The following is a 57,671-nucleotide window of genomic DNA, read 5'->3' on the forward strand; positions in this document are numbered from 1 at the left end:
CGGCGCGCTCGCCCGCTCGCTAAAAACGCTCCGCGTTTTCTTTACGCTCGCGCCTCGACCGAGGTTCGAATCCATGCATGGCTTCCAAAAAAGAAAAGCCCCCGTTGCCGGAGGCTTCAAGTTCGATTGGTGCGGCGTATAGGATTCGAACCTATGACGTTCTGATTCGTAGTCAGACCCTCTATCCAGCTGAGGTAACGCCGCAGCGCAAGACATATGAAACCATTTTAGTTAATTGGAGTCAAGCACAATCTTGATTTTTTTCTAGACCATTTTCCTCATGCAGCTCCGCATGTATCACCGTTTCCCATACGATCGATCGGCTTTTCAACCACATCGAACCCAACACCGAGATCCCTCAATAGCGAGCGCACCCGCTGGGCGCAATCATACTCGGCAAACGAGATACTCAGCATGCGTGCCACCTGGTTAGAAGTCCCGACTCCATAGAACCGTTCGAGTGTTGCAAGCCCTTCGTGCGTCACAAAGGTCTCGGCTACATGCGGCGACTCCTCAAAGCACCATTGGGTCAACGGACCCTCGCTCGTTTGCCGCACCACCAAGCCACCCATACCCGATGGCTCACACGTAACTAGCAGGTGCTCCCCACCTTCATCGCTCTCAAACAAAACTACCCGCTCATCAAACAGGTCCATCACATCCCCCTTCTCTCGCTCCTATCTAGTAAAAGCATAGCAGGTAGACGATCGTATACAGAACATTTGTTCGTGTGTTTTCTATTGAGCTGTCCGCGCGACATGGTAAGGCTCCGCGCACAAAAAAGGCGCCCCGGATAGGGGCGCCCCCGCAAATCGCTTATGCAGCAAACCTACGCGACCGGCTCGATCTTCTCGAGGCCGCCCATGTAAGGACGCAGAACCTCGGGGATCGTAATGGTGCCGTCGGCGTTCTGGTAGTTCTCCAGAATGGCGGCCATGGTGCGGCCAGCCGGTAGACCGGAACCGTTAAGGGTGTGCAGGTAGCGCGAGCCCTTGAAGTTCTCGGGATCGCGATACTTGATGTTGGCGCGGCGGGCCTGGAAGTCGCCGCAGTTGGAGCAGGAGCTAATCTCCTTGTAGGCGTTGTAGCTCGGCAGCCAGACCTCGATGTCGTAGGTCTGACGGGCAGAGAAGCCCAGGTCGCCGGTGCACAGGCTAATCACGCGATACGGAAGACCCAGCTGCTGAAGCAGGAACTCGGCCTCGGCGGTCATGCTCTCGAGCTCCTCGTCGGACTCCTCCGGCTTGGCAAACTTGACCATCTCGACCTTGTCGAACTCGTGCTGGCGGATGATGCCGCGGGTGTCGCGACCAGCAGAGCCGGCCTCCTCGCGGAAGCAGGGGGTGAAGGCGGTGTAGCGGCGCGGCAGGGTGTCGGCATCGAGAACCTCGCCGGCGTGCAGGTTGGTAAGCACGACCTCGGCGGTGGGGATCAGGAAGTTATCGCCCGAGACATGATAGGCGTCGTCCTCGAACTTGGGCAGCTGGCCCGTGCCAAACATGGTCTGACGCTTGACGACGATGGGCGGCCACCACTCCTTAAAACCACGGCTGGTGTGCGTATCGAGGAAGAAGTTGATGAGGGCGCGCTCCAGACGGGCGCCGGCGCCACCGAGAACGGTGAAGCGGCTACCGGAGAGCTTGTTGCCGCGCTCGAAGTCGAGGATGTCGAGGTCGGTGCCCAGATCCCAGTGCGGTTTAAAGTCGAAGTCGAACACGCGTGGGGTGCCCCAACGACGGCGCTCGATGTTCTCGTCCTCGTCCTTGCCGTACGGGGTGGCCTCGCAGGGGATGTTGGGCAGGTGAGCCATAAAGTCGTACTGCTCCTGCTCGAGAGCGGTGCGGCGCTCGGCCAGACCGTCGATCTTCTCGTTGACGGCGCGCACGGCCTCCTTGGCGGCCTCGGCCTCGTCCTTCTTGCCCTCCTTCATCAGGGCGCCGATCTTCTTGGACTCGGCATTACGCGTGGCCTGGAGCTCCTCGACCTCGGTGATGACGGCACGACGCTCATCGTCGAGCTCAAAGAACTTCTCGCGATCCCAAGACGTCTGGCGGTTAGCCATGGCGGTATCGATGGCATCGGGGTTCTCGCGTACAAACTTGATATCAAGCATTAGATCCTCCGGCGATATACATTCCATTTAGGTTGCAACCTTGTACATGTATGGGCAAGTATATACTTGTGAGCGTTTACGACCCAACTCAACTACGCAAGAAGGCACCCAATGGACGCAGTTTTTTCCTTTTTGTTTGGCACCCGCACCGGTTTTGCCATCCTTTTCGCCGGCGGCATCCTGCTGTTTGCGATTCTTGCCTTTGTAATGGAGAAGCGCACCCATAAGCTCTACGTCGACCGCGGGCCCAAATCCGAAGAAGATCAAGACAGCTTCTGGGACTAACCTGCCATTTAGGGACAGGTTTATTTTGGTCGGTTTTATCTGGGCAAACGCAAGCGCCCCGCAACCGGTATCAACCCGGTTGCGGGGCGCTTTTCGCTATAGAGATAAAACCGCAGGAAAAACCTGCCAAAATAAACCTGTCCCTAAATGGCAGGTTTACTGAAGGGTGGCGTCGATGGCCTTGACCAGGGCGCTGCGCATGCCGGCGTCCTCGAGCGCGACGACGCCCTTGATGGTTGCGCCGCCGGGCGAGCACACGGCATCCTTCATCGCCGCAGGATGCTGACCAGTTGCAAGCTGCAGTTTCGCCGTACCCAGAACCATCTGGCTCACAATGCGATAGGCGTCGGCGCGCGGAATGCCGTGCTTGACGGCCGCGTCGCCCAGGGCCTCAATCGCCATGGCAACAAATGCCGGGGCACAACCGCCCACGGTACCGCCCACAAACAGCAAGCTCGTATCGAGCTCAACGACAGTGCCAAGCTTTCCGAGCAGGTCGAGCACCACGGCACGCTGCTCGCCGTTGAGCGTAGAGGACTTCTCGCAGGCGATGACGCCCTCGCCCACCGAAACCGGTGTATTGGGGACCGTCGAGATGTGCGCGACACCCGGCAGGACCTGCTCCCACTTGGCACTGTCCCAAGTCCAGGCGACCGAAAGGACGACCTTATCGGCAAGAGTATCCTTGAGCGGAGCGAAGACCTTCTCGATCATGTACGGCTTGACCGCAGCAACCACGATATCGGATACAGCGACAACCTCCGCCGCATCACGACAGGCAAGTATCCCACGCGCCCCACAGCGCTCAACCAGGGCATCGTAACGGCCCGCGCAGGCACACATGTCGCTCGCAGCCACACCGGCGGCAATCCAGCCATCGGCCATAGCGCTCGCCATATTGCCAAAACCGACAAATCCAATCTTCATATCTCATAGTCCTCTCAGACAGGTTCTTCAAATCGAGAGCTATTGTCCCACGGCATTGTTTCGTGTTGCCGACCTATTTGTGATACGGCTCACCACGGCTAATCTTGCAGGCGCGGTAGACCTGCTCCAGCAGCACCACGCGCGCCAAGTTATGCGGCAAGGTAATGCGTCCAAAGCTGAGCATTTCGTCAGCTCGTGAGCGAACATCGTCGCTCACGCCGTCCGATCCGCCAATCACAAAGGCGATGTCGCTGTTGCCTCGCAACATAAGATCATCGAGCCGCGCCGAGAGTTCCTCACTCGAGCGCTCTTTGCCCTCAATGGCCAGCAGGATCACATGCGCTCGGGGCGGCAGGGCTGCAAGAATCGCCGCTCCCTCCTTGTCGCGCGCGGCATCCACGCCGCCCGCCTTGGCCGGGTCGATATCGGCCACCTCGCGCATATCCACCTTGGCATAGGCGCCCAGGCGCTTGGTGTACTCGGCGCAGGCATCCTTCCAAAAACGCTCTTTGAGCTTACCGACGCATACAACGGTGCACTTCACGCGCGCCTACTCCTTCGAATCGTTTTGAACTTTGCCGGCGGTCAGCATCTGCTCGAACATAGAGGCCGACTGCGAAAAGTCGCTCGGCAGCACGACCGTCGATGTTTTACCCGTGCGAGCGAACTCCGTCATCATCTCGGACCATTGCGTAAACATGAACAGCTGGTTGGCCTCATCGTTGCCGACGCCCGTCTCCTGGATAATCTCGAGCGAATCCTTGATACCCAGCGCGATGGCCTTGCGCTGGTTGGCGATGCCTTCGCCAGCCTTTTCCATTGCCTCGGCTTCGGCGGTCGCCTCGGTAACGCGCTTGATGCGGTCGGCCTCAGCGAGCTCCTGCGCAGCAGCGCGCTTACGCTGGGCGGCGTTGATGTCATTCATAGAGTTCTCGACCTCGGTCGGCAGCGCGATCTTGGTGATGAGCGTCGACACGAGGGTAAAGCCGTAGGCGGCCATCTGCTCGGATACGGTGGCGTTGACGTCCTTGGCAATGTCATCCTTCTTGGCAAAGACCTCATCAAGGGTATAGACAGGGATGGAAGAGCGCAGGGCATCGGTAATGAAGTCGCGCATCTGGTCGACGGGCTCCTGCAGCATGTAGTAGCTCTTGTAGATGCCCGAATCTGCCGGGCCGGCTCCCATGTCATAGCTCACGTGGTACTGAGCAGAGACCTCAAGGCCGATAGTCACGTTGTCCTGGGTCTTAACGTCGATCCCAAAACCGTTTTTCATGGTGCGCAGACTCACCGTGGCGGCCTTGCGGTCGATCACGGGCACCTTCATGTGGAAACCCGCGTTGACGATGCGGTTAAACTTGCCCAGGCGCTCGATGATCACAGCATGCTGCTGTTCAACGACATAGCAGGCGTTGGGAAGCAGTAGCAACAAAATGATGATGGGAAGTAGAAGGCTCGTAAGGGCAGCGATAATACCGGATAACAGCATGGTCTCTCCTCCGATGGGCACACGTTGGCACTAGGATACCCGCACAAAGCAGCCATGTGACACCATCAGGAAGCCCATAACAAAAAAGCTCCCATTGCTGGGAGCTCTTTCAATCAATGGTGCGGGCGAAAGGACGTCCGCGTATCCGCTGCGCGGATCCGCACCGGCTTCGCCCGCCTGCCGGCGGACTCGCCAGCTCGCTAAAAACGCTCCGCGTTTTCTTGACGCTCGCTCCTTCGCAGGTTCAAGTCCCTGCGATGGGCCCATAACAAAAAAGCTCCCATTGCTGGGAGCTCTTTCAATCAATGGTGCGGGCGAAAGGACTTGAACCTTCATGGGGTTGCCCCCATACGGACCTGAACCGTACGCGTCTGCCAATTCCGCCACGCCCGCGTGCAGGAATTAGAATAACGGAGCGCCACCGTGAACGCAAGAACTATTTTTGAAAAAGTTTGCGGGCATTGTCCCACGCAGCTTGCGCAATTGCCTCTGCTTTCTCTCCAGTACGATCGACACGGTCGTTAACCAGCGCGTTTGCTGTGATGGAAATCATTGCAGGCTCGCACTCAAGACCGCGAATGGGCTCCGGCGCCATATAGGGACAATCCGTCTCGAACAAAATACGGTCGAGCGGGGTCGCCGCGAATGCCTCGCGCACATCATTGTTGCGCTTAAAGGTGGCCGCGCCGCCATAGGCGATATAGCAGCCCAAACCCACAAAGCGCTCCATCGTGGCGCGATCCTCGCCAAAGCAGTGCAGTACGCAACCGGCCTGGGGCACGCCGACCTCGCGCAACACGTTGTACGCATCCACATGCGAGGAGCGCTCCTCGTCCGTGTCCTCATGACGCAGATGCAGCTCTACCGGCACATTGCGGCGTACGGCAACCTCGAGTTGGCGCGCCATACAGTCGATCTGCACGCTGTGGGGCGCCGGCGCGATGTCGTCGTCGTAATCCATGTGGTAGTCCAGACCTATCTCGCCGATACCGACGCATAAGGGATCATCAAGCGCAGCAACGACCTGTGCATGAATGTCATCGGTATAGTCCGGCGCGCCATAGGGGTGCACACCGGCGAGATACTTTATCTGCGGAATATCCCGCATCGGCAAAATCTCGCACACCAGCCAGTCGCTATAGTCCGTCACGCTGCGTTTGTCGGCAATGGGATCAAAAATCGTCACCAACAGGTCGACGCCTACAGCCTTGGCGCGCACAAGCGTCTCGGGTACTTCCTTGCCCCAAAACGAGAGCAAGTGCGCGTGCGTATCGGCAAGCGGCGCCAAGGGCACGGGGCAAGCAACCGTCTTCTTTTTCTTGGTAAACGTCACGCGCTCGTCATTAGGCATCATGGATTAGCTCCTGAGCCAGACGGACAAAATCGGCAACGCCAAGCGTCTCGGCGCGTGTGGTGGGCGCGATGCCGCAAGCCTCAAAGGCGGCATCGAGCACGTCCTTGGCAAAGCCGTTGGCGCTCATGGAATTGCGAATGGTCTTGCGACGCTGAGCAAACGCAGCGTCAATCACGCGGGCCACAAACTCGCAATCAAGCCCCTCGGGTGCTACGCCGTCAACACGGTCGATGCGCACGACGGCCGAATCCACATGCGGCGCCGGCATAAAGCAGCGCGGCGGCACCTCAAAGCGACCCGTCACCTGCGCATACAGGCCGAGCTTTGCCGTATAGCCGCCGTAGGTCTTGTTGCCCGGCGTTGCGACAATGCGATCGGCAACCTCCTTTTGAACCATGACGACGGCGCGCTTGAGCGCGGGCATCGTCTGGAAGAACTGCAGAATGATCGTCGCTGCCACGTTATAGGGCAAGTTCGCGACAAATACCGTCGGCTCACCGCCCGCGGCCTGCTCAATCTGCTCCGGGCACACCTTGAGCGCGTCGCCCATGATAAAGCGGAAGTTGGCATAGTCGGTGGCATGGGCATCGAGCACCGGCTCGAGCTCGGGATCGGCCTCAATCGACGTGACGCACGCCGCCTCCTGAAGCAGCGCAAGCGTGAGCGTTCCAACGCCCGGACCAACCTCGAGCACGCGCTCATCGCCCGCAAGTTCGGAAAGCTCGCAAATACGCTCGATCACATGGTTGTCGATCAGGAAGTTCTGGCCCAGGCGATGCTTGGTCGCAAGGCCAAACTCCTCCAGCAGCTCCCTTGTTGCCGTGGGGTTTGCCAAAGGCGAAGTTGTCATAGTTGCCTCCTTAGCATGGTGGCGGCGTCTTGAAACAAAAGGGCATGGACCGTTGCGGCCATGCCCTTACACCTAAACAGCAGATTGCCGATATGGCGCGCGGCGTCTTAACCCAGACGCGGGAACAGCGGCTCACCCTTCTCGACGGGCTGACCACCGGCAAGCAGACCCCAAGCGCAAATGCCCTTGAGGTCGTCGCTCGCGGCCTCGTCCTCGCACGACAGGCGGCGCAGGGCCTCGGTAGAAGTCTGGGGCATGAGCGGCATCAGCAGGTGAGCGGCAATGCGGATGGCCTCGAGCAGGTTGTAGATCACAAACGCCAGCTCGTCGGCCTTGGCCTCGTCCTTGGCAAGTGCCCAGGGCTCGGAGTCCTCGATGTAGTGGTTGGCGGCGTGGATGAGCTCCATAACCTCGTCTTTGGCTCCACCGTAATCGAGCACGTCCATCTTGGCCATGTAGCGCTCGGCCAGGCCATCGGCGATCTTTGCCAGCGGGTTATCGAACGCATCGAACGATGCGGGCTTGGCAGGCGCGCAACCATCAAAGTACTTACCGCTCATGTTGAGCGAACGCGAGATGAGGTTGCCCCAGCTGTTAGCGAGATCGGCGTTGTAGACCTGCTCCATGCGATCGAAGCTGATAGCGCCGTCGGTGCCGGGGACCACGTCGGTCATAAAGTAGTAGCGATAACCCTCGACGCCCAGCATGTCGATAACATCCTGCGGGGCAATGGCGTTGCCACGGCTCTTGGACATCTTCTCGGCCTTGCCAGTCTCGGCATTGCGCACGGTCAGGAAGCCGTGGGCAAAGACGTGCTCGGGCAGAGCCTCGCCAATGGCCATGAGCATAGCGGGCCAAATGACGCAGTGGAAGCGAATGATGTCCTTGCCCACAATGTGGAACTGCGCAGGCCAGCGATAGGCCAGCTCGGCACGGGCCTCGTCGGTGTCGACACCGTAGCCGACAGCCGTCATGTAGTTGAGCAGCGCGTCGAACCACACATAGGTCACATGGCCCTCATCGAACGGAACCTGGATGCCCCAGTCAAAGCTCGTACGGCTCACGGAAAGGTCGTTGAGGCCACCCTCGACAAAGCTACGCACCTCGTTCATGCGGAATGAAGGCTCGACGAAATCGGGATGCTCGTCATAGAGCTTGAGTAGCTTGTCCTGGAAGGCGGAAAGCTTGAAGAAGTAGGACTCCTCCTGCACGCGCTCGAGCGGACGATGACAGTCGGGGCACAGGTGCTGGCCGACGCTGCCGTATTCCTCGTCACCCTTCTGGACCTGCGTGTCGGTAAAGTAAGTCTCGTCGGGCACACAGTACCAACCGTCGTAGCTGCCCTTATACAGGTAGCCAGACTCCTTCATGCGCTCCCACAGATACTGCACCGCATGATGCTGGCGCGGCTCGGTGGTGCGGATGAAGTCGTCGTTGGAGATCTCGAGTTTGCTCCAAAGCTCCTTGAAGTGCGGAGCCTGGCTGTCGGTCCACTCCTGCGGCGTCATGCCATGCTTGGCTGCGGCCTCGGCGACCTTCTCGCCGTGCTCGTCCATGCCGGTCAGGAACTTGACGTTATAGCCAGCGGAGCGGCGATAGCGAGCCTGGACGTCGGCGATGATGGTGGAATAAGCCGTGCCCAGATGCGGATCGGCATTGACGTAGTAGATAGGCGTCGTGATAAAGAACGAAGGCTTGCTTTGATCCATGGGGTTTGTCCTCCAGAAAAACGTTGCATACAGGGGATGATTCTAACGCAAGGGCTGGATATCCTCCATCTATTGCATATTGAGCACCATGGCATAGACATCGCGCTTGCGGCGTGAATACTTCTGAGACAGGCGCTTGGCCACCGCAGAGGCGGGCTCCCCCTCCTCGAGCGCGGCGCGGATATCCGCGCGCAGGGCCTCATCGGGATCCGCTGCCGCTGCGCCAACCGGCACGATGCCGGCCTCCTCGTCTTCACTCGGTGGCGCGATGACCAGCGCAATCTCGCCCTTTACTTCGCCACGGGCACGCAGCCCCTCGGCAAGCTGGGCGGCGGGCCCGCGCAAGACCTCCTCGTGCAGCTTGGTGAGTTCGCGGCAGACGGCAACCTCACGCTGGGGAAAGACCTCCGCCACGGCCTCGAGCGTCGCCACGATGCGATGTGGAGACTCGTAGAAGATGAGTGCGCCGGGCACCACGGCAAGGCGCTGCAAACGGCGCACGCGGTCGCCGTGCTTTCGGCCCAAAAAGCCCTCGAAGAAAAAATGCTCGCAGGGAATGCCGGACGAAACGAGCGCTGTGACGCAAGCAGAGGGCCCGGGAATAACTTCGACGGGCACATCGGCCTCACGCGCCGCCTCGACCAGCGCCTGGCCGGGATCGGACACGCTCGGCATGCCGGCATCCGAGGCAAAGGCAAGGGTCTCACCCGCCAGCAGGCGGTCGACCAGACCGGTGGCGCGGCTGGCGATCACATTCTCGTCGCAACGGACAAGCGGCTTGGAAATGCCCAGGTGCATCAGTAGCTTTGAGGTCACGCGCGTGTCCTCGCAGCAGATCGCATCGGCGGCGGCAAACGCCTCGCCAACGCGCGGAGACAGGTCGCCCAGGTTGCCGATGGGTGTTCCGACCACATAGAGTTTGCCCGTATGGGCGCTGTTTTGCGTCATATCAACCTATTCAATCATGCCGCGCTCGAGCGTACCGAGCGCCGCGCGGGCGTCCCATGCTGCGATGCGTTTCTCGGTCTTCCACGTTTGGAAGAACCAACCGGCAGCCGGCGCAAACGAAGCCAGCTGATTGGCGATAAACACGCGCTCGTAGGCATTGCGGCCCTCGGGCGTAACCGACGAGTTGGCAAAGATCGCCGCGCCCGACCATTCGCCCACCAGCACGGGGAACCCAGTTGAAATCGCTTCTTTAAGCTCGCGCTTGTTACGCGAAATCGCCGTCGTCAGCCCGCGGGGGCTCGTGATGTCGAGCGCATGCTCGTCGCGGTAATGGTACAGGTGAAGGTCCATGTAGACGTTCTTGTACTTGGCGCCGCGCATAAAATGCTTCCACTCGCCGGGATGTCCCGACGACGAGAAGACGACGATCTTATCCTCGGGCATATACGAACGGACGAGCTCGTAGGCATCGCGATAGAAGTTGCGCAGGTAGTGCGCCGGAATGCCATCCGTCATGGTAAAGAGACTCTTGCGGACACTCATCTGCGGCGTATCCAGCAGCTCAATGCCCAGCAGGCTTTCGGCTTCGCCGTAGCGATCGGCCAAACGCTCCAGCACGTCGAGCGCAACGTGACGACCGTTGGTGGACGAATGCCACTCGGCAACAGCCTCCGGCGTGGTGGGCGAATCGTTGGAATCGCCCTGGCCACCGGGCACAGTCGCTAGATCGAGCAGCACGCGAATGTCGTACTTGGCAGCCCACTCAATTGCACGGTCAATGTAGTCGATAACCGAAATGTAGGACGCATCGGACTCCTGCGAGCCAAAGGCATACCAGGGCACCGGCAAACGCACGGCATTGAGACCAATCTGCGCCATACGGCGAAAATCATCTTCGCTTACGAATGTCTCATAATGGCGACGCATGCGCTCGTTATAGGCAGCAGTGCCCATGGCTTCTTGCAGTTCCGCCGCATTGGACGCACCTGTCGCCGCGTACAGCGACGGGGTCACCCAAGGCTCGGGAATAAACCAGCCAGAGAGATTAACGCCGAGTATCCTCTCCATCACGGCCCCCTTCGAATCGTGCAGGGCGAACCCGCATCGTATTGCATAGGAAAAGTATCGTTTTGAGTATACCCGCGCACACGGACAGCCGATCGAACGGTCTGCAAAGTGGCGCAAAAGTAGGAGTAATGTCTGGGCGGGCACACCCGAGATGGTACGCCAAGATGTGCACGCGCGCCGAAGGCAGGCGCCGGAAGGCGCATCCCGTTTTTTGCTCAATAATGGAATGCATTTTCCGCCAGCAGGCCCAACCGGAAAGCATGTCCCGTAATTTCACGTCATTCCGGGTCGCATTTTCCCAAGCGCCCCTAAAGCGGAAAGCGCATCCCGCTCAGGATTGAAATTCTGGGATGCGTTTTCCGCGGGTCCACATAAAAGAAAAGGACCCCTTCGCAGAGGTCCTAGTCAATTCAAGGTGGCGGGGAAGGGAATCGCGTCCGCGCGCTGCGCGGACGGACCGCTGCGGCGCTTGCGCGCCTTGCGAGCTACGCTGGCAAACGCTATCGCGTTTCCTCAGCTCCGCGCCCTCGCGGGGTTCGATTCCGTGCGGGGGCTACATAAAAGAAAAGGACCCCTTCGCAGAGGTCCTAGTCAATTCAAGGTGGCGGGGAAGGGAATCGAACCCCTGACACGAGGATTTTCAGTCCTCTGCTCTACCAACTGAGCTACCCAGCCATTTGAGGTGTGCCTTGTTTCAAGGCTTGATTAGTATAACCAAGGACGCGCTCCGGTCAACCGAGAATTTGAAAAAAGTTTTTGGACACCGCCTCGGTTCTGTAAAGCAGCACGTCAGAGACATCAACCGGCCGCAAGAAGTTTTTCGCCCAGGGCCTTCAAGCCTGCACTCGTTGCAAGACATCGGGCGATACAAGGATTGAAGGGCGTTCCAGCACCGCCCAAGCACCGGGACAGGAGCACATGCGCCAGGGGCGGACATTTTCGTAGCGTGCAAGGATATTGCCGCTGCAATCAATAAAGGCAATGTCGATGGGATAAGCCATAAAACAGGTGTGGACCGAAGAGCAGGACGGAAACGCCATGACGAGCGGCAGTCCGTCAGCCGTAATCGGCACGCGGCCCAGCATGCCGCGCAAGCGTGCGCCAAACGATTCTGCCACCATAAACTCTGCCGGCGACCAACCGAGCCTATTGAGCGCACGCGCGTAGGCGATATAAGACAAGACGGCGCTCACATGACCACCCCCGGTCGCCACGGATCGACCGTAACCGCGCGCTCGTGCGACAGCTTCGCCGGCGTCCCCAGAGAAACGCCGGCAATGCTGAGCAATCTAGGCCACGGCTCATAGTACATGACGCAGGCATAGGTCCTAAACGTCCCGGACAGAGAGAGCAAGCCGCCGTCAGACGACGCCGAGCTCTGCTCGCTCGAGACCTCGACCTGCAGATTATAGCCCTGCATAGCCGCCTGAATCTCGGACTGGACACGCACCGAGGCATCGACAGAGCTCTTGTCGCCCTCCCCTTCCGGCGCCACAGCGTGCGCCAGCACGATATCGGGCACCACGCGATCGAAGCGCGCAACGGCGCCGGCAAAGACCATGACGTTGTACACAATGAGCGCAAGCGCCAGCAAAACGGGAGCGACCACTGCCATCTCGACCGTCGCCTGGGCGCGCTCCTCGCGCAGACGCATGCGGATACTCATTACGACCCACCGCCCAGAGCGCCAACCAGCGTGGCGACATCGACGGTAAGCGGGATGGAACCACCGCCGGGCAACGGAATCTCCGCAAGTGTGAACACTGTACCGCTAATGGTGCGTTCGACTTGATATTCCAACGCCTCGCAAAGCGCCTTGGGATCGGTCACGCCCAACGGAATACTTCGCAGTTTGTCTTGCGCTTGAGAGAGACCGGCAATGTCAGACCCCGGACTCTTAATGACGTTAGCGGAATCGGTCAGCACCGGCTTTCGCAGGCGCAAGTCGCACGGTTCCAAACCCAGCGCCGCCACGGACGCCGAAACGGTATCGCCGAGCCACGATGCAATGGAGCCCAACGCGCCGCTGCCCCCTCCTAGGTCTTTAATCATCTCGTCCATAAGTTCGTCGGCCGAACCTTGGATGTCTCCGTATCCCACAAGCAGGCGTCCCCAAACATCCATGACGCCATCGAGTACGCCGGCAACGCCGCCCGAGCGCTCTTCCACTGTCGAGAAAAACTGCGAGAGCACGTTGTTTTGCGCCGTCGCGTTGTCGGGAGCCAAGACCGCGGCAGAGATTGCACCGCGACTGCCAAGCGTAACCGGCTTATTGAATGAAGAGTTGAGCTTACCGGGACTGGTCATATCGCCCGAGACCGCAAAGGCGACCACGCCGTTTCGGCCGGGCGGGGCGATACGCGGCCGCTCGCCCGAAAGCGCCTTGATGGCCTGGTCAAACGCATTACCCGCGCGATCGGCCTCGTCCTCGGTCTGACGCATAAGCTCGAGCTCTTTGTTGCGACATTCGACGTAATCTTCCAGAGCCCTTTTAAACTCGTCAAAGTGATACTCGAAGCCGTTTTCGATAAATGATGGAGGCATGAGGGCGCGACCCAGGTCAACGACGTCAAATTGGCACTCCTCGCACACATCGTGGCCATCGTAATCGACGACGGATGCCAACCCGCCCGGCGACCCATTCTTATAGTTGGGGCATCCGGTCCCATAGTGCAGGTATGTCTTGCCACCAATATCACTCGTAGGCCACATGGCATCGGTGTAGAGCTGGGTTCCCTTCACCTCATCTGGAGTGCGTGGCAGGAATGGAATCTGGGGTAAGATTTTTTCACCATCATCTTTAATATACGAGTGATCGAGTTCTTCGATTGCATAAGCGTAAAACGCTTTGCGCGCGACAGACTCCGCCTCCATCTCTACACCCCCACCAAGCGGCCTTTCATTCGCCAGGCGCCGGCGGTAATAGGCCTTCGCGCGATCGAGCGCCACTTGCGGCTCCCATGTGACACTCGAGGCATAGTGCGGATTCTCAATATCCGAAAGCTTCGCCAAGCTCCTCGCTCGTTCCCACATGCACGAACAGCTTCCGACTGCGCCTCTGTCCGATCCGCCGCAGTCGGCAAGCCAGGCGCGCTCCTTGGCCTTTGACGTTTTCTCGGACGCTTTCTTCAGTTCCTTGGCAGCATAGTCAAGGTCTTTTGAGGTGCTCTCGATGGCATCGGTCGAGATTTCTGACCCCTCGAGCGCAACAAAGTCCGACTCCGATGTCCTGGGCACGGCGAGCGCTGTGCCGGTATAGGTCACGTTATCGGTATCCTGCGCCGAAACAGCCTGCGTAGCTCGCGCGGCAACCAGATATGGCAGAGCCGTTTCGACTTTTTGCAAACCCTCCGACGCACTTTTGGCAAACCTATTGCGCGTTTTAATAATCTCAATCCCGGTATCGACCATATCGCTTGCGGCTATTTTCCCACCCGGCACCAGCATGGCAACCAAGCCGGTGCCGATTGTGGCAAACCCCGCCAGGCCCAAGCTCAAAATGCTCGCATCCACCACCGTGGCCGCTGTATGGTAGGACGATATCACGTTGGCACCCGCCAGAGCACCGCTATCGGCCGCCACCTGGGTATCCCCGGCACGAGACATACTCCATATCGCCGCCGTCGACGAAAACAGCAGCGTAAGCACCACAAGTATGACGACCGCCGAAGAAAGCGTAGTGTAGGCACCGTCCTCGATAAACAAGTCGATACCGGAGCGGCCCATGAAGCCGCCCCGCTTGCGGCGGGCATTCGACCGGCAACGGCACACGAGCCCTCGCATCATTCGCAGCAGGCGACGCCTAATCCCACGCGGCAATCCACGAATCATAGTCTCCCTCCAGCCATCCGGGACGCGATCGGTACGAAACGTCGACTTTCAACTCAACATTTCCTCCTCCCCCCACATTGCCCATGGCCTGCGCGAACGCGCCGATCACGGGCAGCGGCTTTACATCACCCGCGATAGATACAGACGAAACGCCCCCTGCGCCCGCCCGGCCAAGCTCGATATCCCACGACAGCGGTCCGCCGGCGTGAAAGATCGAGACATCGGGCACCGCGGCGAGACGGCGGCGGGCAAACTCCTTGAGGTCGTCGTCCTCCGCCGTCGTCGTGGTCATGAGCCGCGCCGTCTCGGCGGCGGCAGACTCCATGACCGCACGCGTACAGAGCAGGCACACCGGCTGCAGCGCAAGCAGGATGAGCGTCAAAAACGTCGGCAGCAAAAAAGCGGCCTCGACCGTGGACTGCGCCCAATCCTCGCGCGCGATATCAATAGAGCGCGATGTCTTTGGCGCCTGCGGCGGCGTCGATAACCGATGTCGAGGCGACGCCATGGGACGCCGCCCGTGCAGCCAACGCCGCCAAGCGTCCGTCGGTGCCGGCGCGCCAAAGCCCCGCAATCGCCAGCACGATGGAAAGCAGCGCCATGGTGACGATGGCGTACTCAACGGTCGATTGGGCAGACTCCTCGCGCAAAACGTCAAGCATTTCACGATCCCTCCTTTGACCCCGATGCTTGCGGAACCAAGCGCACCGCGCGTAAGCGGCACGAGGCGTCGCCGGCATCCGCGGCAACCGTCACCATGTCGACCCAGCCGCGCCCATCGCGCACGATGGCGCCCCATACGTTGCCCTTGATGTCGAGGTAACCGCTTAGAGCGAGCTGGGCTGTGGGCACCTCGCGATAGATACGCAACAGGTCCGCGGCAGCCTCGGTCATCGGCCGCTCCTCGGCCCATGTCAGCCGGGCTGCGACTGCGTTGTCCGCAGATGGACCCGCCGCAGCATCCGCCCGTTCGTCGAGGGCGCGCAGAAAAGTTTGTGCCGTGACGGCGGCATCCCTGTCGGCCGTGTCCCGCGCTTTGTCATCGGGAGGCGCCACCGCGCCCGAGCTCCCATCCGCGACGGTCCCAGAACGCTGCTGCCGCACGGCATTCAGCCCCCAGAGCGTCGCCGCTATCGCCACAATCAGGCAAGCGAGCACCAGCAGCACGCCAACAGAATGCCCGCCTTCTACAGGCTGTTGATGCCGTCTTTGATCGCGTTCCATAGCTTTTCGACGTTGCCCTTAAATGCAACGATGGCAATGATCGCGATTACCACGAGCACGCCGACCAAGATGGCGTACTCGGTGGTACCCTGCGCGCTTTCCTCCTGTACCAGCGTCTTGGCACGTTGACAAGAACGCATTGCACGGTAAAGCGTCCGGCTCCAAACCCTACCCATAACGTCAGCCATTTTGTTCATGTATTCCTCCCTACATCATCCCGCCTGCTCCCAGCAGCGGGCCCAATATGGATAACAGCAGTGCCGGCAAGATGAGCGTGCCAGTGGGAATCAGCAGCTTGACGGGCGCTCGTTCAATCTCGCGCTCGACCGCGGCACGATGGGCGGCGCGGATCTCGCGACTTTGGGCAGCAAGGGTCTCGGCAAGCGGGGCACCCAGGGCGAGCGCTTGACCCACCGTAATGGCAAAGGTCTCGAGCGCCCGCACGTCCAGGTCCTGCGCGGCCGCCAACAACTCGTCCTCGCGCGCTCCCACGCCCACCTGCCACGCCATGCATGCCCGTTCAAGCCGAACAGTCAGCGCCGATCGACGATTGGCGCAAAAGATCTCGAGCGCCGCATCGAACGAAAGGCCGGCGGAAAGCCCCAGGCGCACCACATCAATCATCTCGGACACCTCACCGAGCGAAACCTGCGCTGAGTTGTCCACGCCAAATGCGCCCCTCACCCACGCAATAGCGGCATCGATCACCGAATGGGCCGCAGCAACGACTAGCACCGCCTCGCCCCTGAAAATCTCCATGGTCTTGCGCACATCCGAGCGCTCCAGGCCCGTCGCGACAAATACGCCGAAGGCGCACAGGCAAGCCGTGGCGGCAACCAGGGCGCTCACAGCTCCACCCGCATAATGCGCCGGATAACCACCAGGGCGACGCCGTTAAGGGCAAGCCCCAGAACCACGGCACCGGCGCCTACCGGCGTTGCGAGACCGTAGCGAAAATCTGCCGAAAGCAGGGCCAGCACCGCGCACATACCCGCCGGCATCGCCGCGACCATATGCGCCGACATGCGCGCCTGCGACGTTTTGACATCCAGGCGGCGCTTGAGCTCGATACGCTCCCCCACCATGCTCGACGCCTCGGACAGCAGATCGGCAAGCGGGGCACCGGTCCGCTGCGACACCTTGAGCGCCAACGTGACAAGCGAAAGCCCGGGGGCGTCGATGCGGACAAGCAGGTCGTCGAGCGCATCGGCAGCCGAAATGCCGCAGTCGATCGCCGCCGCTACCCGCAGAAACTCGGTATGCACCGGCTCTTGCGCGTGAGCGCCCACAAACCGCATGCCCTGGGCCAGCGAATGTCCCGAGGCAAGCGACATGGAAAGTGCCGTAAAGGCCTCGGGCATGGCTTCCTCCACATCGCGCTGCTCGCGTCGGTGGTCAAAGACGTCGCGTGCGGCGCCCGCGGCAAAGGGCGCAACCGCTCCCAAAACAAAGCCGATGGGCGATAGCGACACCACGGCAAGCGCAAGGCAGCAGACGCCACTCGATAGCAACAGGAACGCTAAGCGTGAAGCATCATCCTCAACGACAAGACCGATGCGGCGCACGGGAGCCAACGATGCCCACGAACGGGCGATCTTTTTCAGCAGATCGTTTTCCACCAGCTCACGCGGCAGCTTCTCTGCCGCCGTCTCGAGCGTCTGGCGCACCAGCTCCGCCGGCGGCACCCTCGGCACATGAGGCTCCACTCCGCATACCGTCGCGACCGAAAACCCGGCAAGGCCCCCTACGACGAGGGGCACAACGACCTCCATTCGTCCACCTCCTCCTGTGTAAGCGTTCCCGAGCGCAAGCCCTCTGCGATAAACGGCGGCTCGCGGTTGAGGGTCCAGGTGCGCTCGGCGGCATCGAAGGTCACGTAGCGCTCGAGTTCCACGCCACCCGACGCGCCGCGTCGCACCCCCGAATAGGAGGACACAAAACGCCGGCCGTCCGCATGGCGCTCGGACATCACGATGCCGTCGAGCGCCATAGCGATTTGTTCCTCGATAAGCTCGCTCGGCAGATCGATGCCATAGCGCGCAAGCAGCGTCAAACGCACCACGGTCTCTTGCTCGGTGCCCGCATGAAGCGTGGTGAGCGACCCATCGTGCCCAGTGTTCATGGCCTGCAGCATGTCGCAACATTCCGCACCGCGTACCTCACCCACCACAATACGGTCGGGACGCATACGCAGGGCGTTGGTCACCAGGTCGCGGATTGTCACCGCACCCTCACCCTCAATTGAAGCCTCGCGCGCCTCCAGGCGAACCACATGCGGGTGATGCGCGAACTTGAGCTCGGCGGAATCCTCGATCGTCACGATGCGCTCGCCGGTAGATATCTCGCACGATAGCGCGTTGAGCAGCGTAGTCTTGCCCGACCCCGTACCGCCCGCAACCGCCAAATCTTGGCGCAGCGACACCGCACACGAAAGCAGTTGCGCATACCAAAGCGGCAGCGACCCCAGGCCCACAAGCTCGTCCAACGAACAGATGCGATCCGAGAACTTGCGGATAGTGAGGATCGGCCCATCGATCGCCACGGGCGGAATCACCGCGTTGACGCGATAACCTGTCTTGAGGCGGGCGTTGACGATGGGACTGCGCTCGTCGATACGCCTGCCCAGCGGTGAGATGATGCGGTCGATGAGCACGCGAATCTGCTCGTCATCCTCAAACGCATGCTCGATGGGGTATAAGACCCCGCCGCGCTCAAAGAAAGCCGAGCGGCAACCGTTGACCATAATCTCGGTGACGGTGTCGTCCTCGATGAGCGGCTGCAGCGGGCCCAAGCCCACCACGTCATCCAAGATCTCGTTGATGATGGTCTCACGCTCGGGCGTCGCCAGGTCGGTCGGTTCTTCCACGTTGAGTGCCGCCTCCACCGCAGGACGCAATTCCGAGCGGGCAAGAACCGGATCGATGTAGGCACTGATGCGTGCCACCTCGTCGTAGCCCACGCGGTCCATCACGGCCCGCTTGGTGCGGCGCTTGACCGCACGGTGCCGTCCCACATCGACAGGTGCCGTCGCCGCTGCCGCACCGGCTGCTTTAATTCTCGTTTGCAGGCTCATCGGCAATCACCCTCACGCGACCAGGGAAGGCGGATGCGCGGGCGTTCGGTGCGTGTTGCACGGTCGGCGACCATATCGCTCCAAGGGCCGACGGCGCACCCCAGTTCCACGAGCATCTCACGCGTGGCCTCGCGCACGCTGGTCGCGAAAGCGCTGGTCTGCCCCACTGCCTCGTCAGCGCGCCCAAACGCCATGAGCGCGGCGAGATCCTGCCCGCCATCGGCGATACGAATCTTGGAGCTCAACGCACAGGCAATCTCAAAGCGCATGGCGACATCCTCGTCCGCCCCACGCGCGCCAAATCGGTTGAATACGGCGCTCATGCGCGTGCGCGGCACGCCCACACGGCTCGCCAGCTCAATGACGCGCGCTGCAGACGTCGCGGAAGAAACTGCCGCATCACCCACGACAAGGCAACGGTCGCACGCTGCCACCGCAGCCGCCACGGCATCGCCCCAAAAGACCGAGGTATCGATAAGGACCACGTCGGACTCACGACGCAAGATGTCGAGCAGCAGCTCTACCGGACGCGCCATGAGCTCGGCGCGCTCGGGCGCTGCGACAGGCCCCCAAAGCGTAACGCCTGGGGCAACGCGCATCGATGCAGCGACCACGTCTTGCTCCGCAGGTGCGCCCGCGACCGACGGCTCGATAAGTGTCGCCATGTCATGCGGGGCATCGGCGCCCAGCAAGTCGTAGAGATTTCCAAACATTAGGTCCAAATCGAGTACGGCAGCTCGCAGACCCAGCAACGAAGCGGCATGCGCCATCGTGGCGACAATCGTCGATTTGCCACATCCGCCCGATCCCGAGACGGCGCAGATGACCGGAGCTCGATGCGACGTCGACGCAGTGTCTGCCAGCGGTGCAGGGGCTGACGACGTGGGCGGCAACGTCCCCGTCTCGCCAGCCGCACCCAAGTGCTGCGTCCACGCCGGCACGGCAGGCTGCTCAAACTGTAGGGGCGGAACTGGGGATTCCGCTGTCACGTCGACGTGCGGGCCATCACCCGCGACAAGGCCCTCGACCTCATCGAGTCCATCGGCCAGGCTCACGCCGTGCACGTATCCCATATCTACGGCCAGGAGGTCTTCGCCATACGGCACCGACGCTCCGACGTCACCACATGCAAGGGGGCCCGGGGGGCGCCGAACATGCTCGGCTTCCGCTTTCCCATAGTCATCAACACGCGGGCCTCTTGTAGCGCGAGGCGCCCCGGGTTCCCTATCAACAAAAACATCGGGCTCAGGCGACACGCCCCAATCGGAATCAACCGCTCCCTCGCCCACATGTCCGCTGCCGCATATGCTGTGCGCAGCGATGACCTCGGTCGCCCCCGCGCGAAACAGCCCCTCTATATCCGACGGATCGAGCGCCTCTATCAACACGACGACGCGGCTCACGCGTCCTTCGGCAGTCAGGCGCGCAACGGTCTCTCGCACATCTTTAGTATCAAACAGGGATGCCGCGATAATGGCAGCGCCACGGCGCGAAGGAAACGCCCGAGCCATAGACACCAACCCGTCTAGGTCGCCCACGCGAAGCACCTGCGCGCCCGCATCGCGGCCCTCGACTTCCTGCTGCAGCAGTCCGTAATCGCCACACGCGCAGCACGCAAGCCAGATCGCTTTCATCACTCGTCGCCTCCGCTCTTTTTGCCGCGTGCCGTGGCGGGAATCGTCAAGCTGACCGTTCCCTTGCCCGAGGCTCCCAGCAATTCCTTGACGTCTTTGGGGTCGGCCGCCAGCGTCACCCACTCGACCTTGCCTTCGCGCGTGGCACCGGCCTCGTCGCTGGTATCGATCACATACGCGCCGCACAGCCGATCGGTCACGCCGTCTTTTTGCACGTACACATCCACGTAGCTGCCCACGCCTGCGGCTCCGCCCACCGAATGCTCGGCATCGACCGCCACCGAAACGGCAACCTTGCCCTTGGGCACCTCGAGCGTATGGCTCTCGGCTTTGGTGTAGGCATCGCAGACCACGGCATTTTTGGGAATACGCGAGGTCGTCACGTCGCCACGCACCTGGCGCAGGTCGGTCGCCGCATCGCGCGGCAGCAGGCTCGCGAGCCACTCTTGGGTTACGACATTGGTCTCGTCGAGGGTCTCACCCACATCGATATCACGTGCGGCAACGCAAACTTCGACGCGATCGCCGCCGTATTTGGCCAAGGTTTCGGCCTGGGCCTGCTCAGCCCGCGAACGAACCGATGATCCGTAAACCATGCAGAGTGCCGCGGCGAGCACGCCCGCTGCCAGGCTGATGGCGATGCGCTTGCTCTTGTTCACGGCAGCTCCTCTCAAGACAGCACTGGGCGGATGGGATGCCCGTACCACTATTGTCCGAGCGGCCAAGCAACAAAACAGCGCGATCACCATCTTGGTTTTAAGTGTCAAACCAATTACCAGCCAAGAGCTGACCAACCCGTCAAGCCCGCGGCAAGGTTTTGGTCAGCGCGTCGGCAAAACGCTTATTTAAGGGCGCATCGCCAGTAAAAAAGCCGCCTCCCGCACAGTTGGAAGACGGCTGTCATAGATAAATTCAATTACAGATGGACATCGGGATCGAGCATTTGGGCACTCACACGCATGGATGACGCCAAGTTTTGGAACGTTTCCAGGCGCAGGCCATCGATCTGCCCGGCATCGGCGGCATCGCGAACGGCGCAGCCCGGTTCGTGGGTATGCGTGCAGTCGCCAAACCGACACGCACGCGACGCCTCGACGATCTCGGGGAAGGCACGCGCCAGGCCCCGCTCGTGACCAACGAGTGGCAAACTGCGCAGGCCCGGAGCGTCGGCAATGACGCCGGCGTCGCCCGGCAGCGCCACCATCACGCGCGCGACCGTGGTATGGCGGCCTTGGTCGTCGCGCTCGCGCACGCCACCGGTAGCCAGCGCATCGTGGCCCAGCAGCGCATTGAGCAGCGTCGACTTTCCGGCCCCCGACTCACCCAGGATCATGGCGCACGTTCCCGCCGGAACACAGGCGCGCACCTCATCCAAACCACGGCCTTCGGCAGAGGACGTCACGATAACGCGCACGTCCGGGCCCACCAGACGGCGCACGCGATCCAGATCGCGCTCGAGTTCCGCGGCCTCGCAGCGGTCGGCCTTGGTAAGCACCACCACCGGCTCGGCATCGCAGTCGAGCGCCAACACCAGCGAGCGCGCCACGCGGTCGAGCAGCACTTCACCGGCGCCAAGTGCCTGCACGATCAGCACGCTATCCACGTTGGAACAAAGCACCTGACGCTCGCCGCGGGCGCGGCCACGCCAACGCTCAAAACTCGTGCGTCGCGGCAGGACGCATTCGATTACGCCCATGTCGTGCCCGGGCGCACGACGCACCGCCACACGGTCGCCCACAGCCGGCAGCAGTACCTCGTCCTCGCCGCGCGACTTGGCAAACCCCACGGCATGCTCGGCACGAAAGGTATCGTCGGCCGTCACCACCAGCGGAAACCCGCGATCCAAGCGCACCACGGCGCCCAGTTGCATCTGCTCGGGCTCCTCGGCTTGGGCGCAAAAATCGTCAAATGCCGCCTGCTGAGCCGCGGCGACCGGCAGATCGCCAAACGCCGGAACATCCTGCAGCGCATCGAGTCCCGGCACGCTCGCCAGCAGCTCCTCGGCAGACGCGGGGGCTTCGGTCGCAAGCTTCCGACGACGGTCACGCTTGGCCCGCGCCCCCGTCGTCTTTTTCTTCGCCTTAGCCCTAGCCTTGCCCACAAGCGCCTCCCAGCACCACAAATCACAACTGAGCAGGTATTTTAAATCAAAAAGAGCTGGCCGGGCAAAGCCCGACCAGCTCACACACTTTCCCTCAGCCAATGGTCCCGAGAGGCCATCCGAAGGCCCGACCGCCGAGAGGGGTTTCTTCTGAGCGATCCCGCAGCGCGAAGCGCGAGGACCAGCGAAGAAGAAACCCCGCAGGCGGTCGGGCCGGTGGGAAGGATGGCCTTTCGACCTACTCCTTCTCGACTGCGCGCATGATCGCCTTGTAGATCTCCATCAGCGGAATGATCAGGAAGGCAAGGCCCAGCGCGGCGATAACGCCCTTGAGCTCAAGCGTCACGGGGCCAAAGAACATCTCGGCAAGCGTCGGCTGCACGGTTACGATCACCGTCAGCACCAGCGCCAGCGCGGCAGAGGCCCACAGCCACTTGTTTTGCTTCTTCATCTTAAACAGCGACGTGCGGCGGCTGCGCATGTTAAAGCAGTGGAAGATCTCGACCATGTTGAGCGTGATGAAGGCCATCATCACGCCTTCCTCGTCGGCGACGCCGGCGATCATATCGGAGATGTGGATGTAGCCCATGTCAAAGTACACGCCCACAAAGAAGCTCGCCAGCACCAGCGCGGCAATGATCAAGCCCTGGACCACGCAGTCCAGACCCATATTGCCGGCAAAGACACCGTCCTTGGCGTTGCGCGGCTTGCGCCTCATGATGTCGCCCTCGGCATCCTCCATGCCCAGCGCGAGCGCGGGGAAGCAGTCGGTGACCAGGTTCACCCACAGCAGCTGCACCGGCTGGAAGATGGTAAAGCCGATGAGCGTGGCGATAAACACCGAGAACACCTCGGCAAGGTTGGCCGAAAGCAGGAACTGGATGACCTTGCGGATGTTGTCGTAGATGCGGCGACCCTCTTCGCAGGCACCGATGATGGTGGCGAAGTTGTCGTCGGCAAGCACCATGTCGGCGACGTTCTTGGTAACGTCGGTACCGGTGATGCCCATGCCAACGCCGATGTCGGCACGCTTGATGGACGGGGCGTCGTTGACGCCGTCGCCCGTCATGGCCACGATCTGGTCGCGCGACTTCCAAGCCTCGACGATACGGGTCTTGTGCTCGGGCTGGACGCGGGCGTACACGCCGTAGTCCTCGATGTGCGCGTCGAGTTCCTCGTCGCTCATGCGATCGAGGTCGGCACCGGTGATGGCATGGCTGCGATCGGTGACGATACCCAGCTGCTTGGCGATGGCCACGGCGGTGTCGATGTGGTCGCCCGTGATCATGACGGTGCGGATACCAGCATCGTGGGCCTCGCGGATGGCGTCGGCGACCTCGGGGCGGACCGGGTCAATCATGCCGGACAGGCCGCAGAAGACCAGGTCGTGCTCGAGCGCGGCGGGGCTGCAGTCGCTTGGGACCTCGGTGTAGGTGCGGCTTGCCAGCGCCAGCACGCGCAGGGCCTCGTCGGCCATGGCCTTGTTGGCGGCCACGAGCTCGGCACGACGCTCCTCGGTCAGGGGGACGACCTTATCGCCCTCGTAGATGTGGGTGCACAGGCCGATCACCACGTCGGGCGCGCCCTTGGTGTATTGCTCGTACTCGCCGTCCAGGGTCTCAACGACCACGGACATCATCTTGCGGCCCGAGTCAAACGGGGCCTCGCCCACGCGCGGGTGCTCGGCAGTCAGACCAGTGAGGCCCGCCTTTCCGGCATCGTTGACGAGCGCGCACTCGGTCGGCTCGCCGACGGCCTCACCCAGTTCCTCGTCCCACTGGGCATCGGAGCACAGCGCCATGCCTGCCAGGAACTTCTCCTTAGGCGCAGCGAGCTCGTGCTTGACGACGGTCATCTTATTTTGGGTAAGGGTACCGGTCTTGTCGGAGCAGATGGTCTGCGTGCAGCCGAGAGTCTCGACGGCAGAGAGCTTGCGGATAATTGCCTGGCGCTTGGCCATCTTGGTCACGCCAAGCGACAGCACGATGGTCACGACGGCGACCAGGCCCTCGGGGATGGCAGCGACGGCGAGCGAGACGGCGACCATAAAGGTGTCGAGCAGGGCAGTCGGGTCGGTAAGGACGTTGCCCACGCCGTGGCGGACGATGTCGACGCCAAAGATCACGACGCAGATGACGATCACCATAATGGTGAGGATACGGCTGAGCTCGGCGAGCTTCACCTGCAGCGGCGTGAGCTCTTCCTTGGCCTCGGCCAGGGCACCGGCGATCTTGCCCATCTCAGTATCCATGCCGGTGCCGACCACGACGGCGCGGCCACGGCCGTACACGACGGTGGAGCCCATGTAGCACATGTTCTTGCGGTCGCCGAGCGGCACGTCATCGGTGCCCGCGGCAAGCTCGATCACGTTGGCGTGCTTCTCGACCGGCACGGACTCGCCGGTGAGCGCGGCCTCTTCGATTTTCATCGTGGCGCTCTCGAGCACGCGGCAGTCGGCCGGGACGGAGTCGCCCGCCTCGAGCATGATCACGTCGCCGGGTACAAGCTCGGCGCTCGGCAGGTGCACGAGTTTGCCGTCGCGTAGAACCTTGGACTGCGCCGCGCTCATCTCCTGAAGGGCCTCGAGGGCCTCCTCGCTCTTGGCTTCCTGGACCACGCCCAGCACCGAGTTGACGATAACGACGAACATGATGATGGCGACATCGGCAAAGTCCGCCTCGCCCTTAACCATGCCCGTGAGCGCGCTGATAACGGCGGCAACGATCAACATGATGACCATGGGATCGGCCATCTGCTCAAAGAAACGCTTCCACAGCGGCGTCTTCTCGGCTTCCTCAAGCTTGTTAGGGCCTGTCTTGGCGAGGCGCGACGACGCCTCGTCGTTGCTCAGGCCGAGGTTCTCATCGACACCTTGGTCGCTGAGCACCTCCGCCGCGGCGGACAGGTATTCCTTTTGCATATAGAGTCCCCTCCTGGGATTCGGGCCACTCAGCAGATTGATGCCCGATCATAATTCCCAGGAGAAGGGCAAGGGCTCATCAAGGCTGCCGTGCTGAGCGGCAGTTGATAGTGGAGCTATGGTACCCCAAAGCGACGCGTCTAGCCAAAACAATCCATTTGGAAATATGGTCCGTATGTAACGATGCGGACCGTGTGATGCTCAATACTGATAAAACGTTTTTTCTTAGGCGCGTCGCCAAACTAAAATATCACCCAGATAGCAGCGGTTAGAGCGGTTGGTAAAGTTTTTTCATATACCGTTTTTCCCGTAAAAAATGAACTTCTAATTCGGCATACGGTCGATTTTTTGGGGTATTCGGTCGGTATTTCGTTATAATCAACTCAGTTTTATTTCTTAAGGTTTATCTATCAGCGCAAGACGATGTCAGATGGAGGTCTGAATGTACAAGCGCACTAAGATTGTATGCACCATGGGTCCCGCCTGCGATAGCGACGAGACCATCCGCGAGATGATCAAGGCGGGCATGAACGTCGCCCGTTTTAACTTCTCGCACGGCTCCTACGACGAGCACCACGGTCGCATCGAGCGCGTCCGTCGTATTTCCAAGGAGCTCGGTATGCCCGTCGGCATCCTGCTCGACACCAAGGGCCCCGAGGTCCGCACCGGTCTTCTGGTCGACGGCAAGAAGGTTGCCGTCAAGACCGGCGACAAGATCGTCGTCACCGCTCAGCCCACGTCCGAGGATTTCCACGGCACCGCTGAGCACATCTCCCTCGACTACCTGGCTCTGCCCTCCGAGGTTGAGAAGGGCTCCCTCATCCTGATCGATGACGGCCTGGTTGCTCTCGAGGTCGAGTCCGTCGACGGCCAGGACATGACCTGCGTCGTCAAGAACGACGGCCTGATCGGCGAGCGCAAGGGCGTCAACATGCCCAACGTCAACATCTCGCTGCCCGCCATCACCGAGCGCGATCGCCAGGACATCCTCTTTGGCCTGACCGAGAACATCGACTACATCGCCGCTTCCTTCATCCGTGACGGCGAATCTGTCCGCGGCATCCGCGAGCTTTGCCGCGAAAACGGCGGCGAGCACGTGACGATCTTCCCGAAGATCGAGTGCGCCCTGGGCGTCGAGAACTTCGATGAGATCCTCGAGGCTTCCGACGGCATCATGGTCGCCCGTGGCGACCTGGGCATCGAGATCAAGCCCGAGCTCGTTCCGCACATCCAGAAGGAGATCATCGCCAAGTGCAACGCGGCCTACAAGCCCGTTATCACCGCTACGCAGATGCTCGACTCCATGCAGCAGAACCCGCGCCCGACGCGCGCCGAGGTTGCCGACGTTGCTAACGCCATTTACGACGGTACCGACGCCGTCATGCTGTCCGGCGAGTCCGCTGCCGGTAAGTACCCGGTCGAGGCCGTCAAGATGCAGGCCAGCATCGCTCTCGAGACCGAGAAGTACCTCCCGGCTCACGCTCCGCTCGAGGTTCCGACCGATGCTCACGGCACCCGCGTCGTCAACAACGTTGTGGGTATGTCCGCTGTGAACATGGCCACCACCGTTGGCGCCAAGTGCATCACCGTGCCGACGACCACCGGCCGTACCGCTCGCCTGATCTCGCACTTCCGTCCCAACATGCCGATCTGCGCGTTCTCCCGCCACGAGTGGGCCGTCCAGCAGATGATCATGTACTGGGGCGTTATCCCGCACAAGGCCGAGATTACCCAGGGCACCGTCAACGGCACGATCGTCAAGGCGATCGAGACCGCTAAGGAGCTCGGCTACGTCGAGACCGGCGATTTGACCGTCGCTACCGCCGGCGATCCCCGTATGAGCGTCCAGCTTGAGGACAAGGTCTCCTCGACCAACGTCGCCTACGTCGCTCAGGTGCGCTAAATCGCACTTGCAAGCACATTTACATTAAAAAGGGCCCGGAGGCTTTGCCTTCCGGGCCCTTTTTCTGTGCGCCGATGCCTACCGCACGGCATGACACGCACCCATTTCTTTACCAAAAGCGCGAAATCCGCCCTCCGGGGCCCAAAAAATAAAGCCCCAAGCGCTAAAAGTGTTCGCCCGGTGGCAAACCCACACCTCACACAGGGCTGATAAATCGTTTTAGCAAGGTCTAAATCGACCACGTTTTCGGAAGTGCGGGGAAAAATTGCCTACCCCCGAGCACAAGCCCTTTTATTTCAACAAAACCCCTGATAAAGTTGGCTTAAATACCGCTTGTGGTTGACCTGTTTGTCTTTTTCCCCGCACTTCCGAAACCGATAGCTTTTCTAGCCCAAACTACGCTCAAACGATCGGATCGCTATGTCATTTCTTGCCTGCGGACCCACGGCTTTTCAGTACTATCGCATACCGCCCCAGATACTGGGACTCTATCCGGCAATCCTGCCGCCCGACCATGACCATCGCTTGGTGCATTACTCAAAACAACCAGTATTTAAAGACTTGCTCGGCACACCAGTCTGGAGATTCGTGGGCGAAAGAAAACAGCGCGCGAATCGGGAGCATTCGTAAAACAGTTTCAGTCCCGGCAGTAATGTCTGCCGGGACTGTTCTTGTATAAATTGAAGCCGTATGTATATGATTAAACAGACCGATAAACTTGAATAGGTCGAATAGATAATAATTTATGGAGGTTGTAATGGTAAGAATAGCAACTGTAAATGATGCGGAGCAATTAAACATCTTAAACAACGAATTTAATGGTGAGGGCGATACAAGCATAGACAATATTAGAAATTCCCTTATGAATAATAAACAGGAAGTTGTTATCGTTGCTGATGAAGATGATATGTTAGTTGGATTTGTTTGTGTTCAGCTTAAAAAATCGTTCTGCTATGATGAATATATGCCTGAAATTACAGAAGTGTATGTTAAACCAGCATACAGAAAAAGAGGCTTAGCGAGTGAGATGATTACTTTTGCAGAGGCTTATTGCAGTAAGAATTATCCACTTGACAAATATGAACTTCTAACAGGACAAGAAAATCTTGTTGCACAAACTGTATATAATAAACTTGGATATGTAGATGATAATGAACTTCATTTATCAAAAAGAGTGAAGAAGTAAGTCAAATTAAGATTTGTCGAACTGATACTAAGGGCGCACTTCTATACGGGTTAAACCCGTATGTGCGCTCTGCGAGACCGAACAGCTCGGCCCCCTGAATATCTGGGGTGCGTCACTGCGTTCCGTACAAGGGGATCCATCCCTTGCGCCGCTATGCGGCTATCCTTACATGAAAAAAGGCGTGATCACTTTCGTCACGCCTTTTGCCTATTTAACTGTCTTACGAACACCCCGCTAACGGAAAGCTATTTCATAGCCGTCTGCTAACCCAAGAGCCGCCTCCTGGGTCGTTTAGGCAGACTGAGCATGGATTTGATGTCACGTCGCCCGAGTTTACGCTGCTCAACCTTGCTACGCAGGTCTCACGCAACCAGTTACTCATGGCTTGCTACGAGATGTGCGGCTCCTTTGCAGTGTTCACGCCTTGTAAACGGGCTCAGCAGCAGCTCGATGAAGCAATTTCGCTTAAGCTCATTCCGCCCGACTGTGGTTGGAAACGTGTTGTCGACACCAAGGGCAATGACACCAACTTGTGGAAGCGCACGCCGCTTCTTTCCGCAGCGGATATCGCCGCGTTCGCCAAGCAGGCCGCAGGCCTGCGCGGCGTTAAACAACTGCGCTGGGCGGCCGAGCACATGACGGGACAGACCGCCTCGCCCTTCGAAGTACAGACCTCCATGCTTGTCTCGCTCCCCCGCAACGAGGGCGGCATGGGCATCAATATCGCAAACAACGTGCGCATCCCACTCAGCGACGCCGCGCGCTCACTGTATGACAAAACCTGCTGCTACGCCGATATCCTCATAGAGAGCAGCACCGACAGCATGGGCGTCATTCTGGAATGCCAAGGCCGCTCCGCCCATGACAGCGAAGCCGCGAGCCTCTCCGATGCCGAGCGCACCACCGCCCTCACAAGCATGGGCTATGACGTTATCCAGATAACCTATGATCAAATCAAGGACACGAAGAGCTTTAACAGCATCGCCGAGCTAATTCATAAAAAGGCGGGGCTCCCTTACGTTCCAAAATCTAAGCTGGAACTCACTGCCGCAGAAACCCTTCGGCGGGAGCTATTGGTCGATTGGGATGAACTGTTCACCGTTACGTCTGCCGGCTAGCAGCTAGCGATCAGAGGGACTGCGGGGACGTCAGAAGCGGCAACGCGGGCGGCAAAACCCGCCTCGGTTAGCTCGACGACCTCGGTAAACGTTGCGTCAAAGAACTCTTCGGTCAGCAGACGGTACGGCGGATGATCCGGATCGCCGGGGTTTTCGCGCACAATCTCGTGCATAACGCCAATGGTCTTGAGCACATACTCTTGTGGAATCGAATACTGACCAAACTGGGCCGCCGCGGTATAGAGGCGATCGGTCGCACGCGGGATAGAAACGATGCCGAGCGTCTTGCCAAACCAGTCAAAGTCTCCCTGCTTCTTAATGCGGAACTCCTCGCACGGCTTGCCGCCTCGCGCCTCGAGATATTGGTTCACGCGCGTGTTCCACACGGTATCGGCCACCAGATGCGACCAAACGCCCAGCGTCAAATCGAGCAGCGACTGCGCCACGTCATCGGGCGCGAGCGAAAACTCGGCGGCGCCGGGGCCGTCAACCGGCTCGGCGTCTTTGTAGCGCTGCGGATAGTGCACCCGATTGAGCCTTTCACGCTCTTCGACAATCGAGGTCGCTGCAGCCGGCGCACCCGTCGGCGCACCTTTAAGCAAAGGCGCCACATAGGTGTCCCAAAACTCATGCTCGCGTGGCTTAGGAATGGGCTCGGGCTTGGCAAAGTGCGTGATGCGATACGGGATGGGGTCGGCAATACCGGGAACCATGTACCCCACAAAAATGTCCGGAACCACGCTGCCAAACAAAAAGGCATTGCGGTCGCGCACGTTATCGGCAAGCGCGCCGGCACGCGCCAGAAGTCGTTCCGTCTGAGCGATATGAATATTCCAGCTTGGCATAGCTACCCCCGTAAAAACCCGGATAACTATACCATTCGCAGCAAGTCACGTGCGCGGCCGCAACCCCACTATGCGGCAACTATTCTGCTGCACCGTTTTCGGTTCCATATGATGGCACGGGAGCCCCGACCACGTGGTGATATCGATCGATATAAATCGCACGGGCCCCAAGACGTCGTACTAAATCCTGATGATGCGTGCTCATCAAGACCGTCTTACCGGCAGCAACATAAGCCAGTAGAAAGTTGACCACGATGTCGCAAGAGTCCTCGTCAAGTCCGTTGGTAGGCTCGTCGAGCACCAGAATATCGGGGTTCATCGACACGACGGCAGCCAGCGCCACACGCTTCTTTTGCCCACCCGAAAGCTGATAGGGCGAAGCATCGACCAGATCGGCAACCTGAAACAGCTCCATGGCATCACGGACGCGGCGCCCGAGCTCGTCCGCCGAAAGCCCCATTTGAGCCGGGCCAAACGCGACCTCCTCGCCGACCGTGGCGCAAAAGATCTGTGCATCGGCGTTTTGGAACACGAAGCCCACGCGCTGATGGAACCGCTGGGTCGTCGCGGAATCCTTGAGATATGCCGCATCGACCACATGTCCATCAAACAGGTACGTACCCGCATCCGCAAGCTCAAGGCCGTTGATAAGCCGCATGATCGTCGTCTTGCCGCAGCCGTTGGGTCCAACCAGCGCAACCAGCTCACCGCGATTAACCTGCAGCGACACGCCATCGACCACCGTATGGCCCGCATAGGAAAACACCACGTCGCGAAACTCGATGAGCGGCGTGGCCTTGGCGCCGGCAGCACCGCTCGCACCCATCGCACCATTTGTATCGTTTGCCAAAACGTCGCCCTTCCCTATTCACATCGACGGCTTGACCGCCCGCGCTACAGCACCGCGCACAACACGGCGAGCAGCACCACAACAGCCGCATAGACCGCGTCGCGCCAGCCAAAGCCGTTCCGTGCAGGCGCCGGATATGCGCCGGCAAAACCGCGGCAAAGCATAGCCTCGTCCATCGCGCGGCTGCATTCCATCGCCTTGATAAAGGTCATGCCCATGATACCCGCGATCGAATCGGTACGCGAAAATCCTGCAGGCGCGCGGCCCACACTGCGCAGCATGACCGATTCGCACAGGTCGTGCGCCGTGCGACCCAGCACCTCGATGTGTTTGAGCGCCATATCAAACGTAAAGATAACCTCGTCGGGCAGGTGCAGCATCTTAAGCGCCGCCGACATGCGACTCCAGGTAAGCGTCCACGAAACGCCCAGCACCAATGACACATTAACAAAGGTCTTGAGCGCAATCTTGAGCATGGCGCCCGTGGCAGAAGCACCCAGCAGCAGGGCAGGAAGCGCCAAAACCACGGCAAACCCCGCGGCAGCCAACGCCGGCACAAAGGTCGCGCGCAGCCCGCGTACGGGGCGCACCGCAACGAGCACCAACGCGATCGCTGTCATCAGCATCAAGTACAGCGGGCTCTGCGTCAGGCATACGCACAGGACGCAGACGAACATCCCCACCAAACGCACTGGCGCCGAAACGGAAGAAAGGGCGCGGTCGATAATCGACCCGCCCTTATGTGCGCCGCCGCCTAGACGAACCCGCTCAAGCAGGCTCGCCAGATGCAGGACATTCTTTTGCATCACACGATGCCGAGCCCCCACGGGCTCGTATCGCTGCTCGACCGCAAGCCAGCTAGGCAGCTCGACCGTCGCCATGGGCTCCGCTTTCCTTGACCGTTAGCGAGACCAGACGGAATGCGATGGTGAGCACCGCCACGCCAATCACGCCCGAAAGAATATACATCGCGGCCTGGCCGGCAAAGCCAAGGCCCTGCTCCTCGGAATAGGCCTGCAGATAATCGCCCGTGGGCAGGGCATCGGCAAAGGTCGGGGTATCGAGACCGACCGAAGTCTGCAGACTGTCGTCACCAGCCTCCTGAACGGCGGTCGCGGCGCCCTCAGCGTCCCACTCGCCCCAGGCGTCACCCGTGGCAAGCAAGCCGAGCGGCGTGGCCACGACAAGCACGGCGACCAGGATGAGCGTGGGGACCAGTGAGGTCTTCTTGGCGGCAGCGCTCTCGGCAGCAAGCTGGCCATCGGCGGCCTCGGGCCCGACGATAACGCTCGGCGCCGTCTTCTTAATGAAACCGTAGATGGCGGCCGTCGCCACGCCCTCGACCACGCCGGCTACCAACATGTGCGGGATCATCATGGCCGGAATGGCAATAGAGAGCGGGAAGGGGCAGTACAGCGGAGCTCCCGAAGCGTTGGTAAAGAACATCGGCTGAATACCAAACTCGATCGCCGTGCACAGGGCCGCCAGGCACAGGCCGACCCAACCGCTTACGACGGCCGAAACCGAGGTGCCCCAGCTCTTGTCGTGCAAACGGCTGTTGAGCGCACGGAACACGATAGCGGCGGCAAACGGCAGCACGAAGGCCATGTTAAAGCAGTTGGCGCCAAAGGACAGGATGCCGCCGTCGCCAAACAGCAGCGCCTGCAGCGCCAGCGCGACCGAAACCGCGATGGCCGCGGCCTCCGGGCCCAGCAGCAGCGCGATGAGCGCGCCGCCGACGGCGTGACCCGTGGTACCGCCGGGCAGCGGCACATTGAACATCATGAGCAAGAAAGAGAATGCGGCGCAGATACCCAGAAACGCCATGTGCTCGCGATCGAGCGTGGCGCGCACCTTTTTGATGCAGTGAACCCACACGGGCACCATCGCCACTGCCATGACGGCATCGGTCTGCGGGGACAGATAATTATCTGGAATGTGCATGTACGCCTCCCGGTTATCGGCGCACAGAATTACAACGCCGCTTAAATCACCTTGCCAGTGTTACGTATTGTCAGATTCGTAACACGCCACGGGCTATCATAGCAAAACGGCGCACTGCCGACAAAGCAGCACGCCGTTATGTAATGCGCGTGTCATATATGCAGGCTCAGCAGTGCCTTATACCGAGGATAGCAGCCACGTAAGGCTCGGCAGCAGCCACCGCTGACCCATACCCCAGTGCAGGGCCTAGCCGCGGACCTCGCCGTTTACGCCCTTGCACACCTTGGTGACGATCTTCTGGTGCGCTTTTTCGACCTCTTCGCTGGTAAGCGTGTGGTCGTCGGAGCGATACGTAAGCGCAAAGGCCATGGACTTCTTGCCCACGCCCACGCGGACCGGATCGCGGTAGACGTCGAACAGACGCACACCCTCGAGCAGCTTGCCACCGGCGCTGGTAATGCGGCGCTCAAGGTCCTCGCAAGTCACGGAGTTGTCGACCACGATAGCAAGATCGTGCTCAACAGCCGGGTACTGCGAGAACTCGCGGTAGTTCTCCTGGTTGCGGGCGCCCTTGATCAGCTTGTCCAGGTCGAGCTCAAAGGCAACGACGACCTCGTCGATGCCCATGGCTTCGCGCGCCTCGGGGTGGATCTCGCCGACCCAGCCCAGCACGGTGCCGCCAGACAGAACCTCGGCGGCACGGCCCGGCTGCAAGAAGGCATAGCCCTCGCCCTCGACGGGACGGAAGCGAACCTTCTCGATGCGCAGCTGGGCGAGCAGCTCCTCGACGATGCCCTTGCCAAAGAAGAAACGCAGCTTGCGGTACTTCATGTTCCAAGACTGCTCGCTCCACTGGCCCGAGAGCACGCCCGCCACGGACTTGGTCTCCTTGGGCAGGCTGGCGTTCTCGCGGCCGTGGAACAGGCTGCCGACCTCGTACAGGTGCACGTTGGGCGTGCCATGGGCCTCGTTATACGCCACAGACTGCAGCAGGCCCGGCAGCAGCGAGCGGCGCATCTCGGTCTGCTCGGCCACCAGCGGGTTCATAAGTACCACGGGGCAGCCGCGGCCCTCGGTGGACATGCCGATCTTCTCCAGGTCGCCCGGCGCGGCAAAGCCAAAGGTCGTGGTCTCGTTGAGGCCGCAGGCGCGCAGGATCTCGCCGACCTTGCGGGTAAGCTTCTGCTCGCGGGTCAGGCCGCCGATGTGGTTCTTGGCAGCCGGGATGGTCGCCGTCACGCGGCCCATGCCCCACAGGCGCAGGACCTCCTCGATCAGGTCGATTTCGCGCGGCAGGTCGGGGCGGAAGCTCGGCGGGGTAACCATAAAGTCCTCGCCGTCGCTCTCGACGGTGCAGCCCAGACGGGTGAGCGAGCGCTCGATAAAATCGGGCTCGATGTCGGCGCCGCAGATGGCGTGCACGCGGGCCAGGCGCAGCTTAATGCTGTCGATGGTCTTGGGCGCGGGGAACACATCTACGTAGCCGGGAGCGACCTCGCCGCCGGCGATCTCCTCGATGAGCGCGCAGGCAACATTGGCCACATCCACGCAGCCGGTCTCATCGACCTGGCGCTCAAAGCGGATGGAGGCGTCGGAGATCAGCGACAGATCGCGGCTGGTGTGCGAGGTGCGACCGGCGTCGAAGCAGGCGCTCTCGACCATCACGTCGACGGTGTCGTCCTCGATCTCGGAATCCATGCCGCCCATAACGCCGGCCAGCGCCACGGGGCGCTCGCCGTCGGTGATAAGGCCCATGCCGGCGTCGAGCGTGCGCTCCTCGCCGTCGAGCGTCGTGAACTTCTCATCCTGCTGGGCGGCGCGAACCACCACGCGGCGCCTGCCATCGCGCTCGGCAAAGGTGTCCAGGTCAAAAGCGTGCAGCGGCTGACCGGTGAGCATCATCACATAGTTGGTGATGTCGACGATGTTGTTGTGCGGGCGCACGCCCAGGGCGTTAAGGCGCTTGACCATCCAGTCGGGCGACGGGCCGACCTTCACGTTGCGCACGATGCGGGCGACATAGCGGTCGCACAGGCCCTCGTCGGCGATCTCGACCGAAAGCTCGTCGTCGGTCGCGCGGCCGGTCTCCGCCTTGATGGCGGGCAGCTCAACGTGGAAGTCGCGATCGAAAATGGCACCGGTCTCACGGGCCATGCCGATCATGGACAGGCAGTCGGGGCGGTTGGGCGTGATCTCGCAGTCGAGCACGGTATCACTCGAGCCCACATACTCGGCAAACGGCATGCCGCAGGGCGTATCCTCGGGCAGGATCATGATGCCGGAGTGGTCGCCGCCCAGGCCGAGCTCGCGCGCGGAGCAGTTCATGCCCATGGACACGACGCCGCGAAGCTTGCTCTTCTTGATCTTGACGTCACCGGGAAGCACGGCGCCGATCATTGCCGTGACGATGTGGTCGCCGGCCTCAAAGTTCTGAGCACCGCAGACGATCTGCAGCGGAGCGGGGTTGCCGTCGGCGTCGAGGTTCTTGTCACCCACGTCGACCGAGCACACATACATATGGTCGCTATCGGGGTGCGGGGTCTTGGTGAGCACCTTGGCGGTCACCACGTGGTCGAAAGACTCGCCCACGGTGTCGATCGCCTCGACCTCGGTGCCGGTACGGATATATTCGTCCGAAAGGGTCTTGGGATCCTCCGGAATATCGATCATGGTCTTGAGCCAGTCGTAAGAAACACGCATCTAACTGGTCTCCTTTCATCTGTAACGTCTGCAATAAACAGACGGAAAACTCCAGCTACGGAGACGGGTTTCCGAGGTGCCGCAGATTGCCCCGAAAGAGGAGCGCCGCGTACTTGGGTACGCAAGCGACGGTTTGAGGGGCAAGGTGCGGTGGCTCGGGAAGCCGCCGGGACAGGTCAACTTAAAACTGATTCAGGAAACGCATATCGCCTGTCATGAGCGTTCTGAGGTCGGGCAGGTCGTAGCGCAGGGCCGCGACGCGCTCGGCGCCAATGCCAAAGGCGAAGCCGGTGTACTTCTCGGGGTCGATGCCGCAGTTGATCAGGACGTTGGGGTCGACCATGCCGCAGCCCAAGATCTCGATCCAGCCGCTGTGCTTGCAGAAGTTGCAGCCCTTGCCGCCGCAGACGTGGCAGCTCACGTCCACCTCGCAGGAAGGCTCGGTGAAGGGGAAGAAATGCGGGCGGTAACGCGTCTTGCGGTCCTCGCCAAACATGCACTTAACAAAGTAGTCGAGCGTGCCCTTAAGATCGCCAAAGGTGATGCCCTCGTCGACGACCAGGCCCTCGATCTGGTTGAACTGCGGCAGGTGACAGGCGTCGGCCGTGTCGGGACGGTAGACGGTGCCCGGGCAGATCATGTAGATGGGCGGCTTCTGCGACTCCATGGTGTGAATCTGCACGCCCGAGGTCTGGGTGCGCAGCAGCACATCGGACTCGCCGTGGGCATGCGCCTCGGGGTGCGCGACGCTGCCGGGGTTGTTGTCGACCACATAGAAGGTGTCGCGGGCCGAGCGGCTCGGGTGATCCATGGGGGCGTTGAGCGCGGTGAAGTTGTAGTAGGAGGTGTCGACCATGGGACCGGACTCGACGGTGTAGCCGATACCGCTAAAGATATCCTCGGCCTCCTCGATGATCTGCTTGATCAGGTGCTGGTGGCCGATCTGCGGACGAATGCCCGGCAGCGTGATGTCGACGGCCTCGTGCTCCAGTGCGTGCTTGAGGGCGGCGGCCTTCATCTCGGTGGTGCGCTCGTCGAGCATGCCCTCGATCAGCTGGCGCATCTCGTTGGCGCGCTTGCCCATAACGGGGCGATCCTCGGGGGCGAGCTTGCCCATCATGCGCATCAGGCCGGTAATACGACCCTTGCGGCCGAGCAGCTCAACGCGCGCAGCCTCGAGCTTGGCGGCGTCGTCGGCGCCTGCGACGAGCTCCTTGGCCTCTTCCTCGAGTTTGACCAGATCATCAATCAGACTCATGTCTTCCCTTTCGTCTCTCGCGTTCCCCGCTCGCCAGGACGACTGCCGCCGTCTGGCGTTGCAAAAACGCGGCCCGGTTCGGTAACAAAAAACCGTCCTCGGGCATGTGCATTGCCCAAGGACGGTTGAATTCCGCGGTACCACCTTGTTTGACCCGGCGGATGTCTGGCCCGCCGTGCCCACTCTATGCCCCTTATCGCGAGGCTCACGGCTTCCCTACTGGGGCTTCGCCGCCGCTGGCCGCGCGCCCGTTGAGGTTGCTGCTCGGGAGTGAACGCTTGGCCCTTGCCACCGCAGGAAGGCTTGCAGCCCATGACCTTCCCTCTCTTGCCGGCGACGCGGCGGGCAAAACCCTCTCCGTCAACGCATTGGGCTATAGGATAACACATTCTGCGAGCATATCGCCGCGTTCCGTTTTGTTCGCACTGGGTACAAGGCGGGTAGCTGTGCAAACTGGCCGCACGCCCACCCGTGGCGTCCGGTCTGCGAGATCAAGGATATAGGTATGGGAAAGAAACTCGATAAGAAAGCCAAGGCCGCCGTGGCCAAGGCCTCTAAGAACGCCAAGGCGGGCAAGGGCATCAAGAAGCTCCGCAAGCTCGAAGGCAAACTATGGACCCGCGAGTACCTGCTCAAGATTGCCGAGTTCGATGGCGCGACGATTGCCCCCGCCAACGGCGCTGCGGCCCGCGCCGATGCTATGGGCACCCTTGCCGGCGAACATCACAAGCTCCTGACCAGCAAAAAGTCCGTCGAGCTTGTAAGCTCGCTGGCACACGAGACCGTCGCCGGCGGCAAGATCGACGACCCACAGCTGCTCGACGAGATCCGTGTGCTCGGCCGCGACCAGCGCGAGGCAAGCGCCATTCCCACCGAAGAGGCCGAGGCCTGGACCAGGCTCACCTGCGAGGCCGACGCCGTGTGGCACAAGGCCAAGACGGCCAACGACTGGGCGAGCTTTGAGCCCTACGTGGATAGAATCGTCGCCCAGCTCAAGCATCAGGCCGAGCTCATGGACCCCAAGCACGACCCATACGATGTTTGGCTCGACCAGTACGAACGCGGCCTTTCCGCCAAGAGCTTCGATGCGTTTTGTGACGAGGTCAAGGCCACCGTCGTGCCGCTCGTTCACGCCATCGGCGAGCGCGGGCAGCAGCCTACTGCCGACTTTTTGCACGCGCATGTGCCCGAGGCCGCCCAGCGCGCCATGAGCTTCGACCTGATGAAGCTCGTCGGCCTTAACCTGGACGACACCACGCTCGCCTTTACCGAGCACCCGTTTAGCGAGGGCTTCTCGGTGGGCGATGCGCGCATCGCCACGCACATCTACGAGAACGACTGCATCTCCAACGTCTATAGCATCATCCACGAGGCGGGGCACGCCATGTACGAGCTGGGCGTCAATCCCGCTTACGCGCGTACGTGTCTGGAGGGCGGCACCTCCATGGGCATTCACGAGAGCCAGAGCCGCTTTTTCGAGAACACCGTAGGCCGCAGTCGCGCTTTTATGGGCCCGCTGCTCGAAGTGCTGCGCCGTCACGCGCCCGAGGTCTACGGCAACGTGGACGAGGACACGCTCTACCACGCCGTGAACATCGCGCAGCCGTCGCTGATCCGTACCGAGGCAGACGAGCTCACCTACCCGCTGCATATTATGGTGCGCTACGAGATTGAGCGCATGCTGTTTGCCGGCGAGGCCACGGCCAAGGACATCCCCGCGCTTTGGAATCGCCTTATGGACGAGTACCTGGGCATTCCTGTTCCCGACGACACGCGCGGCTGCCTGCAGGATACGCACTGGAGCGGCGGCTCGTTTGGCTACTTCCCCACGTATGCGCTGGGCAGCGCCTACGATGCCATGTTTGTGCCGGCCATGTGCCGCGACGGTGTCGACCTTAACGGCGCCTGTGCGAGCGGCGACCTGGCACCCGTCCGCGCTTGGCTGGGCGAGCACATTTGGCAGTGGGGCCGCGCCAAGGACGCGCCGGAGCTCATCAAGGGCGCGTGCGGTATGGCATTCGACGCCCGCTACTACTGCAGCTACCTGCAGGACAAGTTCACCACGCTGTACCAGCTGTAAGGATTGACCTGCACGCCATCGCCAACGCCAACCATGTTGACGTCGATGTCTTGGCAACGTCAGCGAAAACGGCCCCAAGCGAGCAGGGTGACGTGAAATGAAAGGGCGCTGGCCTTCTGGTCGCGCCCCTGAAATTGAACGCCAGATTGCCGCTTGGGGCCGTTTGTAGCGTCGAGCGGTTACGCGGTTTGGTAAAACTGCGTAACTACAGAGCCTCCAGCGCGGCGGCGATGCGCTTCATGGCGGCGTCGGCGGCGTCTTGGTCGGGGGCCTCGGCCAAAACGCGAATCACCGACTCGGTTCCGCTCTTGCGCACCAGCACGCGGCCCTCGCCTGCCAGCAACGCCTCGGCCTCGGCGATGGCGGCCTGCACGCCCGTGCTACCCAGCGCAGCATCCTTGTCCGCCACGCGTACGGCAACCTGCGCCTGCGGCAGCAGCTTGCACGGCACCGCGAGCTGCGAAAGCGTCTCGCGTTCGGCACGAATCACTTCCATTACGCGCAGCGAGGTCATTATGCCGTCGCCCGTACGCTCGATATCGCCAAAGATCGTATGGCCCGTCTGCTCGCCACCCAGGCTATAGCCGCCCTCGCGCATCTTGGCATACACGTGGCGGTCGCCCACGCCGCTGGTCACGGCACTCAGGCCGGCAAGCTCCAGCGACTTAATCAGGCCAAAGTTGCTGGCGATCGTCGGCACCACGGTACCGCCCGAGAGGCGCCCGTGCTTGTTGAGATACACGCCGCACACGTACAAAATCTGGTCGCCGTCGACCACGCGGCCGCGCTCGTCCACAGCCAGGCAGCGGTCGGCATCGCCGTCGTAGGCAAAGCCCACGTCCAAGCCTTGCTCCACCACATGGCGCTGCAGGCGCTCCATATGCGTAGAGCCGCAGTCGACGTTAATGTTAAAGCCGTCGGGTGCGGCGTTAATCACGCGCACATCGGCGCCGAGCGCATCGAACACCGGCTTGGCGACAGAGGACGCCGAGCCGTTGGCGCAGTCAATGCCAATCTTGACGCCCTGCAGCGAAAAGTTCGCGCTTGCAATGAGCGAGGCAATATAGCGGTTGCGGCCCTGCATATAGTCCACCGTGGCACCAATCTGGTTGCCCGTGGCCAGCGGCACCTCGCCCTTGCCATCGATATAGTCCTCGATGAGCTCCAGCACGTCCTCGTCCATCTTAAAGCCGTCGCTGTTGACCAGCTTAATGCCGTTATCGCAAAACGGATTGTGGCTCGCACTGATCATGATGCCGCAATCGAAGCAGCCCTCCACGGTCTGATGCGCCACGCCCGGCGTTGGAATCACGTGCAGCATATATGCGTCCGCACCGCTCGCGACCAGGCCACTCACCAGCGCCGCCTCGAACATGTAGCTCGAACGACGCGTGTCCTTGCCCACGATCACGCGTGCTTTGCGCTCGCGGTTGGCGCCGTAATACCAACCCACAAAACGGCCGATCTTGTACGCATGCTCTACGGTCAGCCCGACGTTGGCCTCGCCGCGAAATCCGTCGGTGCCAAAGTACTTCATATCTTACTTATCCTGTTCGAACGTTTGAGCGGTTGGTGTGGTGCGAACCTCAAGCTCTTTGTGCCCAGAGTCCTTCGAAGTCGTGACCGTGTACTCAACCTTTATGTCTTGTCCAAGAAGCATGTGGACGCCGCCCCATGCAACCTTCAGGCCATCGTGCGTCGCTTCGCTCATCTCGATAGAACCGGAGCCCGAAGTCTTAATGTCCGAAATGCTGCCTCCCGCGGGAGCATAGAGATAGAGTCTCAGCACCTCGTCATCAATATCCTGGCTAATGCCGTTATGGCCCCGGAAATAACCAGGCATCTCGGCCTTCTCCTGAGGGGTCATCGTGTTCTTGAGCGTAGTGGTCACTCGATACGTCGTCGAACCGTCGGCATTTTCAACCGAAGAATCGATGGTGACTCGCTTATCGAGAAACCAATCCATCTTTGAGTAACTGTAGTTGTTCACATAGACGCCCAAGATCGGAGCCTCCGACGTATCGGTTTGGAGAGCGCCGGAGATGCCAAGGTCCTTCGCGGCCTTTTCCTCGTCGTCGTTTCTCGAATACATGAGGATGCGACCCTCGGAAGCACCCTTTTCGATGGCGGCAGCAATCTGAGTAATATCGCTGGAGCCCAGTTCGTCCACGATCTTGTTAAAAGCTGATCCGGCAACCGCCGCAAAAATGGCGTCCTGTTCCTCTACCGGGTAATTCCAATAAACATCGTGCATCAGTACCTTTGCAGCGTTGCTTCCGTCGACGACGGTGCCGTCGGGAAGCTGCGTGCCGCCTACAATGCCGAGCATATACTGCAAAAATACCGGATCGACTGCAAATACGCCGTCGATGTCATCTCCGACAATGGCCTTCTGCATATCGCTGACAAGCTGAGCCGCACGCGGATAATCGGGCGTCATCGTAACGTCGCCCATCGTGTATCCGAGCGTGTTGAATCCCGTCAGGCCCCATCCGGTCGTGAACAAGTTTGCCTCTTCATCGGTGATGGGAAGCGGACTCAAAGGCTCTTTCATCAAGTCGACTTTGACAAAATCGCCCAGTTCGAGCTTACCGTCAGTCACCGACATCACGCCGCGAGAACCCGGGAAACCGCCGCAGGCGCGGATCTCGACATTGCTCATCGCGAGCACAAGATAATGGCGCGTCTGACCGTTGGCGCCGAGCATCTGGGGCAGAACGGGGGCGACCTTCTCCGCCGCGTCAACCGCGCCGTTGAGGGTGGCAAAGCCGTCCTTTGCCTTATCGACCAGCTCGGTCACCTGGGCGATATGCGTATCGCCAATACCCTGAATCTTTTCATTGGCGCTCTTGAACGCCCTCGAGCTATCGGAGAGCGAATCGGCGACCGCCTGCAGCGCGGACACGTTGATTGTTCCGTCCTGGAACAGCTTGCCGGGCGTTGCCTGAGCGAGATTATCGGCCATGGGGACCAGCGCGCCGCTCGAAACATCGGACAGAGCGTCGACCATGGTGCGGACGGCATTAATGTCGCTGCCGTACACCGGGACAAACGAGGCCATCGTCCACAGCGGGCTCGAGGTCTCCGCCTTCATGCTGCTGCAAAGGTCGTTGATCTTCTTCGCATCGTCGGGTAGGGTCGAAAAATCGCCCGACGTGACCTTACCCTTAAGGTCTGCGACGATACCCACGGCCTCCTTTGCCTGGGCCTTCACGGTCTTTGCCGAGTTAAAGAACATGAAGCAGCTCACGCCAAGTGCAACGAGGACAACCGCGACGACAGCAACGACCGCTGTGGCGGCATAACGGTTCTTGTTCTCGCCCTTGCGATGACGATGACGGACCAACCCGTCCGACGTCGTGCTCGACGAAGTGCCGCCGCCGTAGTTCAGGCCAAAATCGTAATAGTCTTCTTTGGAACCCGAGCCCACAAACTCGGCACCGCTATCGTCCAGACGGGCAAACGTGCCGGTCTCGGAAGCTCCCGTGTAAATCGTGCCCAAGTTGCCCGTGATGCCTGCATCCTTGAGCGACGAGGTGTTGCCGGCAGCATTGGCGCTGACTGCATTGCCTGCGGGATTTGCGGAGACCTCGCGCGGTGGCACTGCGGGGGTAGCCCCGGTCGCAGCGGCCTGACCGTTTGCGCGGGCGGCCTTTTTTGCCTTCTGAGATTGCTCATACAGAGCGGTAAACATCGCCGTCTCGCCCGGAGACGTGCGATTGCCGGCGCCGTTCTGGCCAATGCCGCCCGGAGCGCCGGGCCTTCCCGCCCCATTAGAACGCGGCGGGACCGCCGGACGGCCGTCTCCGCTACCCTTAAAATGATTTCCAGCCATAGAGAAATCCTCACAATACAAAAGTCGATAAACGTTATCAGTTTATGTCATATTAAACGCGCGCAGCTAAACTCCAGACATGCGTCCTGATTACACGCAACATGCGCGAATCCCTATTCAGTTTTTAACTTGTATCAGCCGCTGCGTCGACTACACCGTCAAAAACACCATCGCGATAATCATGGCAAAACCCGCCAGGTCGGTGGGCAAAAATACCGTCCCCAGCATAAGAGCGCTGGTAATAGTGGCAGAGACCGGTTCCATGGTTCCGATAAGGCTCGCACGAACCGAGCCGATCTCCTTAACGCCCTGCATATAGAACATATAGGCAAAAAACGACCCAATCACGATGAACACCGCGAGCGCGCCGACACCCGAGGGCTCGAGCGCCGGCATGTGTGCCCACGGCTGGGTAAAAATGCTCAGCACGATTCCTGCCGAAAGCATAGCTGAGCCCGTGACAACCGAGCTGCCGTATTCCTTGAGAATTCCGGCCGGAATAATTGCCATGCAGGCACCGCCCACGGCGCACAAAAGGCCCGCGAGCAGGCCCATCGGCGAAATGCTCAGCGTACTGGGGTCGCCACCTGTGGCGATAAGAAACGTTCCGCCCAAGGCGAGCAAAACACCAAGCGTCTCGCGCGTGCGCGGAAGTCGATGCGTGGCAACGCAGGCATACCCCATGACGACCACCAGCTGCAGGCACTGGAACACCGTCGCCGTGCCCGCGTTGGTTAGGCGCACGGCAGACAGATAGCAAATCTGGTTGAACAGCAAGCCAAAAATCGTAAACAGGATGAGCTGCTTGCAGTCGGCGGGGGTAGTCCACAATTTAACCAAGCGGTCGCGATCCTTGTTGAGCACGACGAGCATAAAGAGCAGGCCGGCGCAAACCTGGCGCATGCTCATGAGCCAAAACGTCTCGATATGGCAAACATCGAAGAGGTAGCTGGCGCAGGTGCCAGAAAATCCCCAGAACGTTCCGCCGGCAGCCGCGGCAAGCACACCCAGGGCCATCTTGCGCGTCTGGGCGTCGTTGAGGCGGTCGCGCCATGCACGGCGGGTGCTGCGGCTGAGCTCATCGGTGCCCTCGGGCACATCAATGTTCGATATATCGGTCATCGGCACCGAAGCCCCTGCGCCTTCGACCTGCTCGACACGCTCTTTGCTCATCCCGCTCCCCCGAAACAGCCTGGAAACAATTCGGCTTACCTTACCACGGCGAAGGCACCAGCTGGGAGCTTGTCCGCTTATCGGTAGGACAATTCCGCAGACGTCTCTTCCATGGTTCGGCATTGCAACGGCTTTGCATTATGCGATAGCCAAATCGCGGCAGCGAGCTCTTTTAAAATGGGCGCGACAAAGCCCTTTGATTCCACAACGTTAGCGATTTTAAAAAATATTCTTGCCACCGAGTTCAAGCTCCGTTATATTATCTCTTGCGCACTTGCGCACCCTTGATCGGGCGTTTAGCTCAGGGGGAGAGCGCTTCCCTGACACGGAAGAGGTCAGAAGTTCAAATCTTCTAACGCCCACCAAATGTTCGCAGCCCAGAGGCTATGCCTCTGGGCTGTTTTGTTTTATGTGCTAAGCCAAAAGGGCGCCGTGGCACCCAAAACCGCTTCGGCAGCTCCAATAACCATCCCAATCGAGGCTGATACCGCCTCTACATAACCGGCAATCATCCCGGCAGACCCCAAGTTGCTTCGGTATCGCCGGCAATTACCCCTGCCACACCCAAAGTCGCCCAGGCAACCCCGGCGACCGCCCCAACCAGCCCCAAAATCACCCAAACAGCCTTGGCGACCGCCCCAATCAGCCCCAAAATTACCCAAACAGCCTTGGCGACTGCCCCGATCTGGCCTTCGCAAGCCTCGCGGCCACATCCGGACAGCCTTCCCATAATCAGGTCTAATACTTTTCCCGAGAAGTGAACGACCTTATTTGGACCCCCGAAGCATCCACACTTTTTACAGCCAAAACCGCAGGATTCCAATGATAAAACCGCAGGAAATAAGCCACCAAAAGTGTCGATGTTTCGGGGGTCCGTTTTGACTCGTTCACTTCTCGGGAAAGTATTAGACCTGACAATGAGACCCTTGGTCCCATGCCCAGCAACCGCCCCTACCAATGTTGACGCGCCTCGATTACGGCCTGCCAAAGCTTAAACCGCTTCGCTTCGACGCGCTTGAGGGCAAAGTATCGCTGCTCCTCGCTCATGGGCTTGTTAAAAATGGGTCGCTTGTTCCGGTGCAGCTTCCGTCGGATACGTTCGCACAGCCGGATGAGCTTGTCGTAGTCATTTGCCTGCTCAGTCGTCACGGTGAAGTGTGCCACGCCGCTCAACAGCTCCAACTCGTTGCGGCGCTCGGCATCCTTGTAAATCTTCTCGCGTCCGTCATGAATGGCATCGCTATCGTAATCGACCATCGCGGTCAGCACCTCTGGCAGCAGTCCGGCCTTTACTTTATCCATGCCCACCTCGACTTTAGCCGTAAGCGTTATGTCGGGTGTGCGCTCCAACACGCGAAGCTTGTGATCACGTCCGTCATTGTATCCATCGCGAATGAAGACCTTCTTGTTAAGTTCGGCCTTGCCCAATGCATACCCGCCGTAGCGCGCAGGCAGCGACATAAACATGCAGAGCCCCGACTCCCTCGGAGAGCGCGACCCCTCGATCACATATGCAAGCAGCGCCTTTGCCTTCGCGATACCCCTCACCTTGGGTGACTTCTCGATATACGCCGCGATGAGCTCCTTAGTCGTGAGCCTGCTATCGCGCATGCCCGCATCCCTGCCTGTTACCCCACCGGGAGCAAGGTTATCCAGCCGGTAATCCGATGTCATCGCATAGCCGGCATAGACGGCCGCTGCCATATCGCCATCGTGCACAGCCTGCAAAAACGCCAGCTCGGGAGAGCACACATACGCATCAAGGTCGCCCATCCAGTGGCCCAGCGAGATAAACGAACCCGCCGGGAGCTCGTTGGTGCACAGATGCGTCTTAACATGCTTGCTCTGCCGACGGCCGGCGCGCGACGGCACCAGCAAATCCAGCGTTTCGATTCCCAGGTCATAGCGATCGATAACCTCCTGCGCTTCTTGGTCCAAGAGCGCACAGGCACCTGCAATCGACACGACCTCTGGCTCCGAATCCCCAAAGCGAGGGTTCGGCATGTGCGCCAACAGCGCCAATGCGGCGTTATGTGAAACGATAAAGTACCTCATGGCGCGAAGATAGCACGCACGCCGGCGGCGGCTGGCGGTCCTGTTAAGTTTCCGGTAAACGACCGGCGGTTTTTTCGCCGAGGTGCGCCAAAGTGTTCATTCGACGATGCCCAAACCGCAATCCGTCAAGCTTTTGGCAAGGTTGCCGCTCAACTGGCCAAAAGTCGACCATCTACTTGCCAGTTTATCCAAGGCGTAACCAACCAGTCCGCACCGCGGCTTCTCGGCAAAACGCCACAACGTCCACACCCTGCGGTATCCTTGAGCCACTTACACCTGCAGCACCAAGGAGCCACCATGCGCACCGAGCTCGATGTTCCCTTTTCGCGCAAAGAAGAAGCCAAGGCGCTGGGCGCCAAATGGGACCGGACCAAGAAGATCTGGTATGTACCCAGCGGCGTCAACCCCGAGCCCTTTGCCGAGTGGCTGCCCGGTGTTGACCGATCCGACCCCTCTGCGCCGTATATATATCTAGTACTAGGCAAGCGCGAGTGCTGGAAGTGTCACAAAGAGACCTCGGTCGCGGCCTTCGGCATTCCCTATCGAGCCGATGACGGCGAGGGCATCGCCATCGCGCACGCACCCAACAAGGCCGGGCACATTGCCATCGACACGACCAATGCCAACGCGCTCGCCATTGTTCCCGCTCTTGGCTGCGTCCCGGGCGAGATCCGCGACTATCTTTCTAAGCGCTGTGGCTACAAGCCCGTAGGCGCGCGAGCCTCCAAAGCCCCGTCACTCGGCAACACGTGCAACTGTTGCGACGCGCTGCAAGGCAGCCGCTATCTGTTCGAAGAACCCTCGTCCCCGTTTGCCCTCACTGCCATCAACAAGCTGCCGGCACTGGAGTTTGTGCGCGTCGAAGTTGCCGGCGTCTTTGGCGTCCCGGCCACGCATACCAATTTTGACCAGGCACTCTTTACCTGGGCACGCGACCATCACGCCGAGTTCCACAAGCAACTCGGTGAGGGAATTTATTTGTAGAGACGGAGAGGCCTTCACAGCCAGCTCCTCCGCATCACCTATCCCCCGTCGCAAACGTCATACACGATATCGAGGCCGCAAACAGGGCATTTCTCCGGATACACCGGCATATGAACGCCCGTCCGTTTTCTCACTTCGTCGCTGAGTCTGTCGCGCGCATCGATGAACCGAATATCGAGACACGATATTTGTGAGCCGCAATAAGGACAGGCGACGGCAAACGACCCGCAATCAACCTCTACGCCCGGAAACATATTGTTGTCTATAAGGGCACACGGCAGTTTTCCGTACTTCCCCATCGCAATATCGCCTCGCCAGCTCACACGCGCTCCTCTCTCGCTATCCAAATCAGGAAGAGCATGCACCGGCGGGCGTGCACGAGATTGCATCGCCACGCGATCCGATCAAACAACACGATCGTAAAAGACCGCCAAAGCCAAATACGCTAATACGGCAGAAGCCCCGCCTTTTCACGCTTCTTTTCCGAGCGATCGAACTCAATGCGATGGGCCTCAAGAAACACCGCATTGGGTCGCCACTGACGCTCATTCGGCTGCCTTAGCGTCGCACCTGCAAAGGAAGCGTAGTCGGTCTTATCCAGCAGGTACGATCCGCACAGCCGATATTCGCCGCAAACAGGCTCAAACGAAATCAGATGAGCATCGAATAGAGCATGAAAGTCGCGCCGAAGCAGAATGCCGTTGCTGGCAACCTGCGATTTGGGTCCCGAGTAATTCTCGATATGTGCAGCCTCCAGTGCCTCGTTAACCCCACAACCCGACACCGCGCAGCGACCATCATAGGCGGCAATGAGCTGCTTGCGGAACCATTGCTGCCCCAATCGCTCGCGTCTCAACGCATAGCGAGCTTTTTCGTCATCGGTCGCACTCTGTCCGGCAAACTCAATGTCGGCTGACATGTGCTTCAGATAGCTCATGTCGGACGCAAAACGAGGGTCCGGTCCACCTTTATGAACGGGACCATGCAGAACAAACCAGCCGTTTTCGGGCTCAAACCGTTCAACAAACGCAAGGCCGAGCACCTTATAGCCCACCTCGGTTGCAAATATGACTCCAACTGGAACGCCATATTCCATGCAGTTGAGCATTTTACGGTTGTAATTCTGGTCTCGAGAACCAACGACACCTGGCGCTTGAACCGAATACTTAATGACCCACGTACCGTCATCCAAATAGAGCGGAGGAACATCGGTGTAGAAGCTCTTTTTAGAGTTATGGACCGAAAGCGCAAAGATCTTATTGGGATCTTGCTTCACCCGATCCTGGCCCGGCCAGAAGATCCCTGAATCCCGCGTTACGGGAAAGAAGTCCGCGCCAATTCTCAAACGATACTGATACTGAGGGCTATCTTCCTTGGTGCGGTGCGGAAGGCTGGTCCAAACGCCGCCGCGCTGTTCCTCACCCAGAAACCACTCCCATGCCTCAACGTATTCGGAAGGCACGAGACTGCAGGCACGGTCATAGCTTGGTCCATCCATCAACGGAACAGCAAGGTCAATGTCGTTCATCGCCAGCACCTACAACCATACGAACGCGAGTCATGCCCCTCAATAATATGGCCGAGAGTCAATTATTACGAGATCTCATTCCGCGATCGGCACATCGTTGATGCTCTCGGTTTGCCGCTGTCGCGCTCATACCCCGCCATCCCACTCCCCTGTATACTGATGTAGCACGTGTTTCATCCGGGCTTATTGGGCCGGATTGTTCATGGGAGGGTCTTATGGCTGCTTCGAATCCGCCTAAGGGAAGCGTTTCTTCTTCGTCCATCAAGCCGGTGACGCGCAAGGCCGTGCGTTGCCAGCGCGAGGTCGCTTGGCTTGTCACGCAGGCGGCGGGCAGGCTTGTGGCGACCACTCAGGACGTCAATGCGCCTACGCCGAGCTTTGTGTTAGCGGCGGCGCTGGATTTTGTGCGCCAATTGGAGCTTGCCGCACAGGATGCCAGCGGCCACCTCGACTACCAGAATGTTATGGCGCCCGACCTGCAAACGTTCTGCCACATGGCCAAGTTGCCCGCCGCGCCCAATGCGCTTTCGGACGCGGGCTACATGTTTACGCTTTCGGGCGCGGACCTTATCCGCGACATCTACGCATACTGCAGCGAGCTCGCCGAGCGCCACGTCTTTGACGCGGCAGAAATCAAACCGGGATATGCCATCAAGCTGGTTCTTAGGCTGTTCCTGATGGATGGACACGCGGACGCGCAGGCATAGGACGTCTTTCGGCACTATTCATCAAGCCGGCGCTGGCCGCCTTATCTTGGTTGCCGCTACGTGAGTGAGAATTATTGGACGGTCCGAAAATCCGCGCTCGTGTGTCCGAATATCCACGATCGCGCGGCGGTCACGCAGGGCCTTTGTCCATTCCGCCGGCATCGTCTCCAGTTCGCCGCAGAGCCGCGGCCCCATATGGGTATACTCACGAGGATTCGACTCGATTCGCCCCCGCTGGGGCGTCAAAGGAGACTGCATATGCCCACCACCTCAACCGACCCGCGCACCGCTGCCGCCGCGCTGCTGGTGCCTGGCACCGCCTGCCACGGTTTTGCCGTCGAGCGCTGCGAGACCGTGCCCGAGCTCGACTCGGACGCCTACGTGCTGCGCCACACCGCCTCGGGCGCTCGCCTGCTGTACCTGGCGTGCGACGACGAAAACAAGGCTTTTGCCATTGGCTTTAAGACGCCGCCGGCTGATTCCACCGGCGTGTTCCATATCCTCGAGCACTCGGTGCTGTGCGGATCGGCCAAGTTTCCCGTCAAGGAGCCGTTCGTCGACCTGATCAAGAGCTCCATGCAGACGTTCCTCAACGCCATGACCTACCCCGACAAGACCATCTACCCCGTCGCCACCACCAACGAGCAGGATCTGTACAACCTGATGGACGTGTACCTGGACGCGGTGTTCAACCCGGCCATCTATACCAAGCCCACCATTTTTGAGCAGGAGGGCTGGCACTACGAGCTGGACCTGCCGGAGGGCGCCGAGGGCGAGGGTAACGGCAGTTCCGCAAGCCTGCGCGAGGGCACGCTACGCTATAACGGCGTGGTTTTCAATGAGATGAAGGGCGCGCTGTCCGACCCCATGAGCGTGCTGGACGACGCCGTCAACGCCGCGCTTTATCCCGACACCGCCTATGCGCACGAGAGCGGCGGCGACCCACGCGCGATCCCTGCGCTCACCTACGAGCAGTTCCTGGACACGCACGCGCGCCACTACAATCCTTCCAACTCCTACATCACGCTCTACGGCGACCTGGACGTGGACCGTGCACTGGCCTTTTTGGACGAGCGCTATCTGTCGCAGCCGAGTGCCGCGAGCCGCCGCATGGACGCAGCCGTCGCCGCCGGCGAGGACCCGTCCACGCTGGCGCCCAATCCGCTGGTCGTGCAGGCGCCCGTGACCTGCGAGTACAAGCGCGTCGAGATGGCCACCACACCCGAGAATGCCCTGGTGGGCCTGGGTCTTGTGCTGGGCAGCGCGCTCGACCGCAAGCGCACGATCGCGGCGGACATCCTGTTCGAGGCACTGCTGGGTTCCAATGAGGCGCCGGCTAAGAAGGCCATTCTGGCCGCCGGCCTGGGCGGCAACGTGGTGAGCTACACCGCGGCCGAGAGCCTGCAGCCCTACGAGCTCATCATGCTGCAAAACGCTCAGCCCGGCGTGGCGCGCGAGCTGCGCCGCGTGTTCCAGGACGCCTGCCGCGACCTGTGCGAGCACGGCGTTCCGCGCGAGCGCCTGGAGGCCATCATCAGCAGCAACGAATACGACCTGCGCCAGCGCGACTACGGTATCGCCGACGGCGTGGCCATTGCGTGCGACGCGCTGAGCACCTGGCTCTACGATGACGACGCCGCGACGCTGGCGCTCAAGTACGGCCCGGTGTACGAGGAGCTGCGCGGCGAGCTGGACGGCAGCTATTTTGAGGACCTGCTGCGCGAGCTGGTGCTGGAGAATGACCACATGGCGCTGGTCGAGCTGGTGCCGGTGGATGCCGCCGAGGGTGCGGAGAGTGCCGAGGCCGCCGAGCTGGCAGCCAAGCGCGATACCATGACCGATGCCGAGCTGGCCGATGTGGTCGAGCGCACGGCTGCGCTGCGCGCCGCGCAGGAGGCGGATGACGCGCCCGAGGCCAAGGCCACGCTGCCACGCCTGCGCGTGTCCGACATTGGCGAGGCGCGCCCCGAGCCGCCGCTGGTCGTGAACACGACCGCGCCCATCCCCTGCCTGCGCCACGGCATCCCCACCAACCGCTTGGCCTACGCCATGCAGTATTTCGACCTGAGCTGCGTCGCGTTTGAAGACCTGCCCTATGTGACCCTTCTCTGCCGCCTGCTCAAACAGCTACCCACGAGCGAACACTCGGCCGAGGAGCTCGACAACCTCATCGCTGGCAGGCTGGGCTTTTTGAGCTTTACGACCGAGGTCATGACCCAGCCCGACGTGGACGGCGTGCGCCCCTACCTGCTGGTGAGCGCCGGCGCCCTGTCCGAGAAGATTGATGCGCTGGCGAGCCTGCCGCGCGAGGTGTGGTCGAGCACGCTGTTGCTCGATGCCGAAGCCGACCGCGTGCGCGACGTGCTCACGCAGATTCGCATTGGGCTTGAGCAGGGCTTTATTAACAACGGACACTCGGCGGCGCTCGGTCGCGCGATGAGCTACAGCTCGCCTTCGGCCGTGGTGCGCGAGCAGCTTTCGGGCGTGGACTTCTACCTGTTCCTGCGCGATCTGCTCGACCACTTTGACGAGCGCCTGGACGACCTGCGCGCCAAGCTTGCCGAGCTGGCAGGCCGCATCTTTGTGTCCGATGGCTGTCTGGCGAGCTTTACCGGCAGCGATGAGGACTTTGACGCGTACTGGGCCGCCGCGGGCGACCTGGGGTTGGGCGCGGGCGACGGTGCTGTTGCCGGCCGCGACGCGCTCGTGGTGCCGACGCCGTGTGACCGCCACGAGGCTTTTGTCATCCCCAGCGACATCTGCTTTGCGGCAAGCGCATGCGACCCGCGTCGCCTGGGCATTGACGTGACGGGCGCCTGGGCGGTTGCCGCCAACGCGCTCTCCTACGACTACCTGTGGAATGAGATCCGCGTGAAGGGCGGGGCGTACGGCTGCGGATTCCGCGCGGCAGGTGAGCGTCAGGCGGCGTTCTACACCTACCGCGACCCGGCAATCGACCCCTCGATTGAGCGCGTGGCGCGCGCAGGCGAATGGCTCGGCAGTTTTGAGCCCGACGTGGCCGCCTTTGAGGGCTTTATCGTGAGCTGCGTGAGCGGCATGGACGCGCCGGTGAAGCCGTACGCGCTCACCAAACGCCGCAACACGACCTACTTGGCCGGACTCGATCCGCATGCACGCGAGGAGCGCCGCGCCCAGATGCTCGCCGCCACGCCCGGTGAGCTGCGCTCGCTCGGCGCCGACGTGACGCGCATCGCAGCCGTCTCGCCCACCTGCGTCTTTGGCGGCCGAGACGTCATCGCCAAGAGCAACGCCGGCTTCAACGTCATCGACCTGCTGGGCTAACGCACAGCAAAGGTAGATTTTTGGGACATGCCTGAAAATCTACCTTTTCTTTTGCCGCTGCCTGGGCGGGGCAGCTCAGCCCGTCACACCAGTTTGTCTAAATCTGTAACATCTAGGCGGCAATATTGGCTCCAGATGTTACAAATCGAGACGTTTTCGGATGACGCCGGCCCTTTGTCTCAATCTGTAACATCTAGGCCCGATTTTGCCGAGTTACTGTTACAGATCGAGACACACCGCCGCGAACACCCACTCTTCGTCAAAACCCACGAAGATGTCCATGAACTGCTCCCCTTGCGATGGTTTGCGTGGTGGTTTCGTCATTTGACCAGATAAAACCTACCAAAATAAACCTGTCCCTTTTTGATAGGTTTGAGAGAGGGGCCGGGATGGATAAGGCCGAGTTGCGGCGGGCGGTAATTGCCCGGCGCGATGCTCTAGATTTGGATATGCGGGCGGCAAAGTCTGCTGCTGCATGCGCGCGGCTCGTTGAGTTGCTGGGCGGCTCGGGTCCCGTGGCCCCGCGCACCGTTGCCGTCTATGCCGCCATGGGCTCCGAGGCAGATCCTGCCGCGTTTGCCGCAGCGGCCGCAAAACACGGCTGGCGCGTGGCCTATCCGTGCATGTTCTCGGCAGCTGACACCGTGGCTTGTGGCCAGCGCATGTGCATGCGGGCAGTTGCTGCCGGCGATGCGTCCGAGGCCCCGTTTATCGCCCGCCCTACGCGGGCCTTCGCAGCCACGGACGTCGACAGCAGCCGCTTTCCTATCGTGCCTGCCGAGGCGCTCGATATGATCGTCGTGCCGCTCGTAGCCTTCGATCACACCGGCGCGCGCCTGGGCTACGGCGGCGGCTGCTACGACCGCTACCTGCCCACGCTCTCGCCCGCATGCCAAATCATCGGCATCGCCTTTGACGAGCAGCGTGTCGACCACGTTCCCACCGACACCCACGACCTGCCGCTACCCCACATCATCAGCGCCTAACCGCCGTTGTATCGCACCCGCAAGATGGGCATCCGAAAATCCACGCCCGTCACGCCGCAGCCGCAGCCACAACCGCAACCGCAGCCGTAGCCTAGTGCTCCTCGCCGGCGCGGGCCAGGTCGTAGGGCGTGGTCTGGTAGACGTAGTAGTTGAGCCAGTTGGTGTAGAGCAGCTGGGCCTGGCTGCGCCAGACGTTGCGCGGCTCGGCGGTGGGGTCGTCACCTGGGAAGTAATGCGCCGGCACCTGGGGGTTGAGCCCGCGCTTCACGTCGCGCTCGTACTCCAGGCGCAGCGTGTCGGTATCGTACTCGGGATGGCCAAAGACAAAGAAGCGGCGACTGTCGGTCGACTTGACGATGTACAGGCCCACCTCGTCTGATACGGCCACGACCTCAAGCTGCGGCTCGGCCTCCACGTCCTCGCGGCGCACATCGGTATTGCGTGAATGCACGGCATAGAAGCGGTCGTCAAAGCCGCGGACCAGCGGGCTTTGCGGCTTCACCAGATAATGCTCAAACACGCCGCTCGCCTTGGCCGGCAGGTCGCACTTCTGGATACCGTAATGATGGTAGAGCCCTGCCTGTGCACCCCAGCAAATATGCAGCGTAGAGTGCACGTGCGTGGTGGACCAATCCATGATCTGGCAGAGCTCGGGCCAGTAGTCGACCTCCTCGAACGGCATCTGCTCCACCGGCGCGCCCGTGATGATCAGGCCGTCGTAGTGGATATCGCGGATGTCGTCGAACGTACGGTAGAACGTCTCCAGGTGGCCGGCACTCACGTGCGTGGCCTCGTGCGTCTTGGTGCGTAGCAGGTCCACCTCTACCTGCAGCGGCGTGTTGGAGAGCTTGCGCATGATCTGCGTCTCGGTGGCGATCTTGGTTGGCATGAGGTTGAGGATGAGCACGCGCAGCGGACGGATGTCCTGGTGCAGCGCGCGGTACTCGGTCATGACAAAGATGTTCTCGCTCTCGAGCTGCGCGGCGGCAGGGAGGGCGTCGGGGATGCGAATGGGCATGGATGCTCCTTACGAGTCAGTTGCAGCTATGGTACAACGAGCGGCCCCATCCGCGCGAGTGCATCGCCCCGAGACACCGTCAGCGGCCCAAATCACTCCAAAAGTAGAGATTAAGGCATGTCCCAAAAATCTACGGCGCTTTAGCCTAGCAAAGTGGCAGCAGGACGCTACAATGGTTCGATGCGAAAAACTCGGCCGAAAGGATATGAATATGTACCAGACGCGTAAGATCGGTGTGGTCGGCCAGGGCCACGTAGGAGCACATGTCGCCAACAGCCTGCTCATGCAGGGCATTGCCGATGAGCTGTACCTCTGCGATATCAACGAGGCAAAGGTGACGTCCGAGGTCCAAGACCTGCGCGACTCCCTTTCGTTTGTCCCGTACAACACCAAGATCGTCAACTGCTACGACCACTACGAGGAGCTGGCCTGCTGCGACGTCATCGTCAACGCCGCCGGCAAGGTCGCACTGGCCGCCGGCAACCGCGACGGCGAGCTGTTCTTTACCACCGACGCCGCCCGCACCTTTGCCAAGCGCATCGTCGATGCCGGCTTCGACGGCATCTTCGTGAGCATCTCCAACCCCTGCGACGTCGTGTGCACCGAGCTGTGGCACCTGACCGGCTACGATCCCAAGAAGATCATCGGCTCGGGCTGTGGCCTGGACTCTGCCCGCCTGCGCACCGAGATCTCCAAGAAGGTCGGGGTGAGCCCCAAGTCCATCGACGCCTACATGATCGGCGAGCATGGCTTTAGCCAGCTGGCCGCCTTTAAGGCCGCAACCATCGCCGGCAAGAGCCTCAACGAGCTTCAGGCCGAGAACCCCGACAAGTACGCCTTCGACCACATGGAAGTCGAGGAGCTCGCACGTAAGGGCGGTTATGTGACTTACGCCGGCAAGCAGTGCACCGAGTACGCCGTTGCCAACTCCGCCGCGCGCGTCTGCGCCGCCGTGCTGCACAACGAGCACGCCGTGCTTTCGGCCTCTACGCTTATGACCGGCCAGTATGGCGAGGAGGGCATCTTTACCTCCCTGCCGTGCGTGATCGGCGCCGAGGGCGTCGAGGAGGTCTACACGCTCGACCTTTCCGAGCACGAGCTCGAGGGCTTCCACAAGAGCTGTCAGCATATTCGCGACAACATCGCCCAGCTCGACTGGTGGGACGCCGAGGCCTACGACGCCAAGTAGTCCGCCGGTTGATGCGACAACTCACTCATACGGACACAATGTAAAGCGGGCCGCGCCGGAAACCCACCGGCGCAGCCCGCTTTTTGACTCACGCGACATGCTTGCAGATTTAGGTCTAATACTTTTCCCGAAAAGTGAACGAGCAAAAACGAGCCCCCGAAGCATCGGCACTTTGTGGAGACCATTTCCTGCAGTTTCATTAAGATTTTCCTGCTGTTTTGGCGTCAAAAAATGTCGATGCTTCGGGGGTCCAAAATAGGTCGTTCACTTCTCGGGAAAAGTATTTGACTTCGTTTTTCGACAAACAGAAAGGGGCGCCGTAACGCAAACGGGGCCCGCGCTTGGCGAAGGCCCCGTCATGAAAAATCGCGTTCCCCGTTACCTAGTACTGCTCGACGCCCATGTAGCGGCGAACCTCGGGGCTGTGGTCAAATACCTTGCCGCGGGCGGCGCGCAGCTCACAGCTCATCGCATAGAAGAAGATCGGCTCCAGGTACGAGCGCACGCTGGCAGGCACCTCGCCCACGCCGTACTCAAGCGCATCGAGCACCATGACTGTATCGGTGTGCGTGTTGAGGAATGCCAGTGCGCGCTCCTCCATGGGGCGACACTCGCCAGCGCCAAGCTGCACAAAGTAGAACACGCCGGGCTCGGTAGCCTCGAAGGGACCGTGGAAATACTCGCCGGAGTGGATGTAGCAGCAGTGCTGCCACTGCATCTCCATGAGCGAGCAGATGGCCATGGCGTAGGTCTGGCTAAAGTTGGGGCCGGAGCCCAGGATATAGAAGAACTTGTGCTGCTGGCAGAGCTCGGCAAAGCGATCGCCCAGCTCGGCGTTGACCTTCTCGCGGGCAGCGGGCAGCAGTGCGTCCATCTGCTTAAGGCCGGCGTACATGTCGGCGAGCGCCTCGTAGCCCTCCTGCTGGTCGAGCAGCTCGGCGGCGATCAGAGCGCCGATGCCCTGCGGAACTTCGGCCTGCGACTCGCCCTTGCCCCACGGGTAAACCCAGGTGGTCCACTTGCCGTTATCGATCTTGGAGCCCGCGTAGTCAGTCATGGTCACGACCTCGGCACCGGCGGCCAGCGCCATCTCGCAGCCGTCGACGACCTCTTGCGTGTTACCGCTGTGGCTACAGGCGATGACGAGCGACTTCGGCCCTAGACTCTTGGGGGCCATAAGGCAAAACTCGCGCGCCGTGTAGACCGTCGAAGTGAACGTGGTTGCCTCGCGCTTGAGCAGCTCATTGGCCGGCATAAGGTCAATCATCGAACCGCCGCAGGCGATCCAAAAGACATTCTCGATCTTACCCTTGCGCTCGATAATTCCCTGAACCAGATCGTGTGCGTTCACGGTGACATTCCTCCCTGTGTGGCGGCTTTGAGCGGCGACAGCTCGTACCTGCGGTCGTTCTATGTTGTCCTATTTATAGCACGCAAGCTGTCGCAGGTGAATTCATTTCACCAAACTTGTTCTGTATTGTTC

Annotated in this window: 48 protein-coding genes and 4 tRNA genes; 12 read left to right on the forward strand and 40 right to left on the reverse strand. The window is 60.7% G+C overall.

Annotated features, from left to right (window positions below; translation table 11 throughout):
- Positions 1-127: 127 nt before the first annotated feature.
- From ACTQ05_RS00005 to serS, 3 genes are all read right to left on the reverse strand, one after another.
- Positions 128-204 (reverse strand) — tRNA-Arg (locus tag ACTQ05_RS00005).
- 74 nt (positions 205-278) lie between these two features.
- Positions 279-656 (reverse strand): hypothetical protein, encoded by a 378-nt coding sequence (locus ACTQ05_RS00010; RefSeq protein WP_441064119.1) that lies wholly within the window; start codon positions 654-656, stop codon positions 279-281.
- Positions 657-829: 173 nt separating this feature from the next.
- On the reverse strand, positions 830-2,113 hold the full coding sequence (serS, locus tag ACTQ05_RS00015) for a serine--tRNA ligase (RefSeq protein WP_427729163.1): 1,284 nt from the start codon (positions 2,111-2,113) through the stop codon (positions 830-832).
- Between the two features lie 111 nt (positions 2,114-2,224).
- On the opposite strand from serS, the gene ACTQ05_RS00020 reads away from it, so the two are divergent.
- Positions 2,225-2,398, forward strand: a complete 174-nt coding sequence (locus ACTQ05_RS00020) for a DUF6724 family protein (protein WP_195838594.1) — start codon at positions 2,225-2,227, stop codon at positions 2,396-2,398.
- A 156-nt stretch (positions 2,399-2,554) separates the two neighbouring features.
- Here ACTQ05_RS00020 and proC read toward each other — a convergent pair whose 3' ends face one another.
- The 22 genes from proC to cpaB form a co-directional block, all read right to left on the reverse strand.
- Positions 2,555-3,325 carry a pyrroline-5-carboxylate reductase gene (gene proC, locus ACTQ05_RS00025; RefSeq protein WP_441064120.1) on the reverse strand — a complete coding sequence of 257 codons (771 nt, stop codon included), beginning with the start codon at positions 3,323-3,325 and terminating at the stop codon, positions 2,555-2,557.
- 73 nt (positions 3,326-3,398) lie between these two features.
- Positions 3,399-3,869, reverse strand: coding sequence for a 23S rRNA (pseudouridine(1915)-N(3))-methyltransferase RlmH (gene rlmH / locus ACTQ05_RS00030; protein ID WP_370450649.1), 471 nt, complete (start codon positions 3,867-3,869; stop codon positions 3,399-3,401).
- 6 nt (positions 3,870-3,875) lie between these two features.
- Positions 3,876-4,814, reverse strand: a complete 939-nt coding sequence (locus tag ACTQ05_RS00035) for an SPFH domain-containing protein (RefSeq protein WP_117848150.1) — start codon at positions 4,812-4,814, stop codon at positions 3,876-3,878.
- Positions 4,815-5,120: 306 nt separating this feature from the next.
- Positions 5,121-5,207 (reverse strand) — tRNA-Leu (locus ACTQ05_RS00040).
- 43 nt (positions 5,208-5,250) lie between these two features.
- On the reverse strand, positions 5,251-6,168 hold the full coding sequence (locus ACTQ05_RS00045; protein WP_441064122.1) for a TatD family hydrolase: 918 nt from the start codon (positions 6,166-6,168) through the stop codon (positions 5,251-5,253).
- Positions 6,158-7,018: a 16S rRNA (adenine(1518)-N(6)/adenine(1519)-N(6))-dimethyltransferase RsmA gene (gene rsmA / locus ACTQ05_RS00050; protein WP_441064124.1), complete on the reverse strand. Its 861-nt coding sequence runs from the start codon at positions 7,016-7,018 to the stop codon at positions 6,158-6,160. Before rsmA ends, ACTQ05_RS00045 begins: the two co-directional genes overlap by 11 nt.
- Before the next feature lie 107 nt (positions 7,019-7,125).
- Positions 7,126-8,727 (reverse strand): methionine--tRNA ligase, encoded by a 1,602-nt coding sequence (metG, locus tag ACTQ05_RS00055; RefSeq protein WP_441064126.1) that lies wholly within the window; start codon positions 8,725-8,727, stop codon positions 7,126-7,128.
- 69 nt (positions 8,728-8,796) lie between these two features.
- Positions 8,797-9,675, reverse strand: coding sequence for a 16S rRNA (cytidine(1402)-2'-O)-methyltransferase (gene rsmI, locus ACTQ05_RS00060; RefSeq protein WP_441064127.1), 879 nt, complete (start codon positions 9,673-9,675; stop codon positions 8,797-8,799).
- 6 nt (positions 9,676-9,681) lie between these two features.
- Positions 9,682-10,743: a glycoside hydrolase family 5 protein gene (locus tag ACTQ05_RS00065; RefSeq protein WP_427728410.1), complete on the reverse strand. Its 1,062-nt coding sequence runs from the start codon at positions 10,741-10,743 to the stop codon at positions 9,682-9,684.
- Positions 10,744-11,345: 602 nt separating this feature from the next.
- A tRNA-Phe gene (locus ACTQ05_RS00070) sits at positions 11,346-11,418 on the reverse strand.
- A gap of 158 nt (positions 11,419-11,576) precedes the next feature.
- On the reverse strand, positions 11,577-11,936 hold the full coding sequence (locus ACTQ05_RS00075) for a DUF192 domain-containing protein (RefSeq protein ID WP_427748305.1): 360 nt from the start codon (positions 11,934-11,936) through the stop codon (positions 11,577-11,579).
- Positions 11,933-12,409: a hypothetical protein gene (locus ACTQ05_RS00080; RefSeq protein ID WP_154517658.1), complete on the reverse strand. Its 477-nt coding sequence runs from the start codon at positions 12,407-12,409 to the stop codon at positions 11,933-11,935. The genes ACTQ05_RS00075 and ACTQ05_RS00080 overlap by 4 nt, the downstream gene beginning before the upstream one ends.
- Complete coding sequence (locus ACTQ05_RS00085) at positions 12,409-14,574, reverse strand: hypothetical protein (RefSeq protein WP_441064129.1); 2,166 nt, start codon at positions 14,572-14,574, stop codon at positions 12,409-12,411. Before ACTQ05_RS00085 ends, ACTQ05_RS00080 begins: the two co-directional genes overlap by 1 nt.
- On the reverse strand, positions 14,546-15,082 hold the full coding sequence (locus ACTQ05_RS00090) for a TadE/TadG family type IV pilus assembly protein (RefSeq protein WP_441537668.1): 537 nt from the start codon (positions 15,080-15,082) through the stop codon (positions 14,546-14,548). Before ACTQ05_RS00090 ends, ACTQ05_RS00085 begins: the two co-directional genes overlap by 29 nt.
- A complete protein-coding gene (locus ACTQ05_RS00095; RefSeq protein ID WP_154517649.1) occupies positions 15,018-15,236 on the reverse strand; it encodes a hypothetical protein in 219 nt (72 codons plus the stop codon). Before ACTQ05_RS00095 ends, ACTQ05_RS00090 begins: the two co-directional genes overlap by 65 nt.
- A 1-nt stretch (position 15,237) precedes the next feature.
- Positions 15,238-15,468: a hypothetical protein gene (locus ACTQ05_RS00100; protein ID WP_441068985.1), complete on the reverse strand. Its 231-nt coding sequence runs from the start codon at positions 15,466-15,468 to the stop codon at positions 15,238-15,240.
- A gap of 293 nt (positions 15,469-15,761) precedes the next feature.
- Positions 15,762-15,995, reverse strand: coding sequence for a hypothetical protein (locus ACTQ05_RS00105; RefSeq protein WP_441537735.1), 234 nt, complete (start codon positions 15,993-15,995; stop codon positions 15,762-15,764).
- 10 nt (positions 15,996-16,005) lie between these two features.
- The gene (locus ACTQ05_RS00110) at positions 16,006-16,647 is read right to left on the reverse strand and encodes a type II secretion system F family protein (RefSeq protein ID WP_441064132.1); all 642 of its coding nucleotides are present in this window, start codon (positions 16,645-16,647) and stop codon (positions 16,006-16,008) included.
- A complete protein-coding gene (locus ACTQ05_RS00115) occupies positions 16,644-17,570 on the reverse strand; it encodes a type II secretion system F family protein (RefSeq protein WP_441064134.1) in 927 nt (308 codons plus the stop codon). Before ACTQ05_RS00115 ends, ACTQ05_RS00110 begins: the two co-directional genes overlap by 4 nt.
- On the reverse strand, positions 17,543-18,871 hold the full coding sequence (locus ACTQ05_RS00120; protein WP_441064135.1) for a CpaF family protein: 1,329 nt from the start codon (positions 18,869-18,871) through the stop codon (positions 17,543-17,545). Before ACTQ05_RS00120 ends, ACTQ05_RS00115 begins: the two co-directional genes overlap by 28 nt.
- Entirely contained in the window at positions 18,868-20,505 is a 1,638-nt protein-coding gene (locus tag ACTQ05_RS00125; protein WP_441064136.1) for an AAA family ATPase, read from the reverse strand. Before ACTQ05_RS00125 ends, ACTQ05_RS00120 begins: the two co-directional genes overlap by 4 nt.
- Positions 20,505-21,164 carry a Flp pilus assembly protein CpaB gene (gene cpaB, locus ACTQ05_RS00130; RefSeq protein WP_441064137.1) on the reverse strand — a complete coding sequence of 220 codons (660 nt, stop codon included), beginning with the start codon at positions 21,162-21,164 and terminating at the stop codon, positions 20,505-20,507. Before cpaB ends, ACTQ05_RS00125 begins: the two co-directional genes overlap by 1 nt.
- On the opposite strand from cpaB, the gene ACTQ05_RS00135 reads away from it, so the two are divergent.
- Positions 21,151-21,354: a hypothetical protein gene (locus ACTQ05_RS00135; protein ID WP_195838599.1), complete on the forward strand. Its 204-nt coding sequence runs from the start codon at positions 21,151-21,153 to the stop codon at positions 21,352-21,354. The two genes, cpaB and ACTQ05_RS00135, sit on opposite strands and share 14 nt — an antisense overlap.
- Before the next feature lie 67 nt (positions 21,355-21,421).
- Here ACTQ05_RS00135 and rsgA read toward each other — a convergent pair whose 3' ends face one another.
- Together rsgA and ACTQ05_RS00145 are read right to left on the reverse strand one after the other, a co-directional pair.
- Complete coding sequence (gene rsgA / locus ACTQ05_RS00140; protein WP_441015710.1) at positions 21,422-22,375, reverse strand: ribosome small subunit-dependent GTPase A; 954 nt, start codon at positions 22,373-22,375, stop codon at positions 21,422-21,424.
- A gap of 469 nt (positions 22,376-22,844) precedes the next feature.
- Positions 22,845-25,526 (reverse strand): cation-translocating P-type ATPase, encoded by a 2,682-nt coding sequence (locus tag ACTQ05_RS00145; RefSeq protein WP_441064138.1) that lies wholly within the window; start codon positions 25,524-25,526, stop codon positions 22,845-22,847.
- Between the two features lie 442 nt (positions 25,527-25,968).
- Here ACTQ05_RS00145 and pyk point away from each other — a divergent pair, with 442 nt between their 5' ends.
- The 3 genes from pyk to ACTQ05_RS00160 all read left to right on the forward strand — a co-directional run bounded on the left by pyk (position 25,969) and on the right by ACTQ05_RS00160 (position 29,733).
- Positions 25,969-27,429 carry a pyruvate kinase gene (gene pyk / locus ACTQ05_RS00150; protein WP_427793920.1) on the forward strand — a complete coding sequence of 487 codons (1,461 nt, stop codon included), beginning with the start codon at positions 25,969-25,971 and terminating at the stop codon, positions 27,427-27,429.
- Positions 27,430-28,174: 745 nt separating this feature from the next.
- Complete coding sequence (locus ACTQ05_RS00155) at positions 28,175-28,615, forward strand: GNAT family N-acetyltransferase (RefSeq protein WP_079268190.1); 441 nt, start codon at positions 28,175-28,177, stop codon at positions 28,613-28,615.
- A gap of 380 nt (positions 28,616-28,995) precedes the next feature.
- Positions 28,996-29,733, forward strand: a complete 738-nt coding sequence (locus ACTQ05_RS00160) for a hypothetical protein (protein WP_441063984.1) — start codon at positions 28,996-28,998, stop codon at positions 29,731-29,733.
- Here the strand turns inward: ACTQ05_RS00160 and ACTQ05_RS00165 are convergent.
- From ACTQ05_RS00165 to pheS, 6 genes are all read right to left on the reverse strand, one after another.
- Positions 29,730-30,578: a hypothetical protein gene (locus ACTQ05_RS00165; protein ID WP_441063983.1), complete on the reverse strand. Its 849-nt coding sequence runs from the start codon at positions 30,576-30,578 to the stop codon at positions 29,730-29,732. The genes ACTQ05_RS00160 and ACTQ05_RS00165 overlap by 4 nt on opposite strands.
- Before the next feature lie 79 nt (positions 30,579-30,657).
- The gene (locus ACTQ05_RS00170) at positions 30,658-31,428 is read right to left on the reverse strand and encodes an energy-coupling factor ABC transporter ATP-binding protein (protein WP_441063981.1); all 771 of its coding nucleotides are present in this window, start codon (positions 31,426-31,428) and stop codon (positions 30,658-30,660) included.
- 44 nt (positions 31,429-31,472) lie between these two features.
- The gene (locus ACTQ05_RS00175) at positions 31,473-32,309 is read right to left on the reverse strand and encodes an energy-coupling factor transporter transmembrane component T family protein (RefSeq protein WP_441063980.1); all 837 of its coding nucleotides are present in this window, start codon (positions 32,307-32,309) and stop codon (positions 31,473-31,475) included.
- Positions 32,287-33,372 (reverse strand): cobalt transporter CbiM, encoded by a 1,086-nt coding sequence (cbiM, locus tag ACTQ05_RS00180; RefSeq protein WP_441063979.1) that lies wholly within the window; start codon positions 33,370-33,372, stop codon positions 32,287-32,289. Before cbiM ends, ACTQ05_RS00175 begins: the two co-directional genes overlap by 23 nt.
- Before the next feature lie 246 nt (positions 33,373-33,618).
- The gene (gene pheT / locus ACTQ05_RS00185; protein WP_441063977.1) at positions 33,619-36,072 is read right to left on the reverse strand and encodes a phenylalanine--tRNA ligase subunit beta; all 2,454 of its coding nucleotides are present in this window, start codon (positions 36,070-36,072) and stop codon (positions 33,619-33,621) included.
- A 181-nt stretch (positions 36,073-36,253) separates the two neighbouring features.
- Positions 36,254-37,330 (reverse strand): phenylalanine--tRNA ligase subunit alpha, encoded by a 1,077-nt coding sequence (pheS, locus tag ACTQ05_RS00190; protein ID WP_154517607.1) that lies wholly within the window; start codon positions 37,328-37,330, stop codon positions 36,254-36,256.
- Positions 37,331-37,835: 505 nt separating this feature from the next.
- Here pheS and ACTQ05_RS00195 point away from each other — a divergent pair.
- Positions 37,836-39,410, forward strand: a complete 1,575-nt coding sequence (locus ACTQ05_RS00195) for a carboxypeptidase M32 (RefSeq protein WP_441063976.1) — start codon at positions 37,836-37,838, stop codon at positions 39,408-39,410.
- A gap of 205 nt (positions 39,411-39,615) precedes the next feature.
- On the opposite strand, the gene glmM is transcribed toward ACTQ05_RS00195, so the two are convergent.
- The 3 genes from glmM to ACTQ05_RS00210 all read right to left on the reverse strand — a co-directional run bounded on the left by glmM (position 39,616) and on the right by ACTQ05_RS00210 (position 44,418).
- Positions 39,616-40,947, reverse strand: coding sequence for a phosphoglucosamine mutase (gene glmM / locus ACTQ05_RS00200; protein ID WP_441063975.1), 1,332 nt, complete (start codon positions 40,945-40,947; stop codon positions 39,616-39,618).
- 3 nt (positions 40,948-40,950) lie between these two features.
- Complete coding sequence (locus ACTQ05_RS00205) at positions 40,951-43,245, reverse strand: DUF4012 domain-containing protein (RefSeq protein ID WP_441537669.1); 2,295 nt, start codon at positions 43,243-43,245, stop codon at positions 40,951-40,953.
- A gap of 150 nt (positions 43,246-43,395) precedes the next feature.
- Positions 43,396-44,418, reverse strand: a complete 1,023-nt coding sequence (locus tag ACTQ05_RS00210) for a DMT family transporter (protein ID WP_441537670.1) — start codon at positions 44,416-44,418, stop codon at positions 43,396-43,398.
- A 290-nt stretch (positions 44,419-44,708) separates the two neighbouring features.
- Here ACTQ05_RS00210 and ACTQ05_RS00215 point away from each other — a divergent pair.
- A tRNA-Val gene (locus ACTQ05_RS00215) sits at positions 44,709-44,783 on the forward strand.
- A 586-nt stretch (positions 44,784-45,369) separates the two neighbouring features.
- Here the strand turns inward: ACTQ05_RS00215 and ACTQ05_RS00220 are convergent.
- A complete protein-coding gene (locus ACTQ05_RS00220; RefSeq protein ID WP_427719129.1) occupies positions 45,370-46,383 on the reverse strand; it encodes a hypothetical protein in 1,014 nt (337 codons plus the stop codon).
- Positions 46,384-46,770: 387 nt separating this feature from the next.
- Here ACTQ05_RS00220 and ACTQ05_RS00225 point away from each other — a divergent pair, with 387 nt between their 5' ends.
- Complete coding sequence (locus ACTQ05_RS00225; protein WP_441048999.1) at positions 46,771-47,457, forward strand: DUF5710 domain-containing protein; 687 nt, start codon at positions 46,771-46,773, stop codon at positions 47,455-47,457.
- Between the two features lie 445 nt (positions 47,458-47,902).
- Here the strand turns inward: ACTQ05_RS00225 and ACTQ05_RS00230 are convergent, their stop codons facing one another.
- Positions 47,903-48,985 carry an HNH endonuclease gene (locus tag ACTQ05_RS00230; protein ID WP_441038653.1) on the reverse strand — a complete coding sequence of 361 codons (1,083 nt, stop codon included), beginning with the start codon at positions 48,983-48,985 and terminating at the stop codon, positions 47,903-47,905.
- Positions 48,986-49,200: 215 nt separating this feature from the next.
- Between ACTQ05_RS00230 and ACTQ05_RS00235 the strand changes: the two genes are divergently transcribed.
- The 3 genes from ACTQ05_RS00235 to ACTQ05_RS00245 all read left to right on the forward strand — a co-directional run bounded on the left by ACTQ05_RS00235 (position 49,201) and on the right by ACTQ05_RS00245 (position 53,981).
- On the forward strand, positions 49,201-49,692 hold the full coding sequence (locus ACTQ05_RS00235; RefSeq protein ID WP_441049000.1) for a hypothetical protein: 492 nt from the start codon (positions 49,201-49,203) through the stop codon (positions 49,690-49,692).
- Positions 49,693-49,950: 258 nt separating this feature from the next.
- A complete protein-coding gene (locus ACTQ05_RS00240; protein WP_441537671.1) occupies positions 49,951-52,995 on the forward strand; it encodes an insulinase family protein in 3,045 nt (1,014 codons plus the stop codon).
- 389 nt (positions 52,996-53,384) lie between these two features.
- Positions 53,385-53,981, forward strand: a complete 597-nt coding sequence (locus tag ACTQ05_RS00245) for a 5-formyltetrahydrofolate cyclo-ligase (RefSeq protein ID WP_441537672.1) — start codon at positions 53,385-53,387, stop codon at positions 53,979-53,981.
- 91 nt (positions 53,982-54,072) lie between these two features.
- Here the strand turns inward: ACTQ05_RS00245 and metA are convergent, their stop codons facing one another.
- The gene (gene metA / locus ACTQ05_RS00250; protein WP_427719472.1) at positions 54,073-54,999 is read right to left on the reverse strand and encodes a homoserine O-acetyltransferase MetA; all 927 of its coding nucleotides are present in this window, start codon (positions 54,997-54,999) and stop codon (positions 54,073-54,075) included.
- Positions 55,000-55,210: 211 nt separating this feature from the next.
- Here metA and ACTQ05_RS00255 point away from each other — a divergent pair, with 211 nt between their 5' ends.
- Positions 55,211-56,188, forward strand: a complete 978-nt coding sequence (locus tag ACTQ05_RS00255) for an L-lactate dehydrogenase (protein ID WP_152067319.1) — start codon at positions 55,211-55,213, stop codon at positions 56,186-56,188.
- A gap of 382 nt (positions 56,189-56,570) precedes the next feature.
- Here the strand turns inward: ACTQ05_RS00255 and ACTQ05_RS00260 are convergent, their stop codons facing one another.
- Positions 56,571-57,539 carry an SIS domain-containing protein gene (locus ACTQ05_RS00260; protein ID WP_441537673.1) on the reverse strand — a complete coding sequence of 323 codons (969 nt, stop codon included), beginning with the start codon at positions 57,537-57,539 and terminating at the stop codon, positions 56,571-56,573.
- Positions 57,540-57,671: the final 132 nt, after the last annotated feature.

Origin of the sequence: Collinsella sp. LCP21S3_A9, from assembly GCF_052118785.1 — a bacterium.
Taxonomy (GTDB): Bacteria; Actinomycetota; Coriobacteriia; order Coriobacteriales; family Coriobacteriaceae; genus Collinsella.

What these genes read in the sequence shown, in the direction of transcription:
- rsgA (WP_441015710.1), bottom strand. Translation starts at nt 22,375, where the DNA reads ATGCAACTGGGCGCCGTGGTGCGCTTGGATCGCGGGTTTCCGCTGGTG.
- ACTQ05_RS00020 (WP_195838594.1), top strand. Translation starts at nt 2,225, where the DNA reads ATGGACGCAGTTTTTTCCTTTTTGTTTGGCACCCGCACCGGTTTTGCC.
- ACTQ05_RS00145 (WP_441064138.1), bottom strand. Translation starts at nt 25,526, where the DNA reads ATGCAAAAGGAATACCTGTCCGCCGCGGCGGAGGTGCTCAGCGACCAA.
- ACTQ05_RS00245 (WP_441537672.1), top strand. Translation starts at nt 53,385, where the DNA reads ATGGATAAGGCCGAGTTGCGGCGGGCGGTAATTGCCCGGCGCGATGCT.
- ACTQ05_RS00115 (WP_441064134.1), bottom strand. Translation starts at nt 17,570, where the DNA reads ATGGAGGTCGTTGTGCCCCTCGTCGTAGGGGGCCTTGCCGGGTTTTCG.
- metA (WP_427719472.1), bottom strand. Translation starts at nt 54,999, where the DNA reads ATGCCCATTCGCATCCCCGACGCCCTCCCTGCCGCCGCGCAGCTCGAG.
- ACTQ05_RS00205 (WP_441537669.1), bottom strand. Translation starts at nt 43,245, where the DNA reads ATGGCTGGAAATCATTTTAAGGGTAGCGGAGACGGCCGTCCGGCGGTC.
- ACTQ05_RS00195 (WP_441063976.1), top strand. Translation starts at nt 37,836, where the DNA reads ATGGGAAAGAAACTCGATAAGAAAGCCAAGGCCGCCGTGGCCAAGGCC.
- serS (WP_427729163.1), bottom strand. Translation starts at nt 2,113, where the DNA reads ATGCTTGATATCAAGTTTGTACGCGAGAACCCCGATGCCATCGATACC.
- ACTQ05_RS00255 (WP_152067319.1), top strand. Translation starts at nt 55,211, where the DNA reads ATGTACCAGACGCGTAAGATCGGTGTGGTCGGCCAGGGCCACGTAGGA.
- ACTQ05_RS00085 (WP_441064129.1), bottom strand. Translation starts at nt 14,574, where the DNA reads ATGATTCGTGGATTGCCGCGTGGGATTAGGCGTCGCCTGCTGCGAATG.
- ACTQ05_RS00100 (WP_441068985.1), bottom strand. Translation starts at nt 15,468, where the DNA reads ATGACCGAGGCTGCCGCGGACCTGTTGCGTATCTATCGCGAGGTGCCC.
- ACTQ05_RS00035 (WP_117848150.1), bottom strand. Translation starts at nt 4,814, where the DNA reads ATGCTGTTATCCGGTATTATCGCTGCCCTTACGAGCCTTCTACTTCCC.
- ACTQ05_RS00010 (WP_441064119.1), bottom strand. Translation starts at nt 656, where the DNA reads ATGGACCTGTTTGATGAGCGGGTAGTTTTGTTTGAGAGCGATGAAGGT.
- rsmI (WP_441064127.1), bottom strand. Translation starts at nt 9,675, where the DNA reads ATGACGCAAAACAGCGCCCATACGGGCAAACTCTATGTGGTCGGAACA.
- ACTQ05_RS00165 (WP_441063983.1), bottom strand. Translation starts at nt 30,578, where the DNA reads ATGCCAAGCTGGAATATTCATATCGCTCAGACGGAACGACTTCTGGCG.
- ACTQ05_RS00235 (WP_441049000.1), top strand. Translation starts at nt 49,201, where the DNA reads ATGGCTGCTTCGAATCCGCCTAAGGGAAGCGTTTCTTCTTCGTCCATC.
- cbiM (WP_441063979.1), bottom strand. Translation starts at nt 33,372, where the DNA reads ATGCACATTCCAGATAATTATCTGTCCCCGCAGACCGATGCCGTCATG.
- ACTQ05_RS00230 (WP_441038653.1), bottom strand. Translation starts at nt 48,985, where the DNA reads ATGAACGACATTGACCTTGCTGTTCCGTTGATGGATGGACCAAGCTAT.
- pheT (WP_441063977.1), bottom strand. Translation starts at nt 36,072, where the DNA reads ATGCGTGTTTCTTACGACTGGCTCAAGACCATGATCGATATTCCGGAG.
- ACTQ05_RS00105 (WP_441537735.1), bottom strand. Translation starts at nt 15,995, where the DNA reads ATGAACAAAATGGCTGACGTTATGGGTAGGGTTTGGAGCCGGACGCTT.
- ACTQ05_RS00240 (WP_441537671.1), top strand. Translation starts at nt 49,951, where the DNA reads ATGCCCACCACCTCAACCGACCCGCGCACCGCTGCCGCCGCGCTGCTG.
- ACTQ05_RS00160 (WP_441063984.1), top strand. Translation starts at nt 28,996, where the DNA reads ATGGCTTGCTACGAGATGTGCGGCTCCTTTGCAGTGTTCACGCCTTGT.
- ACTQ05_RS00090 (WP_441537668.1), bottom strand. Translation starts at nt 15,082, where the DNA reads ATGGCGTCGCCTCGACATCGGTTATCGACGCCGCCGCAGGCGCCAAAG.
- ACTQ05_RS00210 (WP_441537670.1), bottom strand. Translation starts at nt 44,418, where the DNA reads ATGAGCAAAGAGCGTGTCGAGCAGGTCGAAGGCGCAGGGGCTTCGGTG.
- pheS (WP_154517607.1), bottom strand. Translation starts at nt 37,330, where the DNA reads ATGAGTCTGATTGATGATCTGGTCAAACTCGAGGAAGAGGCCAAGGAG.
- rsmA (WP_441064124.1), bottom strand. Translation starts at nt 7,018, where the DNA reads ATGACAACTTCGCCTTTGGCAAACCCCACGGCAACAAGGGAGCTGCTG.
- ACTQ05_RS00175 (WP_441063980.1), bottom strand. Translation starts at nt 32,309, where the DNA reads ATGGCGACGGTCGAGCTGCCTAGCTGGCTTGCGGTCGAGCAGCGATAC.
- ACTQ05_RS00125 (WP_441064136.1), bottom strand. Translation starts at nt 20,505, where the DNA reads ATGAAAGCGATCTGGCTTGCGTGCTGCGCGTGTGGCGATTACGGACTG.
- ACTQ05_RS00155 (WP_079268190.1), top strand. Translation starts at nt 28,175, where the DNA reads ATGGAGGTTGTAATGGTAAGAATAGCAACTGTAAATGATGCGGAGCAA.
- ACTQ05_RS00065 (WP_427728410.1), bottom strand. Translation starts at nt 10,743, where the DNA reads ATGGAGAGGATACTCGGCGTTAATCTCTCTGGCTGGTTTATTCCCGAG.
- ACTQ05_RS00095 (WP_154517649.1), bottom strand. Translation starts at nt 15,236, where the DNA reads ATGCTTGACGTTTTGCGCGAGGAGTCTGCCCAATCGACCGTTGAGTAC.
- proC (WP_441064120.1), bottom strand. Translation starts at nt 3,325, where the DNA reads ATGAAGATTGGATTTGTCGGTTTTGGCAATATGGCGAGCGCTATGGCC.
- ACTQ05_RS00225 (WP_441048999.1), top strand. Translation starts at nt 46,771, where the DNA reads ATGCGCACCGAGCTCGATGTTCCCTTTTCGCGCAAAGAAGAAGCCAAG.
- glmM (WP_441063975.1), bottom strand. Translation starts at nt 40,947, where the DNA reads ATGAAGTACTTTGGCACCGACGGATTTCGCGGCGAGGCCAACGTCGGG.
- ACTQ05_RS00120 (WP_441064135.1), bottom strand. Translation starts at nt 18,871, where the DNA reads ATGAGCCTGCAAACGAGAATTAAAGCAGCCGGTGCGGCAGCGGCGACG.
- ACTQ05_RS00080 (WP_154517658.1), bottom strand. Translation starts at nt 12,409, where the DNA reads ATGAGTATCCGCATGCGTCTGCGCGAGGAGCGCGCCCAGGCGACGGTC.
- ACTQ05_RS00045 (WP_441064122.1), bottom strand. Translation starts at nt 6,168, where the DNA reads ATGATGCCTAATGACGAGCGCGTGACGTTTACCAAGAAAAAGAAGACG.
- pyk (WP_427793920.1), top strand. Translation starts at nt 25,969, where the DNA reads ATGTACAAGCGCACTAAGATTGTATGCACCATGGGTCCCGCCTGCGAT.
- metG (WP_441064126.1), bottom strand. Translation starts at nt 8,727, where the DNA reads ATGGATCAAAGCAAGCCTTCGTTCTTTATCACGACGCCTATCTACTAC.